This window comes from Flavobacterium collinsii (assembly GCF_902804485.1).
In the GTDB taxonomy this organism is placed as follows: domain Bacteria; phylum Bacteroidota; class Bacteroidia; order Flavobacteriales; family Flavobacteriaceae; genus Flavobacterium; species Flavobacterium collinsii.
Genome location: NZ_CADCST010000078.1, coordinates 57,672 through 115,342, shown reverse-complemented (window position 1 = coordinate 115,342; position 57,671 = coordinate 57,672). Strand labels below are relative to the sequence as shown.

The following is a 57,671-nucleotide window of genomic DNA, read 5'->3' as shown; positions in this document are numbered from 1 at the left end:
TTGTTCTGCAATAAATCATGATGGTACTTCGCCATAAACTGAATCGCATTGTCTACCGAAATTCCGAATGCAATACTAAACACTAAAATCGTCGAAGGTTTTAATGGAATTCCAAAATACCCCATCAGTCCTGAGGTGATACATAGCGGTAAGATGTTCGTAATTACCGAGGCAAAAACCATTTTAAACGATCGGAACAAGTAAAGCATTAGAGCAGCAATTACAAGTATCGCAAAAATTAAAGACTCAATTAAATTATCAACCAGGTAAGAAGTTCCTTTTTGAAACACCAGTGCTTTTCCGGTTATGGTAACTTCATAACGGTCTTTCGGGAAAATTTCATCAATTTTGCTGTGAAGTTTTTTCTCCACTTTTGCCATTTCATCCGTACCAATATCTTTCATGAAAGTCGTAATTCGGGCATATTGTCCGGTCGAATCTACATAGGCTTTCATCAGGTTTTCTTTGCTGTTTTTGGTTGCATTTTTAGCATACGACAAAATAAAAGTCTGTTCCTGCGAAGTCGGCAATTGGTAATATTCAGGATTCCCGTTATAAAAAGCCTGTTTCGAATATTTAACCAGATTTACAATTGAAACCGGTTTTGCCAGTTCGGGCATTTCTATGATTGTGTTTTGTAATTCATCCATTTTACGAATGGTCGATGCTTTCATGACGCCCTTTTTCTTTTTGGTGTCAATCATGATCTCGAGAGGCATTACACCATTGAATTCTTTTTCGTAAAAGAGAATATCTTTAAAGAAAGAGGCGCTTTTTGGCATCTCACCAATCAAACTTCCCGAAACTTTCATTTGAGTAACTCCAATAACACTAAAAACTAATAGTAAACCATAAATTGTATAAATTACTTTGCGTTTGTTTTTTACCACATTTTCGACAAAATCAAGTAAGGTCGAAATGTAAGTTTTGGTTAAATGATACAAATGTTTTTCTCCTGGAACCGACATGAAACTGTACACTATCGGCACAATTAAAAGCGTTAATAAATACACAGAAATTACGTTGATCGAGGTAACTAAACCAAATTCAAAAAGCAAATCATTTCCGGTGATCATAAACGTTGCAAAACCAATTGCAGTGGTTAAATTGGTCATTAAAGTCGAAACTCCAATTTTAGAAATAATGCGCTGTAATGCTTTTGCCTGATTGTTGTGAAGCTTAATTTCCTGCTGGTATTTGTTGATCAGGAAAATACAGTTTGTAATTCCGATTACAATAATCAATGGTGGAATAATAGCGGTTAGAATCGTGATTTTATAATGAAACAATCCTAAAGTCCCAAAAGACCAGATTACCCCCACAATTAAAATACAGATTGAAATAAAGGTGGCTCGGTACGAACGGAAAAAGAAAAAGAAAATCAAAGAAACGGTCAATAATGCGGCACCAATAAAAAGTCCAATTTCGCCTTTCATATTGTCGGCATTGATCGTTCTGATGTAGGGCATTCCCGATACACGCAGATCGATTCCTGTGGTTTTCTCAAATTTATCAATTTTCGGAACCAGATTTTCCAGGATAAATGTTTTTCTTTCAGCGGTGTTTACAAGCGCTTTGTTGATGTAAATGGCCGAACGGATACTACCGCTTTCTTTGTTATAAAGCAATCCTTCATAAAAAGGTAAATTATGAAATAAATCATATTGCACCTTTTTCAAATATTCAGGATCAGTTGCTTTGCTTTGATCGATAAACGGTGCCAGAACAAATTTTTCGTTAACCGTGTCTTTTTCCAGTTTCTTCAAATCGTTTAAGGAAACCACTAAGTCTACTTCTTTCGATTTCTTAAGACCTGTCATTAACTCATTCCAGGCAGCATAATTTTTTGGCGTGAAGAATTTTTTATCCTGAAAACCAATTACAACCAGGTTTCCTTCTTCTCCAAATTTGTCCAGGAATTTTTGATAATCTTTATTGGCAATATGGTTTTTAGGAAGCAAATTTGCTTCAGTATAAGTCATAGAGAGGTTTTTCCATTGGTAACCAAGGAAAATAGTCAGGGCAGCGATCCCAACGAGTATAGAAATTCTGTTTTTAAGTATGATTCTGGCTAATTTCTCCCAAAATCCAACTTGTGTGACGTTTTTCATAAAATTTGTAAAATGGATGCAAATGTAGTGAAAAGTGCTCGGAATCATAAATATTCGGCTTGGTTTTTACGGTTTGTTAACACAATTGAAACGATGCTGTTGTTTAAAAATGTGATATTTTATAGAATTCTACGTTAGCTTTTCTCATATTTGTATCTAATTTAAAAAGAGGTAGAAAATGAATTGGATTCTATTAATAATCGCAGGACTTTTTGAAGTTGCTTTTGCCTCTTGTCTGGGCAAAGCCAAAGAAACGACAGGAATGGTTTCGACCTATTGGATGATTGGTTTCTTTGTTTGTCTTTCCATCAGTATGTTTTTGTTGTATAAGGCCACTCAGGTATTGCCGATTGGAACTGCCTATGCGGTTTGGACCGGAATTGGAGCAGTTGGGACTGTTTTGGTTGGAATATTAGTTTTTAAAGAGCCGGCAACTTTCTGGAGAATATTCTTCCTTTCGACTTTAATTGCTTCGATTATTGGATTGAAGTTCGTTTCCAGTCATTAATAATTTTTTTTTTTACATAGGGAGCTATGTATATTTAAATAAAGTGAAACGCCTTTTTATGGATACAGAATCTATGTTACTATGTGTTAAAATGAATTACGCCCAACAGCTTGCATTAGGCAGAAAATCTTTATCATCTTTGTAATCTGTGGCAAAATAATAACATGGAGATTTTATAATTCGTGTTTATTCGTGACTCGAGCGATAGCGAACAGACGGAGTAAATTAGTGGCGAAAGAAAACTTTTAAACTTTACATAAAACAATGCAGGACAATACAATCACTTTTATATTTCTGGCAATTCTCTTATTGCTCATCGCTATCATTTGTTTTTTGATGTATCAACTGCTGCAGTTCAAAAAAGCAAAAGATGATGCCGAGAAAAGTTTTTATGCACTCGAAATGAAGGTGAACGATTTGCAATTGGAAACTTTAGAGTCTAAACTGAATCCGCATTTGTTTAAAAATATTTTAAACTCGATTCAGTCACATGCTTATCAAACCTATTTTGCTTTAGATAAATTAGCGAATGTACTGGACTATATCCTTTACGAGAGTAAGAAGAAGTTTGTCACGGCAAAAGAAGAAATTGATTTTGCACTCAATTTAATCGAAATCAATAAAATCAAAATCAGTCCGCTTTTTGAATTAAAAATCAAAACCAATATCAATAAAGAAGACAAATTGTACGAGCAGCCTTTACTGGCACCGTTAATCTCGATTGATTTAATCGAAAATGCTTTTAAACATGCCGACTTACAGAGTGCCGATGCTTTTATCTCGGTTGTATTTGAGTTCAGGGACAATGCTTTTTCTATGACCGTTTCTAATAAAATATCGGATAAAAAAGTATTGAAAAAAGAACGAAGCGGTTTCGGTCACGCCACCTTAGAGCACCGCTTGCGAATTATTTACAAAAACAACTTTAAACTCGACAGGTTTGTCGAAAATGACATTTATATTGCTCATCTAAAAATAGACTTACTTGAATACAAAACTGAAATGCTTGCTGCTGGACGATGAGCTGCCGGGCTTAACGTATCTGAAAATGCTTTGCGAACAGATTCCCGAAGTAGAAATTGTAAAAACATTTAACAATCCCGAAAAACTCCTGGCCGAAATACCGAATCTCGATTTTGATTTGTTGATCTCAGATATCGAAATGCCGGGTATCGATGGTTTGCATCTGGCAGAAACCCTCGACAATAAGTTGGTTATTTTCTGCACGGCTTATAAAGAATATGCCGCTGATGCTTTTAATATTGATGCTGTAGATTATATTACAAAACCGGTAAAACTCGAACGTTTGCAAAAAGCGATCTCAAAAGCTTTTGAACGTTTCGATAAACCGGATGCCGCTAAAAAATTCATTCAGTTAAATACCGATAAAGGCAAAACATTACTTTATTTTAATCAGATTCAGTACATCAAGACGGCCATTAGTGACAGTCGGGATAAAACCGTACTGCTTGTTGACGGAAGTTTACTCAACTTAAAGAATGTGAAATTCGATACGCTTTTAAAGGAACTTCCCGAGACTGATTTTTGCCGTGTCAACAAGAAAGAAATTGTTGCAGTAAAAGCGATAAAGTTTTTTAATCATAACGAAATTGTATTGCATCATTTAGAAAAAGATGGTAAAAATAGCTCTTTGATTCTAAGCGAAACCTATCGTGCCGATTTTTTGAAAAGAGTAAAAATCTAACATTTATACCTCAGTTAGTAAACGTAAGACCGACAGTGTCAAAATCCCCTGATTATTGTAATTAAGCAGCCGATTTATCTCAGAATGCCAGTTGGTTATTGTGGAATAAAATAACTTATTACAAAGTTTTTCGGACTTGTTACATGGATTGAAAATTAGCAGTAAATTTACTTTTGCACTACAGTTGGAGTGTTGATATTTGCAGCAATAAATCAAAAAAACGAGTTATGAATAATATTAAAAACTCCTTGTTTTACGTTACTGTCATTGGAGGTTTTACGGCCCTGATATATTGGGTAATCTCAAAAGGGGCTTCACTTGAGGCTGGACGTGGAATCGTTCATAAAAAAATAGAAAGCAATCACTGGAATGATTTTCTTCACTCGATGGTTGAGAATCTTCAGCATCCTTTGGCTATTTTGTTAGCACAGATTGTGACTATTATTTTAGTAGCGCGTTTGTTTGGATGGGTTTTTAGAAAAATCGGACAGCCTTCTGTAATTGGAGAAATGATTGCCGGAATTGTTTTAGGACCTTCTTTGATCGGAATGTATTTTCCTGAATTTTCAGCAGCTTTGTTCCCAAAAGAATCTTTAGGAAACCTACAATTTTTAAGTCAGATTGGTTTGATTTTTTTCATGTTTGTGATTGGAATGGAATTGGATTTGAAAGTTTTGAAAAATAAAGCACATGATGCTGTAGTTATAAGTCACGCAAGTATTGTAATCCCTTTTGCCCTGGGTCTATCATTAGCTTATTTTATCTACCATACTTTTGCACCGGTTGGGGTTGAGTTTGCCTCTTTCGGATTGTTTATGGGAATTGCGATGAGTATTACGGCATTTCCGGTTCTTGCCCGTATTGTGCAGGAACGCGGAATGCAAAAAACAAAACTCGGAACCATAGCCATTACCTGTGCCGCCGCCGATGATATTACGGCCTGGTGTATTTTGGCTCTGGTAATTGCTATTGTAAAAGCAGGTTCGTTCACGAGTGCTTTGTATGTAATTGGTTTAGCTTTATTGTATGTAGTTATCATGCTGAAAGTAGTTCGTCCGTTCCTGAAACGTGTAGGTGATTTAAACTCAACACGTGAGAGTTTGAACAAACCGGTCGTTGCGATCTTCTTTTTGACACTTTTATTTTCTGCTTATGCCGCTGAACTTATTGGAATTCATGCTTTGTTTGGTGCTTTTCTGGCCGGAGCAATTATGCCTGAAAACAATAAATTCAGAAATATTTTTATCGAAAAAGTAGAAGACGTTGCGATTATCGTTTTACTGCCATTGTTCTTTGTATTTACCGGTTTACGTACACAAATTGGTTTATTGAACGATCCGTATTTATGGAAGGTGACTGCCGTGATTATTGGAGTAGCCGTAGCAGGGAAATTCTTTGGAAGTGCTTTTGCTGCAAAATTCGTGGGACAAAGCTGGAAAGACAGTTTGGCAATCGGAGCTTTAATGAATACCCGTGGTTTGATGGAACTGGTAGTTTTAAATATCGGTTATGATCTGGGAGTTTTATCAACAGAAATTTTTACTATGATGGTGATCATGGCTTTGGTAACCACATTCATGACTGGTCCTGCGTTGGATTTAATCGGTTTTGTTTTTAAAGACAAGATAACTGCTATCCCACAGGAAATTGGAAATAAAAGCAAATTTAAAATCCTGCTTTCTTTCGCTACTCCTGAGAAAGGAAAAAAATTACTTAAACTGGCCAATAGTTTGGTTAAAAAGCAGGCAGATAATTCTATTGTGACGGCGATGCATTTATCATTGAGTACCGAAATACATTCGTTTGACATAAAAGACCATGAACGTAAAATGCTGTTGCCGGTGATTGAAGAATCAGAACGTTTGAATCAGAATATGGTGAGTGTTTTTAAAGTGACAAATGATATCGATACTGATATTATTGATACGGCAAATCAGGGCGAATATGATTTATTGTTAGTTGGATTAGGGCAGTCTATTTTTGAAGGAACCTTGTTGGGTAAAATTCTTGGGTTTACAACCAGAATCGTAAATCCGGATCGTTTAATCGATAAGTTTACAGGTAAGGAGGGACTGTTTGAAAATTCTCCTTTTGACGAAAGGACGCGCCATATTATCGCAAAAAGTAAAATGCCAGTTGGGATTTTCATCGATAAAAAGCTGGAAGAAGTCAATCAGGTTTTTATGCCGGTTTTTAGTAAAGAAGATGCTTTTTTAATTGATTATGCCAAAAAACTAATCAACAATAACGGATCTCAGATTACCGTTCTGGATGCCAGCGGTGAAGTAAAAAATACCCGAGATATTCAGGAAACGATTCGTTCGATCGAGCAAATTGCACCCAATCACATCATGATTATGCATGACCGAACGATTAAAAAAGAATTCTTGGAGAATCAGAACTTAATGATCATTAGTTTAGACAGCTGGAAAAAATTAATAGAATCTCAAAGTACCTGGTTGAACAATACACCTTCTGTATTGATTTTGAAGCCATAAAAGGGATTAAATTACAATTTTTTAAAAATTACAATCTTTAAAATTCCAAATTCCAATTTTATAATTGGGTTTGGGATTTTTTTTTGGGTCGCGGATGAAGCGGATTCGCTTTCCGAAAACGCGGATTTGTGCGGATCTTTTGTTTCTTGTGAATATTCCTTTCGCCGAAATGAAACGATATGTCACATTGGAATTTGGAATTTAGATTTTTTGGTTTTTTGGTTTTTTTTTGGGGTCGCGGATGAGGCGGATTCGCTTTGCGAAAACGCGGATTTACACGGATTTTTTGTTTCCTGATTTGTTTTTTTGTATTTTCTCTTTCTGTTGAAACGAAACTGAGCCTCCAATTGGAATTTGGAATTTAAGAGATTGGAATTTAATATTTATAACCCCAAATCCAGCACATAAGAAATCTTAACCGCAATGTTATCCTCAAATCTCATTAGCTGGTTCGGACCATAACGATAGAAGCCACCTAAACCAATACCTTTATAAATCTTGTTGAGTTCGATTCCGGATTCAAAAAAACCTTTGTCCAGGGTTTTATAGGTTGGACCTACGTGTTGTTGTGGATTTTCCATATTTCCCCAGGCCATTCTTGTAACCAGTACTAAAGACGGACGAACTTTTTTGAGTATTCTGATTCGGTCGAAACCGTGTTTGATTTGGAAAAAGACATATTGACTGGAAAAAAATTCGTTAAAAAACATGGTTTCAAAACTGTTTCGTCCGGCAAAAGTAATACGTTGCAATAGTGTTTCCTTGTTTAAGTTGTTGGGCATTGTATTGTACAGGTGTGTAATGGGTACATCGCCCGTAGCATAACCTCCTTGAAGGAGCAAGCTCGTTTTCTGACCGTTTAAATATTTCTTTTCATATTCTGCTTTGAAATCTATTTTCCCAAAAGTAAAATCGTTCTCCATAACATTGGGTAGCGACTGCGTATATTGAAAAGTAAACCTTGGGAATTTTTTATCTGTCTCAGTTCTTCCGGTCGGGGTTTGCATAAAAGGACTAAAAGGTGCCCAAACAATCGAAACCATTGCGGTAGTCATGACATAATCCGAATATAACTTTCCATTGTAATTAAAAAGATAATCGAATTTAGGTTCTACATAGGTTCTTGAAAATTCCAGAATTGCTTCCGTTTTCGGAATGATTTTGGTCTGAATGTTAGCTTTCCAACCCACATACTTATAAAAAGTACTAATGTTGATAGGACGCGGATCGTAAATTTTAAAAACACGTTTGTCAACTGCAAAAACGGTACTCGCAATTTCCCGAACGTCATCTGTATAGTATCCGTTTACCCATGTATTGGTGTTTTTGTCCAATAAAACTCCTGTTCCCAGACTGTATTTGAATGCACCATCTTTTGTCCCGTAAGCACCATATCCTTCGATTCTGAAGTTTTTAGAGAAGTGATCGTTAGTAATACCACCAAGTCCTAATCTGAAACCTTCGTAATTGTTGTAACTGATGATTTTCTTTAAATCCAGATCGATCGGGCCAATCGGGAAATACCCGTTGATGATTTTACGTCCTAATCCTAAACGATTTTCAATTCTTTTCTTTATCGAAAGACTGTCTATTAGCTGATACGTTTTTTGGCTTTTTAGATCCAGGCTTTCTTTTCGGTATTCTTCCCAGAAAGTTTCCGGTTTCTTGTTGGCGTCGTCTTTAATTTCGATGTAAAGAGCCGGGTTTTTTATAGGTGCGGTCGTATTGTAACGAATGTCAAAATTGTTGCTCTCAGAAAGCAGATAGGTAAAGTCAGAAGCTGATTTTTTTCTGGGTTCGAAATTATCTTCAACGTCTCCGTCAAACTGAATGGTTCCTCCTAAGATCTTAATGTCATCATCGTTCTTTCCTTTTACAATTTTAAAAGTAGTATTGCTTTGGAACCATATTTTTTCGTTAGGTACATATTCAAATTCATGAATTCCGCTAATGTCCAAAACACCTTTGATACGCATTACGGCTTTGGCAACAGCGAAATTTTCCTGATCGATGTATAAAACACCCTCTAGTCCCGATGATTTCCTTCTGTGTTTGTTTTTAAAGTAAATCATATACGTTTCGCGGCCCTTTACATTCACGGTATCCAGGATCTTGTAATTGTAATTTTGAGGAGCGTTGTCTGAAATTGGATTTTCGTATTTCGTTTCAAACAGCTCGTACTTCGAATCATAAATCGAAATCGACTGTAGATTAAAAGCAATAATCTCATAAATGGGTTGTTTAAAACCGGCCATCTTGGTTCCTAGTATGGTTTCCTTCAATTTATGATTGCCAAACTGATATTGTGAAACTTTTTCGGTTTGAAATAAATGCTGCTTACTGATTATTTCTTTGAATTTGTAATCAGAAGAATCAATATTGATGCGTTTTTTGTCTAAATTTTTATAAGTAGCAGTCGAGTCGATTCTGCCGTCAATCGAGTCAGGATTGGCGGTTACAATAAGTTTATTGTAGCTCTTATATTCGAAACTGTTGAGTTTTTTTTGCGGGTTGTTTTTGTTTTTATTCGCAATTACCTTTTTAATTATCGTTAAGGCCGGATTTTCGTTTGAAATCACAACCTCTTTTAAATCGTCGGTCTTTTGAGAAAGAGAGATCGGATAAAAAGTTTTATGATCAGTAACTGCGATGATCTTTGTTTGAAAACCAATATACGAAACGATAAAATCGGTTGGCTTTAGAGGCATTTTCAGAATAAACTTTCCGTCAACATCTGTAATTGTATTGTTGTTGTCGGAAGTTGTAATTGTAGCAAAAGGAAGAGGTTTGTTATTGGAGTCCGTTACAATTCCGTTTATTTGAAATTGCGCCTGAATGGTAAGCGTGAAAAACAAAGTCAACAAACAAAATAGCTTCATAGAGAGTGTTATAGTTTCAAAAACAGACAAAGTGTAAAAATGGTATGCAAAAATAAGAATAAAAAAATCCGTTCAGTATAATTTAACTAAACGGATTTTTATTTTGTGTTGAATAGGATTACACCTTCATGATTTCGGCTTCTTTTGCTGCCAATAACTCATCGATTTTTTTGATGTAAGTATTAGTTAAATTCTGAACTTGCTCTTCGGCTGATTTGCAAATGTCTTCAGAAGTTCCCTCTTTTTCTAATTTTTTGATATCGGTATTAGCATCCTTACGTACATTACGAACACCAATTTTAGCATCTTCAGCTTCAGCTTTTGCTTGTTTGGCTAAGTCTCTACGACGCTCCTCAGTTAAAGGCGGAACGCTGATGATGATAACGTCTCCGTTATTCATTGGATTAAAACCAATGTTGGCTACCATGATCGCTTTTTCAATAACCTGTAGCATGTTTTTTTCAAAAGGCTGCAAAGTGATGGTTCTGGCATCAGGAACACTGATTTTTGATACTTGAGAAAGTGGTGTTGCAGATCCGTAATAATCTACAAAAACACTTCCCAGCATTGCCGGTGAAGCTTTTCCCGCACGAATGTTAAGAAATTCTTTCTCTAAATGTGCGATCGAACCATTCATAGATTCTTCAGTACTATCTAATATAAATTCTATTTCTTCAGTCATTTTTTTTAATTTTAGTTTTCAGTCTTAGTTTTCAGTCTCAGTCTCTATTGGTAACTGTAAACTGTAACTGATGACTTATATATTAACTACTGTTCCAACGTTTTCACCTTCACAGATTTTCAAAAGATTACCAATTTTGTTCATATCAAAAACAACGATTGGTAATTTGTTCTCCTGGCTTAAAGTAAAAGCGGTAGTATCCATTACATTTAATCCTTTTTTAAGGACATCATCAAACGAGATAAAATCAAATTTTACAGCTGATGCATTTTTTTCCGGATCAGAATCATAAACACCATCGACACGTGTTCCTTTTAAGATTACATCTGCATTGATTTCAATTCCTCTTAAAACGGCTGCTGTATCGGTTGTAAAATATGGATTTCCTGTTCCGGCACCAAAAATTACGATTCTTCCTTTTTCAAGATGGCGGTCCGCTCTTCTTTTGATATAAGGTTCTGCAATAGACTCCATTTTTAAAGCAGTCTGCAAACGCGTTTTCATTCCTTTGTCTTCAAGTGCACCTTGCAACGCCATCCCGTTAATTACGGTAGCAAGCATCCCCATGTAGTCACCTTGTACTCTATCCATACCGGCACTTGCACCTGCAACGCCTCTAAAAATATTTCCTCCGCCAATAACAATAGCAATTTCTACTCCTTTGTTGTGAATTTGCTTAATTTCTTCAGCGTATTCGGCTAATCTTTTAGGGTCAATACCATATTGTAAATCACCCATTAAGGCTTCGCCGCTAAGTTTTAGAAGAATTCTTTTATATTTCATTTCTGTGTTGCGTTAATTTGTGCAAATATAGACATATTCTGATTTTTAGAAATAATGTTTTAAAAAAAATAATAGTTCTTTTCGTTTTAAATTGAAGTAGATCTTCGGGATTTCTACGAATGTGACAAAAGTCATTTTTTAAATTTTCTTAAAAGTTGTAATTTTAGACAATTCAAAAAAACTTTAAATATGAAAAGTACTATAGCCAAAGCATTATTCAACAGTCATTCGTATGCCGAATATCGAAAAATAGTTACCGATCTGCTATTAGAAGGGAAATCAACCGGTAATGAGCAATCTGAAAGCTTAACCAATTACAGCAAGCTGAATGAAGCCAGAATGAACCGACTGGAGAAAACCATGAAAGTTTCCGATGAGGTAGCTTCCGAATTAGAAAATTTAAAACATAACTATATCTGGCTGGTGATTTCTGAAGGCTGGTGCGGTGATGCGGCACAAATACTTCCTATTATTAATAAAATGGCTTTGGCCTCTCATAAAAAGATCGACCTCCGAATTGTTTTTCGCGATGAAAATGAAGCACTAATGAATCAGTATCTCACGAACGGCGGAAGAGCAATTCCAAAAGTAATTGTGATTTGTAAAGAAACCGGAATTGCACGTGCTGACTGGGGACCAAGACCAAAAGGAGCTAGTGAATTAATGACCAACTATAAAAAAGAATTTGGTGTAATTGATGAAAAAATCAAAACTGATTTGCAATTGTGGTATTTGGCTGATAAAGGACTAAGTACTCAGAACGAGCTTATGGAAATAATGCGTTTACTCGAAATTCGGGAGTAATGAAAAGGTATGAGCCAACCGGATATGTCTATCTGGAGCATTTTTTCTCTGAAGAGGAACTTGTCGATATTGAAGAGAAACTGATTAAATTTCATGAACTTTGGTTACTTGACAATGCAGCGCATTATGAAAATGGAATTTTAAACAGTCACAGTCTTACTTCTGGAGAATATTTCAATGGAGAAGAAAAAATAGCTCTTTTTGAATTTATTTCTCAGGACAAATTTGCAGAATTGCTGAGTGAAATTTTTCCGAAGACTCCTGTCTTTTTGAACACACAACTTTTCTTTGATCCAAAAAATGCAGATCAGAAAAATTATTGGCATCGCGATATTCAATATACCGGAATGGCAACCGAAGATCAAGAGAAAGCAATTAAAACTCAGAATGTGGTGCATTTCAGGATTCCGATGAAAAGCGAACACGGGATCGAACTGATCTCAAAAACGCATAGGGAATGGGATTTGCCAAAAGAGTTTGATGTTCGGAATGCTTTGAACGGCTGTCAGCAAAGCGATGCTTTAGAACGGGGAAAAATTATAAAATTGAATCGGGGAGATCTATTGATTTTTTCTGCCAATATGATTCATCGCGGAATTTATGGAAATGATCGATTTTCTTTAGATATCATTTTCTGTGATAATATTCCCGAGATGAAAAGCTTTATAGACAGGGATAATTTGCCATCGGCGAAAATACTTGAAGGACTTAAAAATAAAGCGTTTTTTGATCTTTTGTAGATTCATGCAATTGTGGGAATAGTAAAATATGCGATTGTGGTTGTTAAGAAATAAATCGCTAAAACCCCTTATTTTTCGGGTAATCTGTTGCAAATAAGAATTTTAGTAATAAAAAATATATTAAAATATTTTGTGTGGATTTTAATTTTTGTATCTTGCGAGAGTAATCCCACTTCTATTATTCATTTTCTTATTTACTCTTTTTATTGGTGTTTATTTAATGTTTAACAATTAAAAAATACACTATCATGAAAAAGTTATTCGAAAGATTTTACGATTTTGTTTCGGGCTTGTTGTTTGGAGGGAAGAATGTATCTCATTACTAACTTCAAAAAACGAGAGCTTATGAAATAGAACTACTTTGCAAGAAGTTGGCACATTACTATGGGTATTCATGATGTAATGTGCTTTTTTTGTTTTTAACCCTATCGAATTGAGGTGTCAAATTGAGAAGTAGCAAAGAGATAAAATACATACTCTTTCTTTTTTATTATAAAGAACGATAAGGATGTCGACGAGATCCTTTTGTTGTACCTAAAAACTTTTATCATTTTAAAAATCACTTGTTGTAAAAGATCTAACATACAACCAATTATCGTTAAGATATAAAAGGTTTGAATCCCGTTGCTCTGAAAGAGCTTTGACAACAGCATGGTGCGAGCATCATGAATAATGATGATGAATGTTTAAACCCTGTATTACTTAGTGGTTTTAAAATCGATTAAAAAGGGCTTCAATCTTGTTCCGTTTTGTTTTCTGAAACTGTCTGAAATTAGAATTTGATAATGATGATCGGGTTCTAAATCAGCTTTGATAGTCCACGATTTCATATCCGAAGACCAGATTCGTTCTGTGTTTATTTTTGGAAAAAAGCTTTCGCCGAGAGGGCCAAAGTCTACGCCTGTACTGCGCCCGTTTAGTGGTTCCGAAAACGTAATGGTAATTTCGATTGGTCCTGGTTTTACCTTTTGATTGCCATTTTTAAATGCTGACAAAGAGACAACAGTTGGTCTTTGTTTTTCGTAATTCTGATGCAATTGTTTCAGGCTTTGGTTGAATAGTTTTGTACCATCTACAATGCGTGCAACCTCTTTTTCATTGTGATAATCCAGTTCAATAAGTGTTTTGATTGCCTTTGTTTTGTCTTTGGCTGAATTGTAATAACGTTCGCAAATTTCATAACCAATATAATAGCCCAAATCTCTAGCTTTTAAGCTGTTTTTGTTTTCACCCCAGATCCAATTGTAATTGTTGCTTCTAAGGTATAAGTCCGTAATAAACTGATCGATTACTTTTTGTTGATTGCTTTTTCCGAATTCAATTGCAGGAGTATTGGGCTTTTTTCCGGTTACTTTACAGGAAATAAATTCGGCCACACCTTCATACAGACACATCGAAAGTAAATTTTCTACCAGTTCTTTTTGCTGTGTATGTACGTACTCATGTGTGCAGAGTAGTGCGATGTTTTTTCTAGGATTGTATTCTTTGTAAAAAGACTGTCTCCACACGGGCAGTTCGTCAACAATAGTGGTTTCGTCTGCAAGGCTCATTTCACTCCCGATTAAAATTCGATCATCTTGAATCGTTCCATTTGTTCTGAAAGCTCCAATCGAAAAATAAAGAGTCGACGGCTTTAAATCGGGATAAGCTTGTTTTAGTTTATTGATGTCGGCATCAATTTCCGGATAAAGCTCGTTGGCGTTTAAAGTATTTGATTTTAAAGAATTCCAGAATTTGGGATACTTGTTTATCGCATTTATAAAATCTTTAGAGGTGTAATTGCGAACTTCAATTAAGCTCTTTAAGCCTGGACTGGCTTTGTCGATGTATAGTTCTTGTAAAAGTGAGTATTGTTTTACGCTGTCTTTTTCAATGGTGATTTTGCTGTAGGCATCCCAGAAATTATCAATATCGACGGAAATAATTTTTTGATTGCCGGTTTGACTATAGGAGGATATCGCAAAGACAAACAGTAAGAGCAAAAGGTGGTTTTTCATTTTTTGGGTATTTTAATCTCCGCCTAAAATACAAAAAAAATGAAAAGATACAGGTTTGCTAAATGTTTCTAAAAAAGGTTAGGCTTTATTCCGTCTGAAGGCTTTCTTCAAAAAGAGTAATGTCGATTGCGTTTTTTACGTCGTAATCACCGATTTTAGTTCGGCGTAAAACGGTTAAATGAGATCCTGAATTCATTGCTTTTCCAAAATCAAAAGCCAAAGAACGAATGTAGGTTCCTTTGCTGCAAACGACTCTAAAATCGATTTCAGGTAAAGCAATTCGGGTGATTTCGAATTCGTGAATAGTCGTTTTTCTGCTGGCAATTTCTACCGTTTCTCCGGCACGCGCATGCTCATACAAGCGAACGCCGTCTTTTTTGATGGCAGAGAAAATAGGTGGTTTCTGATCGATTTCGCCTAAAAACTGTTTTACTGTTTCGTGAATCAAAGCTTCATCAATATGAGAAGTTGGAAAAGTCTGATCGATTTCGGTTTCTAAATCATAAGATGGAGTGGTGGCTCCAATATAAAAAGTACCCGTATATTCTTTCGCCTGACCCTGCAGCTCCGAAATTCTTTTGGTAAACTTTCCGGTACAAATAAGCAATAACCCTGTTGCCAACGGATCTAAAGTTCCGGCATGGCCAATTTTGAACTTTTTAGGGAGTCCAACTTTGTTAATTAACAGGTATTTTAATTTATTGACAGCTTGAAACGAACTCCATTTTAAAGGTTTGTCAATCAATAAAACCTGTCCGTCTAAATATTCTTCAGGAGTCATTATATAATCGTAAGTGGATGAATGAAAAAGTGAATCAGCAGGAGAATAATTCCGGCGATGATTCGGTAGTAACCAAAAACTTTGAAACCGTTTTTAGTCAAAAATCCAATAAAGGATTTGATGGCAAGAAGCGCTACAATAAAAGCAACGACATTTCCAATCACTAATAGGTTAATCTGATCGTGAGACAGTTCGAATCCGGCTTTGTAATAATCGTAACATTTCTTTACCGTGGCACCCAACATTGTCGGAACGGCTAAAAAGAAAGAGAATTCCGCTGCTGTAGTGCGGGATAATTTTTGAGACATTCCACCCACAATACTGGCTCCGCTTCTTGAAACTCCCGGAATCATGGCAATACATTGGAATAAACCAATTTTAAAAGCTTGTAAATAGGTAATTTCCGAAGAACTTTCGGTAGCATTTGGATTGTTAAACCATTCGTCAACCTTTAGTAAAATTAATCCTCCTATTAAAAGAGAAATGGCAACTGTGACAGGGTTTTCTAATAAGCCATCGATAAAATCACTTAGCAATAAACCTAATACGACAGCCGGAATAAAGGCAACCAAAAGTTTAAAATAAAAGTCAAGTGTTTGAAAGAAACGTTTGAAATACAAAACAATTACAGAAAGTATTGCACCAAGCTGGATGACAATCGTAAAAAGTTTGGTGAAATCTTCGTGAGCAATTCCAAAAAAGGAAGAGGCAATAATCATGTGACCTGTTGAAGAAACGGGTAAGAACTCGGTGATTCCTTCAATAATAGCAAGAACGATAGCTTGTAATGTATTCATTTATGAGATTGTTAGAATTTTAGAATCCTTAGACTTCTTAGATTTTATAAAAGATTATCAAAATAATCTAAAGGTCTAAGAAGTCTAAGGGGGCTAAATAAAGTCTATTTAGATTTTTTGAAAATAGAGTAAATAGTAATTCCAAAGCCGATTAAAACGGTTGTTGGTGCCAGACGAATGCGTCGGAAATTGAAAACATCTTCATTAAAAACATTCGGATCATTACTTCCTCCGCCAGACATTAAGATAAAACCTAAAGCGATAACTCCAATTCCGATTAATAGAATTTTGTAGTTGATTCCGTCAAAAAGGAATTCTTGTTTTGGTGCCTGTTCTTCTTTATTGTTGTTTTTCATTTTATTTTTTTTGTGCCGCTGAGCGTAGCCAAGGCTTTTTAAAAATTTGCAATCTAAAATCTATAATCTGCGATCTAAAATTAATATAGATCGTCGGTTCTTAAATTCAGGAAACGTTGTGTTGCAAAGTGAGTACTTACCCATGTAATCAAAACTCCTAATCCGAATACGGCTACTAATACCAATCCAATTAAGGCTTTGTCTTCTATAATGCCTAAGCCCGGGAAATTGGTTTCTACATAAAGTAAAAGTCCAACTAAAGCGATAATGGCTAAACCGGCACCCAACATTCCCAGTTTTACACTGCGCATTACAAAAGGCTTACGAATAAACGATTTGGTTGCCCCAACCATTTGCATGGTTTTAATGATAAAACGATTAGAGTGAATGGATAAACGCAAGGAGCTGTTGATTAATAAAACTGCAATTACCGCAAGGAAACCGCTAATAATCAAAATCCACATACTTACTTTTTTGATGTTGTCATTTACCAGATTCACCAATTGTTTGTCGTAAACAATGTCTTCAATCATGGTATTTTGACGCAGTTTGCTTTCTATTTTAAGGATGCTGTCTCTTTCAACATAATCCGCTTTTAAGTGAATGTCATAAGAGTTCAACAATGGGTTTTCTCCCAGAAAAGTCAGGAAATCTTCTCCAATAATGTCAGTGTGTTCCTTTGCCGCTTTCTCTTTTGTTACATAAACGAATGATTTTGCAAAAGGAGCTCTTTTTAAATCGGTATTGAAAGCTTTTATCACACTATCATTGGCTTCGTTTTTAAAGAAAACCGTCATCGCGATTTTTTCTTTAAAATCATTAGCCAGTTTTCTAGAGTTGATAATGAATAATCCCAATACTCCTAAAAGGAATAAAACCAGAAATACACTTAATACAACCGAAAAATAAGAGGAAATTAACCTGCGCTTTTGAAATTTATCAAAGTTAGAACTCATAGTTTGCTTAAATTATGGGGTAAAAATAATAAAGAATTTCTTTAAATGAAGTTAATAACGTTCAAAGTTTTAACTTTCGTACAATAAATGTAAATTTGCGGACTTAATAATTCAGTACAACAAAACTTAGCAACTAGGTTACCTGGTAACTCAGCAACTCAAAGAAATGAAATACAATCCAAACGAAATCGAAACGAAATGGCAGAAGTATTGGGCAGAAAACCAAACTTTTGCGGCGAAAAACAATTCTGAAAAACCTAAACATTATGTGTTAGACATGTTTCCTTATCCTTCAGGAGCGGGATTACACGTAGGGCATCCGCTGGGTTACATAGCTTCAGATGTATATTCCCGTTTCAAAAGACATCAGGGATTCAATGTTTTGCACCCAATGGGTTATGATAGTTTTGGATTACCTGCAGAACAGTATGCGATTCAAACAGGACAGCGTCCTGAAGATACAACACGTGTTAATATTGACGGGGGAGTAGACAAAGAAGGAAAGCAAATTGCAGGATATAGAAAGCAGTTGGATAAAATTGGCTTTTCATTTGATTGGAGCCGTGAAGTGCGAACTTCAAATCCGGATTATTACAAGCATACACAATGGATTTTTATCCAGTTGTTTAATTCATGGTACAACAAGAATGCTGATAAAGCAGAAGATATAACCACTTTAATTGCTCTTTTTGAAAAAGAAGGAAATGCAACTGTAAATGCGGTTTCTGATGATAACATCGAAGCTTTTTCGGCTGAGGAATGGAAGGCTTTTTCGGCGGACAAACAAGAGAAAATTCTTTTGCAGTACAGATTGACTTATTTGGCAGAAACCGAAGTAAACTGGTGTCCTGGTTTGGGAACTGTTTTGGCCAATGACGAAATCGTAAACGGAGTATCAGAACGTGGAGGTTATCCGGTGATTCGTAAAAAAATGACTCAGTGGAGCATGCGCATTTCGGCTTATGCGGAGCGTTTGCTACAAGGTTTAAACGAGATCGACTGGAGCGAATCTATAAAAGAATCACAAAGAAACTGGATTGGAAAATCGGTAGGCGCAATGGTTACTTTTAAACTGAAAAATCACGATGAAGTAATTGACGTTTTCACAACCCGCCCTGATACCATCTTTGGAGTTACTTTTATGACTTTGGCACCTGAGCATGATTTGGTGGCTAAAATTACAAGTCTCGAGCAAAAAGAAGCGGTTGAGGCATATATTGAAAAAACAGCAAAACGTTCAGAGCGCGAGCGTATGGCCGATGTAAAAACAATATCGGGCGTATTTACCGGTGCTTATACAGAACATCCGTTTACAAAAGAACCAATTCCGGTTTGGATTGGCGATTATGTTTTGGCAGGTTACGGAACAGGTGCTGTAATGGCGGTTCCTTGCGGAGACGAAAGAGATTATGCTTTTGCAAATTTCTTTAAAGGTCAAAACGGAATGCAGGAGATCAAAAATATTTTTGCAAACGTTGATATTTCAGAAGCGGCATACGGTTCAAAAGACAATGTGGAGATCGCTAATTCTGATTTCTTAAACGGATTAAATTATAAAAAAGCCACTCAGGTCGCTATCGCCGAGTTGGAAAAAATAGGGCAAGGTGTCGGAAAAACCAATTATCGTTTGCGTGATGCAGTTTTCTCCCGTCAGCGTTATTGGGGAGAGCCTTTCCCGGTTTATTATGTAAATGGTTTGCCAAAGATGATCGAGGCGCAGCATTTGCCAATCATTTTGCCTGAGGTAGAAAAGTATTTACCAACCGAAGACGGTTTGCCTCCATTAGGAAATGCAGCGGTTTGGGCTTGGGATACAAAAAACAATAAAGTTGTTAATACTGACTTAGTAGATCATGCAATGATTTTTCCTTTAGAATTGAATACCATGCCGGGTTGGGCAGGAAGTTCATGGTACTGGATGCGTTATATGGATGCGCACAACGAAAACGAGTTTGCAGGCAAAGAAGCGCTAGCCTATTGGGAAAGTGTTGATTTGTATATTGGAGGAAGCGAACATGCCACCGGACATTTATTGTACTCCCGTTTCTGGAACAAATTCTTAAAAGACAAAGGTTTTGCTCCAACCGAAGAGCCATTCAAAAAGCTGATCAATCAGGGAATGATTTTGGGAACGACTGCCTATGTTTACAGATTGGAAGGAACGAATACTTTTGTGTCTAAAAATAAAATTGGAGATCAAAATGTACAGCCATTACGTGTAGATGTAAATTTTGTAAATTCTTCAGATGAATTAGATATCGAAAAATTCAAAGCCTGGAGAGAAGATTTTAATACTGCAGCATTTATTCTTGATGAAAACGGAAAATATATCGTTGGACGTGAAGTGGAGAAAATGTCGAAATCGTATTATAATGTAGTAACTCCGGATGATATTTGTAACGAATACGGAGCCGATACCCTGCGTCTGTACGAAATGTTTTTAGGGCCATTAGAACAAGCTAAACCTTGGAATACTGCCGGAATCTCTGGAGTTTTTGGTTTCTTGAAAAAGTTATGGAGATTGTATTTTGATGAAAACAATGGCTTAATCGTTAACAATGACGAACCAACAAAAGACAACTTAAAATCGTTGCACAAAACCATTAAAAAAGTAGCTGAAGACATCGAGAGTTTTTCTTTCAATACTTCTGTTTCTCAGTTTATGATTTGTGTAAACGAATTGTCTGCTCAAAATTGCCATTCAAGAGCCATTTTAGAACCGTTAGCCATTTTAGTTTCGCCTTATGCACCGCATATTGCTGAGGAATTATGGTTACAGTTAGGAAATACAACTTCGATTTCAGAAGTTTCTTTCCCGGTTTTTGAAGCAAAGCATCTGGTAGAAACGAGCAAAGAATACCCGGTTTCTTTCAACGGGAAAATGCGTTTCACTATCGAATTGCCTTTAGATTTAACCAAAGAGCAGATTGAAGAAATTGTCATGAAGGACGAAAGAACTTTACGTCAGTTAGATGGGAAAACACCAAATAAAGTGATTATTGTTCCTGGTAAAATTATTAACCTTGTAGGGTAATAATTTTAAGTTTCAATATTTTAAAATTCCAAATTCCAACTTTTGTTGGGGTTTGGAATTTTTTTTGCACTTATTTTTCAGCCACGAATTGCACAAATTTGCAAGTTTTTTTGCATTTAGTTTGTCATTTCGACCGAAGAGAGAAATCACACCAGTTAATCGACAAAGATTATCGACTTAGTTTGCGGAGTTTCTTGTGTGATTTCTCGTTCCTCGAAATGACAAGTTTGCGGAGTTTCTTGCGTTATTTACTTCGTCAATCGCTATCGCTCAAGTCTCCTTCGTCGAAAGGATGAAAAAGTCAAGTGTGAATGTTTTTTTTTGAAACAGCTCCAGCGGAGCAAAATATTTATAGCAAATGTAATTTTCCGGTATCAAGAAGCTCCGGCGGAGCGGAACGTAAATATTTGAGGCAGTCCCGTTTTATAGTTTTTTTGTATGGACCGGAATTGATATTGACGTGTGAGAAGATATTTTTTTTATCCAAAAACAATAATTGTTTGTGGAGTATCTGAGCCCTTGTAAATATTGGGGTTTAGGCCTATAGATAAAGGTTAAAATTTGGAATTTGTAGATTAAATTTTATTTTTTTTAAAACGATTTGTAACATTTTGAAACTTCTCGTATCCAAAAGGCGAATTTAACTAATAAACCATTTAACAACTTAAATCTATTAAAAATGAAAAAGTATATCATCTTAGTTATCGCCTTATTATTTTCAGCTGTATGTTTAAATGTATTTGCACAAACAAAAGCCTATCCGTTTGAAGTTCTTAAAACCGGAAAAGGAAAACAAGCTATCCTCTTCATTCCCGGATTTGCTTCTTCAGGAGATGTGTGGAAGGATACCAGAGTTAATTTTGAAAAAGACTTCACCTGTTATACACTTACAATGGCAGGTTTTGCCGGTGTAAAACCACAACCTAATGCCTCTTTTAAAAACTGGGAAACCGAAATTGCCAGCTTTATTAAAACAAATAAAATTGAAAAACCAATTATAATTGGTCATAGTATGGGTGGAGGATTTGCATTGGCTTTAGCAGCAGATTATCCGGAATTGGTTGGTAAAATTGTGGTAGTGGATGCGCTTCCGTGTATGGCAGCTTTGATGGATCCTGCTTTCAAAGCAAAAGAAAATAACGACTGTTCGTCAATGGTGAATCAAATGACGACAATGACAGATACTCAGTTTCAGGACATGCAGAAAAAAACAATGCCACGTCTTGTTCAGGATGCTTCAAAAATAGATATAATTGTAGACTGGAGCGTGAAATCAGACCGAAAAACATTTGCTGAAATGTATTGTGATTTTTCTAATACCGATTTGAGAGAAAAAATTTCGAATGTAAAATGTCCATCATTAATTTTACTGGAGTCATATTTTGTAAATTTAAAACCTGCTATTGAAGGGCAGTATCAGAATTTAAAGAGTGCCAATTTTCAATATGCTGCTAAAGGACTACATTTTATCATGTATGATGATACAGCATGGTATTTAAATCAGGTGAGTAATTTCGTAAAATCATAATAATGGAATTTGAAGTTATCTATAAAAAATATTGGGATAGAATTTTCAGGCTTTGCATGGGTTTTGTAAACGACTATGATATCGCACAGGATCTGGCTCAGGAGACTTTTGTTATTGTGTGGCAAAAATTGGATACTTTTAGAAGTGAGTCGGGTATTGGTACTTGGATTTTTAGGATAGCCTCTAATAACTGTTTGCGGCAAATTGAAAAAGACAAACGTTTTCTTAAATCAGATCTTCCGGTTAATTTGCAAGAAGAAAAACAACAATCGTTAGAGCCACAAATCCAGTTTTTGTACAAGTGTATTGCTGAATTACCGGAAACGGAACGTATTATTATTTCGCTCGAACTTGAAGAGGTTAAGCAGGCTGAAATTGCCAAAATCGTAGGGCTTTCAGAAGCGAATACAAGAGTGAAAATTCACAGGATAAAGGAAAAACTGACTCAAAAATTTAAAGAAAATGGACGACAATAACAATATAGACTTTAAAGGTTTATGGAAAAAACAAACCGTAAGTCAGCCCGACATGAAGGATTTGCTGCTGAGACTGAAACAATTTAAAGCTGCTGGTTTACGTCAATTGTGGATCACCAATATACTGCTCCTGGCAACCACTGCTTTTATTGTTTTTATTTGGTACTATTATCAACCGGAATTCATTTCGACCAAAATAGGAATCGTACTCGTGATTTTGGCTATGATTATGTATGTAAGTGTTTACAATAGATTGTTGGCGGGTTATAAAAATATTGATGCGACACAATCCAATCAGGACTACCTGCAGCGATTGATTTTAATTCGAAAAAAACAGCAATACCTGCAGTCTACAGTTCTGAACTTGTACTTTGTTTTGCTGGGTGTTGGAATTTGCTTGTACATGTATGAATATGCTTTGAGAATGACTTTCGTTTATGCAGGATTAACTTATGGGGTGACATTGCTTTGGATAGGAGTGAACTGGTTTTATATTCGTCCGAAACAAATTAAAAAACAACAGGAAAAAATAAACAGCCTGATCGACAAGTTTGATGAGGTTAACAAACAACTGGAGTTATAAAAAAAAGCTAGTGATGTTTATGAAAATATTACAGTAATGTCCTGACTTTAAATGTCAAAATGACATTTTTTGAATTTGGTTCAGAATTTGCGGTTTGTTTTGTAAATTTAATAATCAATCAAAAAAAAATAAAGATATGGGAAGTGGATATTTAATTCTTGCCGGAGCAATTATGTTGTTCAGCTGGTTAGTGAGTTCAAGACTCAAGAGTAAATTTGAGTTGTATTCTAAACTGCAATTGAGAAACGGAATGAGTGGTGCCGAAATCGCCGAGAAAATGCTGGCTGATAATGGTATTAGAGATGTTCGCGTCATTTCGACACCGGGTCAGTTGACCGATCATTATAATCCTGCAGATAAAACAGTCAATTTAAGTGAGGCGGTTTACAACCAGCGCAATGCCGCCGCAGCTGCAGTAGCTGCACACGAATGTGGGCACGCAGTGCAACATGCTGTGGGGTATGAGTGGCTTACGATGCGTTCTAAATTGGTGCCAATTGTTAGCGTAGCGTCCAATTATGTGCAGTGGATTTTGTTAGCCGGAATTTTGATGATCAGAACCTTTCCAGGGCTATTGCTGATTGGAATTATTATTTTTGCAGCAACCACATTGTTTACAATTATTACCTTGCCGGTAGAGTATGACGCAAGTAACAGAGCGCTAGCCTGGTTAGAAAACAAGCAGATGTTGACGCAACAGGAACAGGCTGGAGCTAAGGATGCCTTAAAATGGGCTGCCAGAACTTATGTTGTGGCTGCAATAGGATCGATTGCAACGTTGTTGTACTATATCTCAATTTATTCCGGAAGCAGAAGGAATTAATGAGATAATTTGTTAATGAGATAATTTTTAATCGAAACAAGACCCGACAGGTTTTAAAAACCTGTCGGGTCTAATTGTTTATAAGGGTAGAAGAATTATATTAAAATATTTAAACCGTAAGAAAAATTATCTCATTACCGCATTAGGATCTCTAAAGCTGAATTTGTCTGTCAATCTGCTGATCCAGCGAAATAAAGGTTTCTGTTCTTGAAACGCCTTCTATTGCCTGAATTTTAGTGTTTAAAAGCTGCATTAGGTGTTCGTTGTCGCGACAGATGATTTTGATTAATACCGACCAGTTTCCTGTGGTGTAGTGGCATTCTAAGACTTCGGGGATTTTCTTTAAATCTTTCACGGCTTCGGAGTTTCTGGAGGCTTTGTCCAGATAAACACCAACAAATGCCATGGTGTTGTATCCTAATACTTTTGGGTTGACAGTGAATTTAGAGCCTGAAATAACCCCCGACTGTTCTAATTTTTTTAAACGTTGATGAATTGCTGCTCCTGAAATGCCTATTTTATTGGCAATTTGTAAAATGGGTTTTCGGGCATCATCCATTAAGTAGCGTAGGATTTCTTTATCGATGCCGTCGATTTCAATTATAAGGGAGTTGATTTTCATTGGAGTTGTGATTTGAAACTAAACTTGGTTATTTGGTTTTAGTTGTAAATCAAATGTACTCATAATGATTTGAAAAATAAAATTCCAATTTTTGAAATTCCAATTTCCAAATGGAAGTTGAAAATGGTGTACGTTTTTCTTTGTCAAAGTTTTAAGACTTTGATAAAGATTAGGGAAGGGCTTTGTTTAAAAAGAAAAATTCCAAATTTCAACCCTAGAGTTGGAATTTGGAATTTAAATATTATTATTTCCTTAAAGGTTTATTTTCCTTTATTTGCTTCACTAATGTATTTCTCTAAAGCCATGGTCATTGAAGGCGTCTCAGGAGTTGGAGCAAGAATGTCGATTCTTAAGCCATGATCAAGCGCTTCTTTTTGAGTTGTGCTTCCAAAAACAGCAATTCTGGTATCGTTTTGTTTAAAATCAGGGAAGTTTTTAAACAATGATTTGATTCCGGTTGGGCTAAAAAAGGCCAGAACATCATAGTAAACATCTGCTAAATCAGATAGGTCACTCATGACTGTTTTGTAAAAAACAGCTTGTGCCCAGTCTACTTTTAGATTGTTTAAAGTTATAGGTGCATCAGCATTCAGTTGATCAGATGCTGGCAACAGGAATTTTTCGTCTTTATACTTTTTGATAAGAGGAGATAAATCTGCAAAATCTTTTGCTCCTACGTAAATCTTACGCTTTCTATACACAACATACTTTTGCAGGTAAAATGCAACAGCTTCAGATTGGCAGAAATATTTCAATCCTTCAGGAACTTTATAACGCATTTCATCTGCTACTCTAAAAAAATGATCTACCGCATTACGGCTCGTCAAAATGATTGCAGTATAGTGATTAAGATCGATTTTTTGTAATCGTATCTCTTTTGCATTAACCCCTTCCACATGAATAAATGGTCTGAAATCAATTTTTATTTTGTGTTTTTGTTGGAGCTCAAAGTAAGGAGAATTTTCCACTTTAGGTTCAGGCTGTGACACCAAAATTGTTTTCACTTTCATATTATAAACATTTACTAAGCCGCCTCTTTTGTAATCCAATAATACATGAAATAATAAGGGGCTATTTCAAGAGCGCAAAGATATAAAATAAAATAAAATAACTTGCTGATTATTGCATTTTGATACGTTTTTATTGAAATAAAATAGGAGTATAGGCTTATACACAGCGAAATGGCTATTATTGCTAGGGGTACAATTTGCGGAATATTGTCATAATAGAACAAAACAGCATTGATGGGAAGGATTAAAACGCCTATATAAGTTCTATAAGTGACTTTTTGTAAGTTAAAAAGGTCTGCAAATTCGTCGATATTGAATGAAGTTGCTACAATTTTCTCAATTAAAAATTTTCCCAGAATAAAATAAAGTAAAAATGTGGCAAGCTGAATGAATAAAACCCAGTCTGTTTTAGAAGCATATCCGAAAATATGCATCGTAAGCTGTATGAAAAAAGCATACGAAACAATTTGTACAAAAAATAAACCAACGGTAAAGCTGCTTCTTAAATGATTATTGTCGCGATAGATCTTGGCGTATTTGTCTGAAAAAATAAGTTTGCTGAATTCGCTAAACCTGGTTTCGTAAGCTGATTTAGTCATAGCAACAACTGCAAAGGTCAACACAAATAAAAGTGTTGCCCAGTCTTTGTTTTCCAGAATTCGGGGATGAAGTTGTTCAATCATAGCGATGCAAAATTAGTAATTTTTTGCATCAATACTTTTATTATATATTTATTATGAATCAAATGCTATAAAAAGTTTACTTTTGCGGTGAAATTACTCAGAAAAATGAATGATTGTATTGTCATAATTCCCACTTACAACGAAATCGAAAATATTGAAAGTATAGTTAGAGCTGTACTTTCGCAACATAAACCTTTTCATCTTTTAATCATTGACGATAATTCGCCTGATCATACTGCCAATAAAGTAGTTGCTTTACAGGAAGAGTTTCCGGACCGGTTGTTTTTAGAAAAAAGGGCTAAAAAGTCAGGTTTAGGAACGGCCTATGTTCATGGTTTTAAATGGGCACTAGAGCGTCAATATAACTTCATTTTTGAAATGGATGCCGACTTTTCACATAATCCAAATGATCTCGAAAAGCTGTTTGATGCCTGCCATTTTGGTGGAGCCGATTTGGCTATTGGTTCTCGTTATGTAACGGGGGTAAATGTTGTCAACTGGCCATTAAGCCGTGTTTTGATGTCGTACTTCGCTTCGGTGTACGTGAAATTTATTACCGGAATGAAAATACACGATGCAACAGCAGGTTTTGTTTGTTATAAAAGGGAAGTGTTGGAGAAAATCAATCTTAACAAAATTAAATTTGTGGGTTATGCTTTTCAGATTGAAATGAAGTACAGAACTTACTGTGCTAAATTTGAAATTAAAGAGGTTCCAATTATTTTTACAGACAGAACAAAAGGAGTTTCTAAAATGAGCAATGCCATTATTAAAGAAGCGATACTTGGGGTAATTTCACTTCGATTGAAAAAATTAGTCAATACTTTATAAAGTTATGAAAATGAATAAGATTCTAATAAAAAATGCCAGAATTGTAAACGAAGGATCTATTTTTGAAGGAGATGTTTTGATCGAAAACGACCTGATTGTTGAAGTGGCAGACAGCATCAGTCTAAAATCATCTGATTGTAAAGTAATAGATGCCGAAGGGAATTACTTAATTCCAGGGGCGATTGATGATCAGGTGCATTTTAGAGAGCCCGGGCTAACGCACAAAGGAGACATTGAATCCGAATCAAGAGCTGCAGTTGCAGGTGGAATCACTTCTTTTATCGAGCAGCCTAATACAGTTCCAAATGCTGTAACTCAGGAAATACTCGAAGACAAATATCAGGTTGCGGCAGTAAAATCATTTGCGAATTACTCTTTTATGATGGGAGCTACCAATGATAACCTCGAAGAAGTTCTAAAAACAAATCCAAAGAATGTTGCGGGAGTAAAAATTTTTCTGGGTTCTTCAACCGGAAATATGCTGGTAGATAATGAAGCTACTTTAGAAAAGATATTCTCCAGTACGCCAATGTTAATCGCAGTACATTGCGAAGACGAAACTACTATACAGAATAATTTAAAGGAGTTTAAAGAACAGTATGGTGATGATATTCCGGTTACGGCGCATCATTTAATACGCAGCGAAGAAGCGTGTTATATTTCTTCTTCAAAAGCAGTGGCACTAGCTAAGAAAACAGGAGCGCGCTTGCATATTTTTCACCTTTCGACTGCGAAAGAAATGGAATTGTTTACCAATAAAATTCCATTGGAAGATAAAAAAATTACCGCTGAAGTTTGTGTACATCATCTATGGTTTACAGATGAAGATTATAAAACCAAAGGGAATTTTATTAAATGGAATCCTGCTGTAAAAACAGCAAACGACCGAAAAGTGCTTTGGGAAGCTCTAAATGATGGTCGTATCGATGTAATTGCTACAGATCATGCGCCACATACTAAAGAAGAAAAAATGCAGCCTTATCTGAATGCACCATCCGGTGGACCGCTTGTACAGCATGCCGTTGTGGCCATGTTTGAAGCACATCATCAAGGGAAAATCAGCGTAGAGAAAATTGTAGAGAAAATGTGCCACAATCCGGCTAAAATTTTCAAAATAGAAAAAAGAGGTTTTATAAAAGAAGGTTATTATGCCGATTTAGTGATTGTAAATCCAAGTTTGCCATGGAGCGTGAAACCGGAGAATATTTTAGCTAAGTGTGGATGGTCACCTTTTGAGAATTTTACTTTTAAGTCTAGAATTACTCATACTTTTGTAAACGGTGAAATGGTTTACAATAACTTTAAAGTAAAAGATATTCGCGCAGGAAAACGTTTATTGTTTGACAGATAAAAAGCTGAGATGAAAAATTTTATAGTAATAATATTGGTGTTGTTTCTTTCTGTAAGTTGTAAAAAAGAGTTGGTCAAACAGCCTGCAAAGCTTATCGAGAAAGATAAAATGGTTGATATTATGTATGATCTCTCTCTTATTGAAGCTATGAAGTATCAGCATCCTGTTTCGGTAGATTCAGTCGAAACAAGTCCTACGGCGTTTATCCTGAAAAAGTACAAGATTGATAGTTTGCAATTTTCACAGAGTAATCGTTACTATGCGGCTGATTATGAGAATTATAAAAGCATGTTTGATGAAGTTGGAAAACGTTTGGCTGTTAATCAAAGAGCTGTAGATTCGATATTAAAAATTGAAGAGAAAAATGCAGCAAAAGCAAAGAAAACCAAACTTAAAGATACAGTAGGGAATAATCTAACAAAGGTGAAACTGGATTCTATCCGAAAAACAAAACGATTAGATCGATAGTTGTTAAAGTTTTGAAATATTTTTTATGTACTCATGTACATCCTGAAAAACCGTTCCCAGAGCGGTTTTTATTTTTTCATTAGAATACAGATTATTGGAATAGGAGGCCTTTGCAGTTGCTTTTGTAAGACGTCTTTTCTGAAAAAATAAAGTCGAAAAAATCGCATCGACGACCCAAAGGAAATTCATGAATACCGGCGTAGCATGAATGCTTGGTTTTTTTACTTTTAAAGTATCGGCAATCGTGTTTAGGATATCCTGAAAAACAATATTGTCGGCAATTAAAGTAAAGCGTTCGTTTTTAATGTCGCTTTTCATTAATTGATTAGCAATTTTTGTCACATCATTTATAGCAACAAAACCGGTACTTCCAAGAGTATAAAAAGAAAGTCCGTTGGCAACTTTGGCATAGAGTTCTGCACTTCCCTGTACGTTTGTTTTGTTCTTCGGGATTGGCCCCAGAATAACACCCGGATTTAAGATAATTACGTCTAAGCCTTCCTGTAAACCACGCCAAACTTCCATTTCGGCTCCGTATTTAGAAATTGCGTAATCACTATGAGGTTTCTCGGGGTTCCAGTCTGTTTCTTCTGTAATGTAAGTTTCATGAGCTGCTAAATCACCTAAAGCAGCAATAGAGCTTATAAAGCAGAACTTCTTTACCGCTCTGGCAATCGAAAAATTAACCATATTGGCAGTTCCTTCGATATTGATTTTTCGAAGTGCTTCTTCGTCTTTGGGGTCAAATGAGATCAGTGCGGCACAATGATATACATAATCAATGTTTATAAAGGCGATTTCTAAAGAAGGGACATCTAAAATGTCTGCTTCAACCCATTCGATTTTTTCAAACAGCTCTCCTTTTTTGTACAATTCAAAAACCGATTTGGTTTTCTCAATATTATTCAGATTTCGGTAAATAGCCCGAACATTTTCTTCATTTTCAATCAAATGAAGTAATAAATGTGCGCCAACTAAACCTGTGCCTCCTGTTACTAATACCATCTCGTAAAGATAGTATTTTGGACTAAAGATGCAAAGAGAGACAGGTTTAAAGGCGCAAGTTTTTATTCAATTTTGTTTTTTTAGAAAATAGTATACCCTAGTATAAAATCTAATGATCTGTAAGCTCCGCTATAAGAGGTAAATCCGGTAAGGATATCCTTGCGGCTATTTGCTCTAATTTCTGCAGTCACTTTGTTCTTGAAATTGTAACCAAGTCCGGTTAGAAAATTACCGCTTGTAGAGCTGTCTAAGTTGGTTGGTTTGCTTGTAAGTTTGAATTTACCACTTACATCAATGGCATAACCGGCATTAATAAATATTTTAGATTTGCTGCTTAGGAAAAAATAATGACGTACTCCAAAAGGAATCTGTATGGCTGAGTATTTAACTTCAGAGGGAAATTCGACTCTCATACCATCATTCATGTAATTTATTACTCCGGTTTCACTCTTGTTTTCGTACTGTTGATAGGTTGGGTTTATAAAAAGACTCCATTTGTTTTTGTTGAAAGGAAGAATAAGTTCGCCTTCCAATCCTATTTTAAAAGTTGCTTTCTTAGAGTAGTCTACACTATTATATCCATCCCTATTGATACCATCAATTGAAATAGAAGAAAAACCAATACCCGGAGTTATCTTTAAATGATAAATACTTTTATTTGCTGAGGTAATTGTTTTCTCGATTTCATCAGATGAGATATTATTGTATTTCAGGAAATATTTCATAAGAGCCTCTTTTTTATAAGGCAGGTTCTTAACATCATATTCAGTTGTGTTTTTGGTCTTAACATTGTTGAATAATTGTTGTCTGAAGTAATTGTTTTCAACTGTTGTCCGTGAGTTATTCAGTTCAGCAATGTATTCCTTATGTACAAGCTGTTCTGCGGATCTTTCTTTTGTTTCATAAAAGAACCTTGTAATGTCATTATTGGTATAGTAATATAAAGAAGCCTCTCCTTTAACAAGAACTTTTAAGAAAACGAGCTGCTCTTTCCAAATCGGATTTTTGTCTGTAGAAAAACTTTCCAATACATCACTTGAAAGGTCAATATTGACTTTTGCTCTTTTGTATGTCGTGTGGTTTTCAATTCCAAACTCCTGGACATTTGTAATTGTTTCGGTTTTAGTATCGGTGTCTTCGCTATTTATTTTGTACTTGAAATCTGTCGGGTTGTAGTTCCAGTCTATGTTTTTGATGAAGCATTCTGTCCGGGTTCCATTATTAGATATGAAATATCCTTTTTCAAAAGAGATCTGAGCATTAATAAAGGAGTAAGAAAGTAAGATTGCAAGAAGCAAAAGTTTTTTCATAAAGGTAATTTTTGGATGGTTATTAATTAGTTGAGGTAAAAATAAGTAAAAAGTTATTGGTTGTATGCAAAATGTGAAAAGTTGTATATGTTTTAATTGGAGTTTTTGGAAAGGCTAAAGTTTTAAGGGATGTTCTCTTTGTGCCTAAGGATTTTGATGTTGAAATTGCTTTTTACTATTGATATTGGAACTGCTTTTTGTCATTGCCATTGCCATTGATTATATTTGCACAAATTATTTAAAAAATGAAGAATCTAGTTGAAGAATTAAAGTGGCGCGGGTTATATCATGATAGCATGCCAGGAACGGAAGAACAATTGCTAAAAGAAGTAACTGCGGCTTATATTGGTTTCGATCCAACGGCAGATTCACTGCATATTGGCAGCATGGTTCAGATTATTTTATTGGTTCATTTAAAGAATTTTGGGCATCAGCCAGTTGCTCTTGTGGGTGGTGCGACCGGAATGATTGGTGATCCTTCTGGGAAATCTGACGAAAGAAATTTGCTGAACGAAGAAACTTTGGCTAAAAACGTTGCGGGAATTAAAAGTGTTCTGTCTCGTTTCTTAGATTTTAATTCAAATGAACCAAACGCCCCAATTATGGTTAATAACTATGATTGGATGAAAGAATTCTCGTTTATTGATTTTGCCCGTGAGGTTGGAAAGCGTATTACGGTAAATTATATGATGGCGAAGGATTCTGTTAAGAAAAGAATTAATGGAGAAGGTGAAGGAATGTCTTTCACGGAATTTACTTATCAATTAATTCAAGGATACGATTTTTATCATTTATATAAGAACAACAACTGTCTTTTGCAAATGGGAGGTTCTGATCAATGGGGGAATATTACCACTGGAACAGAATTAGTGCGTAGAATGGGGGGAGAGAATGCTAAAGCTTTTGCGTTAACAACACCATTAATTACAAAAGCAGACGGGTCTAAATTCGGAAAATCTGAAGGTGGAAATGTTTGGTTGGATACTGATAAAACCTCAGTGTATAAATTTTACCAGTTTTGGGTGAATTCAACTGACGTAGATGCAGAGAAATACATCAAAATCTTTACGTTTTTAGATAAAGAAACGATTGATGCTTTAATCGAAGAGCACAGAACAGCTCCGCATTTAAGAGTTTTACAAAAGAAACTGGCAGAAGAAATTACCATTTTTGTTCACTCTGAAGAAGAATTGGAAAAAGCAATTCAGGCGTCGAATATTTTGTTTGGAAATTCTACAGCCGAAGATTTGAAGAAACTGGATGAAGCTACTTTTTTGGAAGTTTTTGACGGTGTTCCTCAGGCTGAAATCGCAAAAGCTGATTTAGAAAACGGTTTGGAGATCATTACGGTTTTAAACGAGAAAACGGGTTTCTTTAAATCAAACGGAGAAGCAAGACGTGCCTTAACCGCAAATTCGATCTCGGTGAACAGAGAAAAAATAAAAGAAGATTTTGTCTTAACTGCAAATGATTTAATTAATAATCAGTTTGTGTTATTACAAAGCGGAAAGAAGAATTATTTTGTGATTAGAGTGGTTTAGATTGTTTAACTGTTTAATCGGTTTAGAGAGCGATTAAACGGTTTAACAAATCAACATCTAAAGCACCATCAGGTTACAACCACGAATATCGGAATTATCAAAACGTCCCAATACCTCGAAAGAGTTGTTGGGATATTTTTTGCCTAAATCCTGAGTGGCAATAAAGGAACACGAATTGATATTGGCCAAATCAATAACGTTGATTCCACCGGTTTTTCCGTCTTTCACGTAAGTGAGCGCATCTTCGGGATCACGAACTAAAATGTTCATCCACGACGGACATTCAAAAATACCTTCGCCCAGAGAATAAGCTTGTCCCAGAAGTTCGGTCATGCCGTATTCTGAATGAATGGCCGAAACGCCAAAACCTGCACAAAGCTGTTCGTGTAATTCTTCGCGAATCATTTCTTTACGTTTGCCTTTCATACCGCCAGTTTCCATAATAATGGTATTCTGGAGATTGAATTGGTGTTTCTCAATCAGATCCAGTAAGGCATAAGTAACCCCAATTAAGATCACATTTTGACCGGATTCGTCTAAAGTGGTAAGCTTTTTAATCAGGTCGTCGTGATTGTGCAGGTAAAACCCACTGTCAGGCTGATTGGAGAGTTTTATTAAGTCTTCGACCATATAGATTAGCGAAGATCCATCGCGTTCGAGATAGGACGGTAAAAGTGCTAAAACAACGTAATCCTCTATGTTGCCATAGAATTGTGAAAATCCGTTGCGGTAGCTTTCTTCGTAAAGGGTTACATCGGTCACAATATGTCTGCTGGTAATCATGCCGGTTGTTCCGCTGCTTGTAAAAGTTACCTGAGCAGGATTAGTATTGGAAACGACATTGTGACTCTTGAAAAACTGAATGGGTAAAAAAGGAATTTGTTCCAGTGATTTTATCTGTTGTGGATTTACTTTTAAAAAATCGCAAAAATCACGATATACAACATTATTCTCATGTTGAAAACGAAACACTTTTAGGGCTATTTTCTCAAATTGTTTCTGACTCGAAATGGTAAATATATCGTTGGCTGTGATCAAAACTTTTTTTGTGCAAAGATATTGTTTTTAGTTTTCAGTCACAGTATTCAGTCACAGTTTTCAGTTGTCATTTTAGGTTTTCGTAGAAACTGAAAACCGAGACTGTGACTGAAAACTAAAAAAGCTCTAATTTTCATTAGAGCTTTTGTGTTTTATCGGATAATGAGTTTTCGTGTTGCCGAATTATTTTCCTCACTTATTTTGATGATGTAAACGCCGGGAACGAGATCCGAAACGTTTAATTCTCGTGAACTTAAATGTGTTTGAAGTACTTTTTTACCTAAAACATCAAAGATGATGATCTCTTTTTCTAAATCATTTTTAGAGGAGATAGTTACTTTTCCACCAGTCACTGGATTAGGGTACAAGCTTAAACCCTCAATGGTTGCGGTCTGTTGAGGTTTTGGTAATTGCTTACTGTCTTGTGCTGAAACACTTACAGTAAAGAAAAAAGCCAATAAGAAAGTAATATAAAAGTAATTTTTTGCCATCGCGTTATTTTGGTTACTGTAAATATACAAAAAAAAAGTACAAAAATTACACCAAAAAAAAACATCCTAAATTTTTAGGATGTTTTTAACAATATTGTTTTTTAAACTTTTATTTAGTCAAATCAACACCATTAACTGTTGCCCAGGCACCTCCAGTTATTGAAGCTCCAGTAGCAGTATCATCTGTTACAAAATTTCCAGCAGGGAATGTAACAATACCGTCCCATGGAGCTACCACTACACCTAAGATGTTTTTAGAAGTGTTAGTAATTTTAACTTTAGTAATTTTAATTTTACCACCGTTTACTTGGTTTGTGTTTGTTGAAGCATCTTGTATTTTTACAGCTGCACCAGTGTAAACTTTACCAGCTTCAGTATAGTCACCATAACCATCGATGATAATGTTACTGAAATCACCATTTCCTTCATTTTTGAATTGGAAAGCATCTACTTGAACATCTCCAACTGCTTCAGGAGTTGTACCAGCAATTCTTCTTAGAGTGATATTTGTAACTTTAGGGAAGTAAGCGTTATTGTTTTTAGAAGATTCGATTTCAATTCCGAAATTTCCTTTTACATTTTGACGTGCATACCAATTTGAATTGGCTTGACCTTGCCATCCATCTTGCCAGTCAAAAGAATCATCTGTATTTTCGTACGAGATCGCATTTGTTAAACTTGCAGTTCCTCCGTAAAATTCGAATCCGTCATCAGCACCTTTGTAAGATACTAAGTGATCTAAAGTTGTTCCTGATCCTACAGAGTAGAAAGAGAATCCGTTTAATTCTTTAGTTCCGTCAGCTAATTTAGAACCAGCATACTCTACTCTTACATATTTTAATGAACCACCGTTATGAGCAGCATTTGTTCCTCCATATGGTAAAGCATTTCCATCTTCTGAAGTAGAAGTTTTTACACCGTTGATAGCATTGATTGGTGCGTCACCATACATGATGATACCTCCCCAAGAACCAGCTATTTTAGATTTCTCAGTAAATACAACTGGTTTATCAGCAGTACCATTGATAATTAGTTTACCACCATTTAAAACTACTAATGCATTATCTCCGGTAGTTTTATCAACTGTAATAGTTGAACCAGCTTCAAAGGTTAATGTTACACCTGAATTAACTTTTACCATACCTTTCATAGTATAGTTTCCTAAAGCATAAGTTTTATCAGCTGTAATTGGACCAGTAATTTCTCCAGTTGCTACAGGTACAGCAGTTACAGTTACAGTTTTTGTAACAGCAACAGATTGTACTGTGTAAGTAATAACTGAAGTACCAACAGAAACTCCTGTGATAACCCCAGTTGAAGCCGCAACAGTTGCAACAGCAGGTGTAGCACTTGTGTAAGTACCGCCAGTAGTTGTACTGCTAAAAGTGGTAGTCGCTCCTACAACAATACTTTCAGTTCCTGTTAAAGGAGCTACAGTAAATGGAGCCGGATCATTGTCGCTACTACATGATGAAAATAATAAGCCAATAGAAAGGGCTAAAGCGAAAAATTTAGTTTTCATAGTTGTGTTTTAATAGTTTATTTCTTTGCTGACAAAATTAGGATGAGAATACTTCATGTGTGTTAGCTAAGTATTACAATACTGTTATTATAAAATCTCTTAAATATGAATTTAATGTTAAGTTGATTTATAATGGAGTATAAAAAAAGCCCTATCGAAATAGAGCTTTGTGTTTATAAAAGTAAATAGTATTAGAATGTGTATCCAAGGCTTAAAGAAAACCCTCGGCTTTTTTTGTAACTTCTTGTTATCGGATCTCCTACAACAGGAGTTACGCTGTTATCTCCTATTTCAAATTTACGAGCAGGGTCAATTAAGTTGTCTGCTGAGAATTTTACATCAAAATGATCATTTATTTTACTGCTCCATACAAAATCTAATTGTTGTACTGGTAGTTCGTAAATATGATCTAAACCATTTGTTCCTACCGCATAGATTCTCTTTCCAAATACTGAATATACTAATGAAAGAGTATTATTCCAGTTCTTATTAATGTCAAATTGATATTTTAAATCAGAATTAATCAACCATTTTGAAGCACCTTGTAAATCTCTTGATCTATGAGTTTCTATTGATTGTGAGGTACTTCCGTCAGGATTTGTGATAAAAGGTTTTACTTCTGCTTTTGTACTCATTAATGAAGTGTTGAATCCTAGTGAGAAATCTTTAAAAGCATTAGTAAGTCTTCCTAAATCATATATGAATTCAATTTCTGCACCGTATAGAACGGCATTGTCTGAATTTAAATAGGTAATGATTGTAGAACCTGCGGCATTAGCGGTTAATGTTCTTTCAATTGGATTTTTCATTTTCTTTCCAAAAAGACCAACTGCAAACATTTCTTTTGCTGTTGGGAAAAGCTCGTATTTTAAATCAACATTGTAATTATCACTATTTACTAAATATGGGTTTCCTTTCATAGAAGTTCCATCGGCATTGATGTATTCAATTGGATAGGCCTCCATTATTACAGGTTTTGTATAAGTTACACCACCAGCTAAACGAATATTTGATTTTTCATTAATACTATATTTGGTATTTACCGAAGGTAGAAAATAAACTTTATCGTAATTTAAAGTTATGAATGGTTCGTCAAATGAACCTTGTTGTCTGTACTTAGTAGTTCTATTTGCATTTTCTACTCTTACTCCACCATTCACTTCAAGTTTTTCATTGAACTTATAAAGTAAATTTGCATACCCGGCATTGGTTCCTTCTTTTAGGATTGCTTTATAAGTCGAGTTAGAGCTTTCTCTGTAGTTAAAAGCACCTCCAGCCACGTAGCCGTTCAATTGATTGTCAATACTATTCAAAGGAGCATCAACATTTGGACCTGTAGTTGGTGAAATAAAACGGTAAGAAGATTCCATATCTGATTTATTTCCGTTATATCCAACTGTAAGTTTATGATTTTTGTCTGATCCAAACTTTAAGTTGTATTCTGCTAATCCAGAGAAGTATGAATTTCCGGTAATTTCCAGATATTGTTTGATAAAGTTATTTCCGGCAATTGAAGCTATAACTCCTTCATTTTCAGTTTTTACACCTGAGAATGCTTTTCTGTCAGGCTGGTCGTATTTTGTTTTTGCATAAGAGATACCAGCTTTTACAGTCTGACTCTTGTCTTCAGTTAATGCGTATTCTCCTAATAATTGATTATTCCAATAATTTGATTGGTCTAATTGATTCGTGCGGATAAGAGTTTTGTTTGTTCCAGTTCCAGTTTCAGCATTTGCAACACCAAATTGATCTTTGATTAAATTGTCAGTAGTTCTTATGAAAAGACTATTGTAAGCTAATTTGAATCTTTTGGCACTATAATTTAAACCTAATAAACCTGTTAAAGAAGTTTTATAATGGTTGTCTGTCGTAACAAAGTCAGTTTTGTAAGCGATTCCGGTACTTTGATAGGCAAAAGTTCTGTCTACTCCTTCTTGAATTCCATAGCTGTTTTCAGCATTTATCGAAAATATATAAGAAAAGTTTCTGTCTTTACCTAAGTCGAATTTTTCTGAATGTAAAAATCCAATACTTGTATTTAGTGGACTTCTTATAGGTGAAACATCAAAACCACTTTGAAATGAATTTAACGATTCTTGAGGAGTAAAAACATGTCCGGAAGGAGTGCCTCCTAATAATGAAGGTAGTTTTCTATTGTCTCCTGTCATTCCAAAGAAACCTTCTGCTGAGTCTGCATCTTTAGAAAGAGAGAATCTTTTAAAATTACTATTGGCAATATAACTAGTTCCGATATTAATTTTTGTAATGCTTTTTGTGTTTTTCGAAGTCTGAATATTAAATGTTCCTCCAGCGAAGTCACCATATATATTAGGGTTGAAAGTCTTGTATACTTCTATAACACCAACAATATCAGTTGAAAATAAGTCCAATGGGATAATCTTTAAAAAAGGATTGTTTGTTGGAGCGGCAAGATCATTGATTAATAAATTGTTGTATCGGTCTTCTAATCCACGAACAAATAAACCTCTTGAACCTACTTTTGTAATTCCGGTGATTTTTGTCAAACCTTCTTCGACATCACTAACACCTTTTCTTGACATTTCCTGTGCTCCAATGCTTTGTTTGATAACGACAGCGTTTTTTTGATCGAGTAATAAGGCGGTTTCTTTTTCTTTGTTTACGGCAGACGATTTTACAACAACATCTTTAAGTGTAAAACTTCCTGATGAAAGTACCTGATTTACCGTAAGAGTTTCATTTGCTTTAACAGTTACTGGCTTTTCTATAGATTCATATCCAACGAAACTAAAAATAATGATATAATTTCCCGGATTTACATTTAAGGAATATTTTCCCTCAATGTCAGTGTTCGCGCTAATGTTAGTTCCCTTTAATAAAACATTTGCGAAAGGTAAAGCTTCATTGTTGGTTTCTTTGTCGGTTAATACACCAGAAATCGTACCTTTGTTTTGTGCGATCGAAATCGTACAGATGAATAATGTGATAAATAGAAATTTTAAATTGAATTTCATTTCAGTGTTGTGTTTAATTTATTTTTGTGCAAAGAAAGAAACGCTGTGTAAAGTTCATGTTAGCCACTTGTTATGTTTTCGTGTTGCGTAGATTATCAAATTGTTACCAGATTAAATTACCGTTAACCGCAATTTTTAACGGTTGTTTTATTAGTATATTTACCATCTCAAATGAAAATCATCGAATGTATAATAAAGAAAATTTGATGTAAAAATCTCAATTTTTGCTATTTATGAAAAAAACACAAACCAAGATTTTATTAGTTGACGATGAACCAGATATCTTAGAAATCGTTGGCTATAACCTTGCTCAGGAGGGCTACCAGATTGTAACTGCTTCTAACGGAAAAGAAGCAATAGCAAAGGCTCAGAAAGAATTGCCGGACTTGATTATTATGGATGTAATGATGGCAGAAATGGACGGAATGGAAGCCTGCGAACACATTAGAAAAATTCCTGAATTAAATAATGTTATCATAACATTCCTTACGGCAAGAAGTGAGGATTATTCACAAGTTGCTGGTTTTGATGCGGGTGCAGATGATTATATCACAAAACCAATAAAACCGAAATTATTGGTCTCCAAAGTAAAGGCGCTGTTAAGAAGGTTAAAAGAACAAGAAGTTGTAAGTGACACTTTAAATGTGGGAGGAATCGAGATCAACCGCGAAGAATATAAAATCATCAAAGGAAACGTGGAGATCGCCTTACCAAGAAAAGAATTCGAATTGTTTTACTTATTGGCCTCAAAACCGGGAAAAGTTTTCAAAAGAGACGAAATTCTGGATAAAGTATGGGGGAACGAGGTTGTAGTAGGAGGTAGAACCATTGATGTTCATATTCGAAAACTTCGTGAGAAAATAGGAGAAGACCTTTTTAAAACAATAAAAGGAGTGGGTTATAAATTTGAAGTTTAGCTTTTTAAGCTGCTGAGGTTCTGAAAAGCTGCGTGGCTAAGGGTTTTAATCAGGATTTAAATTCATTCAAATTGTTTTAAAATATTCAATACATTTAAACCATATAAGAATTGAAGTTTGTGTAATCTTCATTTTCTTATATGGTTTTTGAGTTATTCCTTTTTTGCTTTTGCCCAAAAGAATAGAACTCAAAACAGAACTTAATTTTCTTAATCTCTTAATGGCTCAATAATTTCAATGAAAATTAATTTTAAAAAAACATACAAATTTGCTGTAAAGTCAGCATTATACATAAGTCTTTTTGCAACAGGATTTGTGATGATATTGATGTCCTTGTTTTATAAAAACCAGTTGAAGTATCAATTTGCATTCGGAATAATCTTTATAATATCCATTTATGCGTTTTCGTTCCTGGTCTTGCAATACCGTGTGGAGCGTTTTATTTACAGAAGAGTCAAGAAGATATACGATGAGGTTTCATTATTAGAGACAACAACATTGATCAATCAACCTATAACTACGGATATGGAAACGCTTTCACGTGAAGTGAAAAAGTTTGCTACGGATAAAAAGCTGGAAATTGAAATGCTGGAAATCAGGGAACAATACCGACGTGAGTTTCTTGGAAATGTTTCACATGAGCTGAAAACACCTTTGTTTACGGTTCAGGGATATGTTTCGACTTTGTTGGATGGCGCTATGGAAGATAAGAATATTCGAAAAAAATATTTAAAGCGCGCTGAAAAAGGCGTTGAACGATTGATTTATATCGTCGAAGATCTGGACATGATCACCAAGCTGGAATCAGGAGATCTGGATTTAATCATGAGTGATTTTGATATTGTAGAACTGATTCAGAATGTCTTCGATTTACTGGAAATGAAGGCCGACAAGAAGAAAATTAAATTGGCTTTTGAAAGTAAGAACATTAAGTCGGTAATCATTCGTGGAGATAAGGACAGAATTCAGCAAGTTCTGGAAAACCTGATCGTGAACTCTATTAAGTACGGTAAAGAGGGCGGTTTGACCGAAGTAGGAGTGGTTAATCTGACCAAGAAAAAAGTCTTAATCCGTATTAGTGATAATGGGGAAGGTGTTGAAAAACAAAATATCCCAAGACTTTTTGAGCGTTTTTACAGAGTGGATAAAAGTGGAACCCGTTCAGAAGGCGGTTCCGGATTAGGATTGGCCATCGTAAAACATATTATTGAAGCACATAAAGAGAAAGTATATGTAGAAAGTGAGTTCGGAATTGGTTCTGAATTTTCTTTTACGCTTGAAAAAGCAAACAAAACAATAAAAGCCGAAGTTAAATAATTGTAAGCTTGTTTGAGCGAGGTATCGTAAAACAGGGTGTTTTAACACTAACTCAATTTGCGTAACCATTTCGCAACAATTCCTTTTTATTATAGTAACACCTTGTTAATGATATCTTAACATAGGTGCCAGATCTTTGCATTCGAAAATTAAGGCATAAGAAAATAGAAAGAATGAAAATAAAACTAATAGCAGTTTTTTTGCTAATTACTTGTGTATCAAACGCACAGGACTTAAAGAAAGAAGATGTAAAAAAAGAAGTAGTTCGTCTTCTTGATTCAATCAACAAATCGAAGTTACCGGAGACGGAATCCGGGAATAGTGATGATGAAAAGGATAAGGATCGTTGGTACGACAAGATTTCTTTAAGAGGTTATGCACAGATACGATACAACGGTTTGTTTTCTACAAACGATAAAGTCTCCTGTGATCAGTGCGACAGATCTTGGGGGACAACTTCTACAGCCCCGGATGCAAAAGCAAACAATGGTTTATTTATCAGACGTGCACGTTTAGTGTTTTCTGGTCAGGTTCATCCAAATGTATTTTTCTATTTTCAACCTGATTTTGCGAGTTCTCCGGTTACAGGAGTTCAGAATTTTGTTCAGGTTAGGGATTTATATTTTGACCTTTCTTTTGATAAGAAGAGAGAGTACAGATTACGTGTCGGGCAGAGTAAAATACCATACGGTTTCGAAAATATGCAGTCAAGTGGACAGCGTTTAACTTTAGATCGAAACGATGCGTTGAACAGTGCAATATTAAACGAACGTGATTTAGGAATGTTCTTTTACTGGGCACCGGCTAAAATTAGAGAGCGTTTTGAAATGTTGGTAAAAGACGGTTATAAAGGATCAGGTGATTATGGTGTTTTCGCTTTTGGAGTTTACAATGGTCAAATTGCGAATAGATTAGATGGAAACAGAGATTTGAATGTGGTGGCAAGAGTAACCTACCCATTTGTGATTGGTAGTCAGATTATCGAACCCGGAATTCAGGCTTATGCCGGAAAATGGGCTTTTTCAGGTGAAATTTCATCAGGAGTTAAAGTGAACAATTCACAGCACATAAAAGATCAAAGGGTAGGAGCAACATTCGTACTATATCCAAGACCTTTTGGAATTCAGACTGAGTACAATATCGGAAAAGGACCAAGATACAATTCAGTAACTAACGCAGTCGATGAAACAGATCTGGATGGTGGTTATGTATTACTGAACTACAAATTAGATATTAAAAAACAGCATATTTATCCTTTCGCCAAATTTCAATATTACGACGGAGGGAAGAAATATGAGAAAGATGCCAGAAGTTATGTCGTTAGAGATTATGAATTTGGCATAGAATGGCAGCCTCTAAAAGCCTTTGAACTTACTGCCGAATATGTTATTGCCGATAGAACTTTCCAGGACAGTGCACTTCCAATTAACAGACAGCAAGGAAATTTATTGCGTTTGCAGGCACAGTTTAACTTCTAGATTTTATCCTCAAAAACGGTAAATAAAGAATCCCAGTCTATTGTATCGTTAAATTGAGTCAAACCTTTAAACGACTTTACTTTTGAAAGATCTTCAATGGTAAAGTCGTCTTGCATTACATAGGGTACTAAATTTTCTTTCTGAAGTTTTATCGCCAGATATTCCTGTTCGTATTGCCCTGGAGTTGGAATGAAAAAGGCTTTCTTGCCTAATTTGGCTAAATCCATAACAGTTGTATAACCCGAACGGCATAATACAAATTCACTTTCGTTAAAAGTCTGTTCCAACTGTTTTGAGTTCATGAAATTGTAATAGGTAACATTTCCGGCCTGCCATTTGTTTTGTGTCTTCTCAACGATGCCTTGTATAAACACCACTTTACCTTTATAATTGACGACTTCTTTCTGTAGTTTTTCATCCAAAAAAGTACGCTGAGGTTCAGGCCCCGACAAGATGATCATCAAATCGTACACTTTTGGAGTATCCTTTTTGCGCATTCTACTTAACGGACCAATATATTTTAAGTTTAGATCATTCGTTTTCAGATGGCCTAAATCACCGGTTAGATTAACGGAATCATTAGTATCCGGAACCCAGCATTCGGTATATTTTTTTATAATATGCTGATGGCATTTACTGGTAAACCAGGTTGTGTTCCCTGTCATTACATTCAATTGATGCGTCATAAACACAGAGGGAACTTTTTTACTAAAAACTCCCAGTCGGTTATCCGAGATAATTCCGTCTATTCCATGTTTTTTGATCCAGCTTTTTACTATTTTTTTCTCGTCAAGAATAGCCACAATCATTTTGGGCAGGTTTTTAATCAGCTTCCATTTGAAGTTTTTGGCATTCTTGGCATATTCGATATGGTAAGACGGCAATTCAAGGGTCTGAATGTATGGGAATTCCTTTCGCAGCAATGCCAGTGCAATACCGTCAGAAGCGATTATAGGAATATAATTGTTTTCTTGAAGCGCTTTTATAATAGGGATACATCTTGTAGCATGGCCCAGTCCCCAGTTTAGTGGAGCAACTAAAATTGTTTTGTTCGCAGAATAATCAATGCTCATGGTGTAACGCTTTTTAAAAACGAAGATAAAGAAATATGCTTTTTATGATATTTCACACGTATTACTAAATTATTAACTCTATAAGGCCGTTCAGCCCATATAATTCGCTGCTTAGGTTTTGGAATTAGTAGTGTTCGGAAGGAAAAGTTACTTGTATGTTAACGAATATTTGGTTTCTCAATAGACAAAAAAAAAGGAGTTACTGTAAGTAACCCCTTTCAGATATCGATAAAATGAATTTTATTCCTGAATATAGGTTTTATTACCATTTTTATTAATGTAGTATTTACCGCCTTTAGGTCCGGTATATACTTTTTTTCCATTGTATTCGCCAGTTACTTTGTCGGCTACTTTTGGAGCTTTTTCATTCGTTTCTTTAATGGTTTTGGCGGCTGTTTTTTTAGCTGCGGTGGCCTCTTTTTTAGCTGCTGTTGATGCTTCAGTCGCTTTTGCTGCTGTTTTTGTTACATCAGCTTTTGCGTTTGCTGCTTTTGTACTGGCAGCTTTGTCAGCAGTTTTTGTTGCTTTGACAGCATCACTTTTTGCTTTCGATGCTTCACTTTTTGCTTTAGTGGCCTGCTTGTCGGCCGTTTTTTTAGCAGCACTTGCAGATTCTTTTGTCGCTTTTGCTGCCGCTTTGCTGGCATCATCCGCTGCCTTTTTGGATTTTGCAGTTTCTTTTTTAGCGTCTGCTTTTGCTTTATCTGCTTCCGCTTTTTTCTTTTTAGCGGCGGCTTCCGTTTTACTTTTCGCTGCTTTTGTAATTGACTCTTGTCCATAGAAATTAGAAGACAGAAGAACTACAAAACAAAGTACTAATAATTTTTTCATAATGTTACAAGTTTAAATTTCAATTAAAATTAAACAATTTTTAAATAGGTTTTCGGTAAAGTGTTAAAAATAAGCGCGAAGCTGTATGTTTCCGGTGTGAACCACGGAGCCTGTCTCACTTTTTCGTCCCTGATAATTTAAATTCACATCTAAAAACTGTGTGATGTTTTTTTGTAAAAGAAACTTCCACACCAGATTTTGCCCTGCCTGAAGTCCTTCAAGCATTTGAAAACCGACAGATGAAAATTCATTTCCTGTGAATTTATTCTGATAAAAAGAAAATTCTCCATTAACCGTTATTTTTTTCTCTCCCGCAAACGAAAAAGAAGTCCCCAATCGATTTTGAACCAGAGTTTCAAAGTTTCCTATCTGATTTTCTTTGTTCTGAAACTCAAAAAAGAAATCCAGACTGGTGTTTTTTGAGAACAAATAACTCACTTTGGGAGCCATTTGGTAGCCCGTGATAGCATAGTTTTTTTCGACAAAATCTTCAGAAACCAGGTCGGTTTTAATCGTTTTGGTAAAGAAGTTAAACAGCCAGCTTTTTTGATACAAATGTGTGTATTGCAATTGATGTGAATTGTTTTGAACATTTTGCGATCCAATCGAAAGCAGGTTTTTGCCTTTATTGACCAAATAAGTATAGGTAACAGAATGTTTTTGTTTGCCCCGATTGTAGTACAAACTATTTCTGAAACTCGAATTAAGTCCCAGAATATTTTCTTCTGAAGAATAAAACGGATTCAATTCCAGACGTTCTCCCTGACTTTTTACTTTGCGATCCATAATGAAGGAAGTCTGATTGTAAAAGTAGGACAGGAGTTTTTTAAAACCGGTTTCGTTCTGCCATTGCAATGGATTTAGGGCCATAGATTGAGAGAATTTATTTTGATTGGTTTTGATATAAATCCGATTGGGCAGAAAGATTCTAATAAACCGCGCCTGATCGGGAAAGGCAGCAATTTCAAATTCTTCGAGTTCCTGAATTCCGTTTCCGTTGTAATCGTTCCAGGTATAAACACCCTGACCCGTCGGAACTTCAATATAGGTAAACTCCTGTTGGGCAATCGTTCCTGAACTGGTTTCATAGGTGGTTCCAATTTGCAGCAGCTGATTGAAAAAACGATCATTATATAGTATTCGGGAATTTAATGTGGGCTCATTTTTTCGGGCTGCATCAGTGAAATCTAATTTGCGATAGCTGGCATATACAGCTAGGTCTGTTTTTCTATTCTGAATTAATTTCGATTTTAAGAAATAGGTTTGAGAGTTGTTTACGTGTTGTAAAAATCCATTTTGCAAACTGTCGTTTCGGCGTTGCAGATAGCCAATTTCCACAAAAACCTTAGTACTGTCACCACGACCAATAAAGGCACCATATTCTGAGAATCTTTGGCTTAATGCCGAAAATTGATTGGTGATTTTATTTCGCTGCTGATTGTTTTCTAACTGCATACTTGCCCCAACCCAGTTTTTGCCAAAATGATACTTGGTTCTGGTTTGGTTTCGTATAAACTTTGAAGTAGAATTTGTAGCATCTGAATTCAGGAAGCTACCCTGATTTTCGATGGTCCAGTGTTGCAGCTTAAACAATGCCGTTGTGGTATGACGCGATCCGGAATAACTCTCTGAATAATCTAATTTCTCAAATTGGTAGGTAAACAAGCCAATATTGGACGTTTCCTTCTTAGTAAATAAATCAAAATTTAATCCAGTGATTAACATACTTTGGTTTCCTAAAAGAGTTTCGTTTAAGTTCCAGTCGCGATTAAACTCGATATTGTACAAACGTTCTACAGATCTAAAATCCTCCTGAACAAATTGATAGTTGGCAAAGGCATCTAATGTCCAGTCTCGAGTAAAAAGACGTTTTTTAATATTGGTTTTAATAGCGATACCGTCATTATTAGCGTCATCTATTTTTGAGAACAGGTTTTTGTCATTGTTGCTTATTGCAATTTCGAAGTCAACCAGAGTTTTTTCGTCCGGATTGTATTTTCCTAAAAAAGTAGCTACCTGTAATTTAATTGGTGCAATCAGATTCACAATCGGCTCATAATTTCCTTGTAGGACTCCATTAACAGGAGGTACATACTCGTAAATGCGCTCTACAGAATTGTTGTTCTGAATGATGTAATTACCCGTATTGTTTCCGACAAGACTAAATTTTACGTTGTATAAAACAGTGCTCACATCCTTTGAATATTCATAAATTTCGACAGAATTGACTAATTTTTTTTTATACAGTATTTTATTGTCGGCATAAGTATCTTCATATGCTGATGGTGCTTTCATTAAATTTGTATCATCTCCGGCCTGGCTCAAAACCTGAACCTGAGCTGTTGACAGGTTTTGCTGTAAAGGCTGATTTTTCATGTCATTCTCCGAATAAAGATAACCGCCAAAACTCCAGTTTTTGTTTTGATGTGTTCCGCCTGCGTAGGTCACGAGCCTGTTGTAGTTTCGCTCAGAATATTGATATTCTACATTGATTCGCATTTCGGAAGTAATCGTAAAAAGAGAGGTGAAAGTAATCTCTCCGGCATTATAATCGATCACATAATCGTTGTTTTCTCCGCGTTTCAATAAAACGCCATTTACATAAACGCGCTCTGAACCCGAAATGACAAGAACATACAATTCTCCATTTTGTCCTTTTAATTTATAAGGCCCCTGATTTCCTTCCTGACCAGTAAAAGTACTTTTGGCATATTGTCCTTTTACAAAAGCTACCGAAGCGAAAATATTGGTTTTACTTTCTTCTGTACCAAAGTTAAAGCTGGCAGAAAGTCCCTGAACTTTTTTATTGAAATTTAAAAACTGGGTTTTTCTGTTTTCTAAAAAAACATCTCCTGCCCGTATGTTCCAGTCATCCGTAAAAAGCTCCATGAATATATTGTCAAACTGATCCAGTTTTTGAGAATAACCACCATCCTGAAGCGGAATATTACTGTCTTGCAGTGAAGCCCGTAAACTGATTTTGTCTGATATTTTTCCCGTAATCTGCAAATCCAGATTGGAGTTTAAAACTGTGTTTTGGTTATTTCCAACGGTGAGTCCTCTTGTAATACTTCCCGAAGTATTTAAACCATCAAAAGGAGTTACTTTTTTTACCACAGCGTTATCAATTTTATATAACTTTTCAGAGCCAATGTCATTTGATACGACCTGATTTGATTTGTATAAGGTATATTCCCGGGTTAGAAAATCAGGATATTTTAAATAATTTACGATTAAAGTATCTGCGGTTGTCGCCAGTTTTTCATTTAGAAGTAGTGTTCCTTTTTTAAAATCAACTTTATAAAAGGAGGAATCGAGAGGTTCGTTTTTGGTATTGAAAAGCTGAAAGAATCCCGAATTGATACTTACTTCTTCAAGATGAATAGTATCGCGGCTGGCAATTATTTTTTTGGTTTTGTACGATGATATCGCTTCCTGAGCCTGAAGCCCGGAAAACCAAATAAAAAATGTTAGAACCAGTAATTTTTTTAACATAAATACTTTAACTCTCAAAAATCAAAAGTAGTATTTATAATTGGGAAATAATGCGTCTGTGATTCAGCCCCGGAGGATGTTAGTTCAATTGTAAAATTCTATTAATTTGCACAAGTTTTAATAGGCTAACCTTGATTATGAAATTAATTACACAAAGAAATTAGTGCCAATTCGTGTTACTTTTTATACTTATGTCCAGGCACTATCTTCTGCTCTTGATCTGATTGCACATCGTAATAAAAATAGAAAGCGCCAAAACAAGCGCAGTGCCCATTTTGATCATGTTCCCCGTACGCTCCGGATTGTAAAAAAAGTAGGCAAGATAAAGACAGCTTGCAATTGCAATGCTATATTTGAAGATAAAGAATTTCATGTTTTCAATGAAGGGTTAAAAAAACAGCAATTAGTTGTTTTGAGATTATGGTTTAGAATTTCCTATGAGAATTAATACGAAGGCGATTACTGCAATAGCAGCGCATATCGAATTAGGGTTTGCAAAATTTATCGTCCATCCAAGTAGTTTGATTCTTTTTGAAGGGAACAATCTTTTGTCCTGAGGGTTGTAATAGAAAATTCCCAAAATCCAATTGTTTGGATCACGGTTCCATTTGTTTTGGGTCTCTTTTGTAGGTTCAGTATTGAAATCCATTATTTTAAAAGTCTAAGTTTTTTTATCAGGTGGGGCAACTGTGATAAAATAGTCTAGGTGTTTTTTTTGCTAAAGCGATACCCTAAGGCTATAATAATGATTAAAAGGCAAAGGAATAAGACAGGACGAGTCATAGTTTTTGGTTTTAGTGTTGATCAGATGGTTATTCCGATTGTACACATAGTGTTATTTATTTGTTTTTTGGTGGGACCAATTTAGTATTTTATAAGGTTTTATATTATGTGATTTTCGGGTATTTTTAATAAGAAATTAGAGGCTATTTTTTTTGTTTTAAAAAAATGTAATTTTTGTGAGTATATATTTATAAAAGTGTCCTCTATTGTTTTGGACGGAAAACTTTGCTTAACCATGAATATTCTTGTAGGAAACAAGCTTAAAATACTTCGGAAGAATAAAAAACTGTCGCAGGAAGAAGTGGCAGATTGCCTTCATATTTCACAATCGGCTTATGCCAGGATGGAAAGCGGTGAAAGTAGTTCATGGGCTAATCATATTCTAAAAATCTGTGAGATTTTCAAAATAGCACCGGAAGAATTATTGAAAGTCGAAGATTTAAAATTGGATGTAGATCGAAAAGAAAAACTTTCCGTAGAAACCGGGGTTCAATTATCTGATAAAGTAATCAAACAATATGAAGAACGAATAAAAGAACTGAGAAAAGTAATTAAGAATCTGAAAAGGGATAAAAGACATTAAAGACATATTTTTTTTTAGCTTTGTGGGAATAAAACAAACTTAAATTATGGACACCGGTAAGGAGCTTTTATTTTTTTTCAGTGCATTAGGAGTTTTTAATGGAGTTATTTTAAGTGTGTATTTCTTCTTCTTTACCACGAAAAAGTTCCTGACCAATTATTTTTTGGGAGCATTATTATTCGCACTAAGCATCCGAATTGGAAAATCGGTGTTTGTGTATTTTCATCCCACGTTGCCAAAAATGTATTTACAAGTTGGGTTAACTGCTTGTTTCTTTATTGGTCCGTGTTTGTATTATTTCCTGAAATCAGCCGTTGCTGAAATTAATATAATGCCAAAATCCTGGAAACTCATTCTTTTGTTTTGGGCTTTGTTTATAGGTACAATCGGATTTTTATATCCTTACGAATATTATCCCGAACTGTGGAGAACGTATTTTGTAAAAGCTATTTATTTTCAATGGTTTATTTATGTTGTTGTTTCCGGATTTATGATTAAAGGTATTCTACAAAAAATCATAAGCAGGAAACACAAAGAAACTCCATCAGAAATGTGGTTTGGGACGCTTTTTCTGGGAAATTTCCTTTTGTTCTTTTTTTATTTTCTTGCCATAATGCGTGGTCCGGCTGCTACTTATATTAGTGGAGCAATTGTTTTTTCTCTTCTTTTCTATTTAATTATTTCTATCCTTTTATATCGCAAAAAAACCGATGATTTGTTTTTATTAAACGGATCAAAGAATTCCGGTAAAAAAATAAATTCGGCCGAAGCCGAAATCTTTGCACAAAAACTTGAAAGTGTAATGAATGAAAAAGTATTGTATAAAAATCCTAATCTTACATTACAGGATTTGTCTAAAGAAATAAATATATCAAGTCATCAATTATCCCAACTTTTAAATAATAATCTTGGTAAGAACTTTACCAGTTTTGTAAATGAGTTTAGAATAAAAGAAGCTTGCGAAATTATAGCTTTAAACGATAAACTTACCTTAGAATCTATTGGCTACGATGTGGGTTTTAATTCTAAATCGACGTTTTTTGCTGCCTTTAAAAAGTATACCGGAACAACCCCTTCTAATTATCAAAATCAGGCTTTACGATCTTAATAGAAAGTGTGAGTTTATAAATTTGTACTCCTGATATTTGTTTTGGTTACCTCATATTGTGATTAACAGCTGACTTTTGCTTCAAAAATAAGTCAAATTTTAATCGCCAAAATTCATGAGATTTCCAGTTACCATTTTTATTTACATGTATTGCATGATTCCTTATGCTATTACTGCAAACGCCCAATCTTCAAAATCAGTTCAGGAAAAGGTTGCAACACCTAATAATGAATTAAACGAAGTGGTTATTAAAAGACAGGCATCCTTAGTGAAATATGCAGCAAATGGAACGCTTGATGTAAACGTTGCCAACACGTTGCTTTCGACAAGTAGTTCGGTCAACGAATTATTGAGCAGGGTTCCCAATGTTATTGTTGCCGAAGGACAAATAAGTGTTCTCGGAAAAGGAGAAGCTATTATTTATCTCAACGGAATTTTGATTAATTACGAACGTTTTGCGGCAATCCCGGTTTCGCAAATTCTAAAGATCGAAGTAATCTCAAACCCAACCTCAAAATATGATGCCGAAGGAAAAGCGGTTATTAATATTATTACCAAAAAAAGTATCGAAAACGGAATATTAGGAAGCGCAAGTCAGCACTTTACCATTTCAGAATTTGCCGGAATGAGTACGAATACGCTTCTCGATTTTAATTATACAAAAGGAAAATTTTCGTTTATAACTAATTATGGATTGCAATTGGGTCGAAACAGAGAATTATTATATACCACCAGATTAAGACCAAATCCGGATGAATATATGAGATCAGAACTAACGACAGATTGGAAAAGACGCTTTAATAATTATTCTAATTACGGACTGGGATTACAGTATAATTTTTCTGAAAAAGGATATATGTCATTCGTTTATAGTGGAAATATAGGGGATTTGGGAGGAACAGTTGAAAGCAGAAATGCGATAACAAATAATGCGGATACTGCTTTTTATGCGACCGATATTGCTAAAAACGATGTCTCACTCAATCAATTCCTCAATTTAAACTATAATTTAATAACCGATGATCTCGGTTCATCAGTATTTATAGGGACACAATATTCTAATTATAACCAAACTATAAAAGATTTTATCGAAGAGAATAGTATTGTTGATGAAATTGATGGAGAGAAATATTTGAAAAATAATGTTGGTAATACCATTAATATAATTGCAGCGCAAGCAGATTATTCAAAAAAAATAAATGAAAAAACAAAGTTAGAAATTGGTGCAAAAGTGAGTTACGCGACTATAAAATCAGGTACAGATTTTTTAGTGACAGACGGAAATAGTATGGATTTTGAGTTTGATGATAAACTTTCAAGCGATTTTAGCTATACAGAAAAAATTAGTGCGGCCTATTTTAATTACGGAAGCACATTAGGAGAGAAAATCAATTTTTCGATTGGCGCAAGAACCGAAAACACAAGTTATAAGTTATATACAAATGCAAACGGAAGTAAGAGTTTTAGTAGAAACTACTTTAATTTTTTTCCGAATGTTCTCTTAAATATTGCCGTTTCAGATGATTTAAAGTTAAATGCGTCTTACGTTTCCAGAATAACAAGACCAAGATATCAGGCCTTGAATCCGTTTGTTATTTATCAGGATCCGTTTACGACCATAGAAGGAAATCCTAGTTTATTACCCGAAAAAGTTCATGCTTTTGAAATTGGTGCCCTATATAAAAAGTTTGATTTTAGAGTAGGTTATACCTATAAAATCGATCCTATTTCAGGAGCCGCTTTGCGAGGTGATAACCCAAATAGTTATATTTTGAGATCCTTAAATTTAGAAAAAGAAAATGGTTTTTTCGGTTCGCTTTCAAGGTCATTTGCAAATAAATGGTGGAACTCTACCAATACTATAAGTATTAATTATAGTAAAGCCTTTGATAATGTTTACTCGTACGTGTTAGGTGCGGTAAAACCTCAGGTCTATTTGTATTCGAACAATACGTTTACAATCCCAAATCTTTTCAAAATTCAGTTGCTTGCCTGGTATTTGGGAGATAGAAGCTACGGATTGGGCCATGATAATAATCGGTCGACAGTAACTATTGGAATTGAAAGAAACTTTTTTAAAGAGGCTCTAAAACTCAATTTTACAGCCAATGACATCTTTCATAAATTTATGGTTTCAGGAAATTACAATGTTGGACAAACCGAAATCTATTATCACAGAACCTATACAACAAATTATTTTAGGTTGATAGCAACATATAGCTTCGGAAATTCAAAGAAACAGGCATTTAAGAAAACAGAGATCGAACAAAGCGAAAATAATAGGGCAAGATAAAAGTAAAAAAGGTTTCACAGCTAAGTGAAACCTTTTAAATATGTTGAATTGATATAATTAACTTTATAAACGAGAAAGCTTAGTTGATCTCTTTGGTCACAATTTGTATCGTTTCGCGGCTTACCTGTTTTAATAAAACGGCCTTGTTTTCTTCTACTGTTTGAGCTGCCTGTTCTGTAAAATGACGAATAGTATACAAAGTTACGTTCTCACTAAAATCTACTTTGAATTTCTTCGAAAGGATTGCATTCAACTCATTGAAGTTTTCAAATTTATCTTCGACACAAACCGAAAAACTAATCGCCGAATTCTGAATCAGATTTACCTTTATTTTGAATTGGTGAAACAACGCAAAAATCTCACTGATGTTTTCTTCCATTATAAAAGAAAAATCGATAGACGATAATGAAATTAAAAGCTGATTTCTTTTTACGATAAAGCAAGGATATTGTGGTTCCAGATCAACACCTTTAGAAACACAGGTTCCTTTTAAAAGTGGATTGATAAATGATTTTACATATAATGGAATTTCCTTTTTCTGTAACGGCTGTAAAGTTTTCGGGTGAATTACAGTTGCTCCGTAAAATGCCAGTTCGATGGCCTCACGGTAGGATATCTGGTTTAATAAACTTGCATTTTCAAAATAGCGAGGGTCAGCATTCATAACCCCGGGAACGTCTTTCCAGATCGTAACACTTTCGGCATTTAAGCAGTATGCAAAAATTCCTGCGGTATAATCAGAACCTTCACGGCCCAAAGTGGTAGTAAAGTTGTTCTCATCGGCACCTAAGAATCCCTGAGTGATGTTTAAAATTTTACGAGGTACATTTTTACTGATGTTTTGTTGCGTAATTTCCCAGTCTACTTCAGCATCTCGGTAATTGGCGTTGGTTTTTATGAAATTTCGAACATCAAGCCATTGCGTCTGAATTCCCATAAAATTCATAAAGTGACTTAAGATAGTAGTCGAAATCAGTTCTCCAAAACTCACAACCTGATCGTAAACAAAATTATAGTTTGGTGATTTATTATGTGCCAGGAAATATTCTAATTCAGAAAACAGTGCTTTTACCGCAGCAAAAACAGCGTGTTCTTCGTTTTCAAATAAATCCAGTAAGATCTGATTGTGGTATTTTTTTATTTCCTGTACAGAAGAGTTCAGCTCTGATGATTTGTCAAAATAATTTTTAATGACCACTTCAAGAGCATTTGTGGTTTTTCCCATTGCCGAAACGACCAAAATGACATCTTGATAACCTACTTTTTGCAAAACGTCGTATACGTTTTTAATTCCCTCGGCATCTTTTACAGATGCTCCACCAAATTTAAATACTCTCATTTTGTTATATATGCTGTTTTTTTATAAAATTCCAATTTTTTAAGTTCCAAATTCCAATTTTCATGGAATCGTAATTATAGAGGCGCACTGCGGTGCTTTTTTTTGTTACAGATTATAAAATCTTTGTCTTCTTTAGCCACGAATTTTACAAATTTCCACTAATTAATTCGTGGCTAAAAAAATCTGTGCAAATTATTTTAATCCGTGGCTAAATACATTTTTACAATTTTTCTACAAACGAATTTATTCCCGTTTCGTCCATTTGAACAACTTGCCAGCCTTCAAGAATCTTTGCGCCCGAATTTTCATAAAATTTTACGGCAGGAGTATTCCAGTCCAGTACATTCCAGTCGATTCTGCGGACATTGTCTCTTTTTCCCTGTTTCATGATTTCTGCATAAAGTGCAGACCCCAAACCAGTTCCTCTCATCTTTTCTTTTACAATCAGATCTTCAAGATGTATTGTTTTTCCTTTCCAGGTTGAGTATCGATAATAGTACAAGGCAATTCCAACAATTTCCTTATGATGTTCGTCAGTATCAATTTCTGCGACAAACACATGAAATAAGGGCTTTTCGCCAAAACCATCACGTATTAAATCCGCTTCTGTTATGACAACAGCGTCCGGTTCTTTTTCGAATATTGCCAACTCCTGTATTAATCCCAGAACAGATTTCATGTCTTCAGGATTCCCTTTTCTAATATTCATATATTCTTATTATTAAGCATTTATTAGCTAAAAAAGCATTCTTTTATTCTGTACTTTAGGGCTTTAATTAGCAAATATACAATAGTGGCAAACTAACGAAATAATTTTTAAACCATTCTCACAAAAAAAACGATATTTGTGACTTAAAAACAAAACTACAACGATTTAGTAATGGAAGAACGCAATAAAACACTGGGAGAGTTTATTATTGAGAACCAAAAAGCATTTCAATATTCGTCGGGGGAGCTTTCCCGAATTATCAATTCTATACGTTTGGCGGCTAAGGTCGTAAACTATAAAGTAAACAAAGCTGGATTAGTGGATATTATTGGCGCTGCAGGCGAACAGAATATTCAGGGTGAAGACCAGCAAAAATTAGATGTGTATGCAAACGAAGTATTTATTCAGACGTTAATTAACCGTGAGATTGTCTGTGGTATTGCTTCAGAAGAAAACGACGATTTTATTACTGTTCAGGGGAGCGACAACAGTCATAACAATAAGTACGTGATCTTAATGGATCCGCTTGACGGATCTTCAAATATCGATGTGAATGTATCTGTGGGAACCATTTTTTCGGTTTTTAGAAGAATTACACCTATCGGAACTCCGGTTACAAGTGAGGATTTTTTACAGCCGGGAGTTAATCAGGTAGCAGCAGGATATGTAATTTACGGAACGTCGACAATGTTGGTATACACCACAGGTCATGGCGTAAACGGTTTTACATTGAACCCTGCCATTGGAACATTCTATTTGTCACATCCGAATATGAAATTTCCACAAAACGGAAATATCTATTCTGTAAATGAAGGAAATTATGTTCACTTTCCACAAGGTGTGAAAAATTACATTAAATATTGTCAGAGAGAAGAAGAGGACAGACCTTATACTTCAAGATATATTGGAAGTTTAGTTTCTGACTTTCATCGAAATATGATCAAAGGCGGAATTTATATTTATCCAACGAGTTCAAAAGCACCAAAAGGGAAGCTGCGTTTATTATACGAATGTAACCCTATGGCTTTTATTGCAGAACAAGCAGGAGGAAAAGCAACAGACGGCTTTGGAAGAATTATGGAAATACAACCAACTGAATTACATCAAAGAGTTCCGTTTTTCTGCGGAAGCTATAACATGGTAGAAAAAGCAGAAGAATTTATGGTGGAAGCGCTTTAGTTTTTAGTCACAGTTTTTAGTTGATTTTAAACCTGATAGGATTCAAAAACCTGTCAGGTTTTTCAGTTGCAGCTAACAGTTTTTAGTCGCAGTTTAAGTTAGGACTAGAAGCAGCAAACCCGACAGGTTTAGAAAAAACTGTCGGGTTTATTTTTTTATTTAGTTTTAGCTATCAGTCTAAAAACTGAAAACTGCGACTGAATACTATTTATGCATATGCTGCATTTCGTAAACAAAAGTGTCACCATCTACTTTTTTATCGACTAATGATAATGCTTTTGCAATGATATAATTTACGTTGCTTGGAGTAAAGCCTAAAGCTATACCTAATTTTCTTAACATCACTTCTTGTTGGTCTTCAAGATGGTGATCAACGTGTACCATTCTTGTTAGATCATACAAACGCTCTAAACGCTGTACGTGCAAATAAGGAGGATTGATAGGGTATTTTAATGGGTCGTTAAGAATTTCTTCGTATTCAGTTTCTGAAATTTCTAAACGTGCAGCCAATTTGTCTAAGAAACTTTTTTCTTCAGGATGCACAATTCCATCGGCTAATGCTACACGAACAATTGCTGAAAAGTGACCTTTGTTTCTTTGTTTGAATTCGCTATCAAATAAATCTGAAAATGACATAATTATGGTTTTTTTTATCCTACAAAGATAATTTTTATTTTAAATTATTAATTTTAAAGTTCTCATAAAATTTAACTTAATTTTTATGTGTTGTTTTAGTTTAAGACCGCAATGATTTTTCAAAATAAATCGTAAGTTTACAACCCCTAATCATTATAATTATAGTACCCTTATGTCAGAATTTTGGATTTATTTTCAAATAGGATTGAAGCACGTTTTAGATATTAACGCTTACGATCACGTTCTTTTTTTAATTGCATTAACAACTCCATATTTGTTTAAAGACTGGAAACGCATTTTGTTACTGGTTTCTGTTTTTACAATTGGTCATACTCTGGCTTTATTGCTTTCGGTTTACGGAATTATTGCGATAAAAGTCAATACTGTCGAATTTTTAATTCCGATAACGATTTTAATAACTGCGGTTTTTAATCTCTTTACTGCCGGAAAGAATTCTAAGAATGACGGTTTGAATTTAGTGTTTTTTGTGACCTTATTTTTTGGAATTATACACGGACTTGGATTTTCGAATTATTTCAAAACAATTTTAGGAGGTTCAGCTGGTTCAAAATTACTACCTTTAGGCGAGTTTGCTTTAGGAATTGAAGCGGCACAACTAGTTGTGGTGTTTGTAGTTTTGATACTATCTTATATTGTACAAACCGTATTTCGTTTTTCAAAACGCGATTGGGCACTTGTAATGTCGGCTTTTATTATCGGAGTGGTAGTGCCAATGATTATTGAAAGTCCTATTTGGAACAGATAAAATAAATGAAGAAAAAAAAATTAAATAAATACGACAAAGCTTATCTGAGGATTGCCAAAGAGTGGAGTTTACTGTCGTATTGTAAACGAAAGCAGGTAGGGGCTATCATCGTAAAAGACCGAATGATTATTTCGGATGGATACAATGGTACGCCATCTGGTTTTGAAAACTGCTGTGAAGACGAAGAAGGGCTAACCCGCTGGGACGTTCTTCATGCAGAAGCAAATGCAATTTTGAAAGTAGCAAGGTCAACACAAT

Annotated in this window: 49 protein-coding genes (2 of these 49 cut by a window edge); 24 read left to right on the top strand and 25 right to left on the bottom strand. The window is 35.1% G+C overall.

The features are described from left to right. Window positions 1-2,111, bottom strand: partial view of an efflux RND transporter permease subunit gene (locus FLA105534_RS10080; RefSeq protein WP_173965998.1) — the 5' portion only. It extends 256 nt beyond the left edge of the window; the window shows 2,111 of its 2,367 coding nt (coding positions 1-2,111); the start codon lies at window positions 2,109-2,111; the stop codon falls past the left edge of the window. Window positions 2,112-2,289: 178 nt separating this feature from the next. Between FLA105534_RS10080 and FLA105534_RS10075 the strand changes: the two genes are divergently transcribed. The 4 genes from FLA105534_RS10075 to FLA105534_RS10060 all read left to right on the top strand — a co-directional run bounded on the left by FLA105534_RS10075 (window position 2,290) and on the right by FLA105534_RS10060 (window position 6,822). Next, window positions 2,290-2,619: a DMT family transporter gene (locus tag FLA105534_RS10075; protein WP_173965997.1), complete on the top strand. Its 330-nt coding sequence runs from the start codon at window positions 2,290-2,292 to the stop codon at window positions 2,617-2,619. A gap of 264 nt (window positions 2,620-2,883) precedes the next feature. Beyond that, window positions 2,884-3,642 (top strand): sensor histidine kinase, encoded by a 759-nt coding sequence (locus FLA105534_RS10070; RefSeq protein ID WP_173965996.1) that lies wholly within the window; start codon window positions 2,884-2,886, stop codon window positions 3,640-3,642. Continuing rightward, window positions 3,605-4,324: a LytR/AlgR family response regulator transcription factor gene (locus tag FLA105534_RS10065; RefSeq protein ID WP_173965995.1), complete on the top strand. Its 720-nt coding sequence runs from the start codon at window positions 3,605-3,607 to the stop codon at window positions 4,322-4,324. The genes FLA105534_RS10070 and FLA105534_RS10065 overlap by 38 nt, the downstream gene beginning before the upstream one ends. A gap of 227 nt (window positions 4,325-4,551) precedes the next feature. Beyond that, on the top strand, window positions 4,552-6,822 hold the full coding sequence (locus FLA105534_RS10060; protein ID WP_173965994.1) for a cation:proton antiporter: 2,271 nt from the start codon (window positions 4,552-4,554) through the stop codon (window positions 6,820-6,822). A gap of 383 nt (window positions 6,823-7,205) precedes the next feature. Here FLA105534_RS10060 and FLA105534_RS10055 read toward each other — a convergent pair whose 3' ends face one another. The 3 genes from FLA105534_RS10055 to pyrH all read right to left on the bottom strand — a co-directional run bounded on the left by FLA105534_RS10055 (window position 7,206) and on the right by pyrH (window position 11,166). Beyond that, window positions 7,206-9,701 carry a DUF5686 family protein gene (locus FLA105534_RS10055; RefSeq protein WP_173965993.1) on the bottom strand — a complete coding sequence of 832 codons (2,496 nt, stop codon included), beginning with the start codon at window positions 9,699-9,701 and terminating at the stop codon, window positions 7,206-7,208. A gap of 118 nt (window positions 9,702-9,819) precedes the next feature. Further along, a complete protein-coding gene (gene frr, locus FLA105534_RS10050; protein WP_173965992.1) occupies window positions 9,820-10,383 on the bottom strand; it encodes a ribosome recycling factor in 564 nt (187 codons plus the stop codon). 75 nt (window positions 10,384-10,458) lie between these two features. Next, window positions 10,459-11,166, bottom strand: coding sequence for a UMP kinase (gene pyrH, locus FLA105534_RS10045; protein ID WP_173965991.1), 708 nt, complete (start codon window positions 11,164-11,166; stop codon window positions 10,459-10,461). A gap of 189 nt (window positions 11,167-11,355) precedes the next feature. On the opposite strand from pyrH, the gene FLA105534_RS10040 reads away from it, so the two are divergent. Both FLA105534_RS10040 and FLA105534_RS10035 read left to right on the top strand, forming a co-directional pair. Then, window positions 11,356-11,970 carry a thioredoxin family protein gene (locus tag FLA105534_RS10040; RefSeq protein WP_173965990.1) on the top strand — a complete coding sequence of 205 codons (615 nt, stop codon included), beginning with the start codon at window positions 11,356-11,358 and terminating at the stop codon, window positions 11,968-11,970. After that, window positions 11,970-12,710 carry a phytanoyl-CoA dioxygenase family protein gene (locus FLA105534_RS10035; protein WP_173965989.1) on the top strand — a complete coding sequence of 247 codons (741 nt, stop codon included), beginning with the start codon at window positions 11,970-11,972 and terminating at the stop codon, window positions 12,708-12,710. Before FLA105534_RS10040 ends, FLA105534_RS10035 begins: the two co-directional genes overlap by 1 nt. A 698-nt stretch (window positions 12,711-13,408) precedes the next feature. Here FLA105534_RS10035 and FLA105534_RS10030 read toward each other — a convergent pair. From FLA105534_RS10030 to FLA105534_RS10010, 5 genes are all read right to left on the bottom strand, one after another. Continuing rightward, entirely contained in the window at window positions 13,409-14,707 is a 1,299-nt protein-coding gene (locus FLA105534_RS10030; protein WP_173965988.1) for a gliding motility protein GldB-related protein, read from the bottom strand. A gap of 85 nt (window positions 14,708-14,792) precedes the next feature. Then, window positions 14,793-15,488, bottom strand: a complete 696-nt coding sequence (gene truB / locus FLA105534_RS10025) for a tRNA pseudouridine(55) synthase TruB (protein ID WP_173965987.1) — start codon at window positions 15,486-15,488, stop codon at window positions 14,793-14,795. Next, a complete protein-coding gene (locus FLA105534_RS10020; RefSeq protein ID WP_173965986.1) occupies window positions 15,488-16,285 on the bottom strand; it encodes an undecaprenyl-diphosphate phosphatase in 798 nt (265 codons plus the stop codon). The genes truB and FLA105534_RS10020 overlap by 1 nt, the downstream gene beginning before the upstream one ends. Window positions 16,286-16,389: 104 nt before the next feature. Further along, window positions 16,390-16,641 (bottom strand): DUF3098 domain-containing protein, encoded by a 252-nt coding sequence (locus FLA105534_RS10015; RefSeq protein WP_173965985.1) that lies wholly within the window; start codon window positions 16,639-16,641, stop codon window positions 16,390-16,392. An 80-nt stretch (window positions 16,642-16,721) separates the two neighbouring features. Then, window positions 16,722-17,597, bottom strand: coding sequence for a cell division protein FtsX (locus FLA105534_RS10010; RefSeq protein ID WP_173965984.1), 876 nt, complete (start codon window positions 17,595-17,597; stop codon window positions 16,722-16,724). A 166-nt stretch (window positions 17,598-17,763) separates the two neighbouring features. On the opposite strand from FLA105534_RS10010, the gene leuS reads away from it, so the two are divergent. The 5 genes from leuS (at window position 17,764) to FLA105534_RS09985 (ending at window position 24,041) form a co-directional block, all read left to right on the top strand. After that, window positions 17,764-20,631: a leucine--tRNA ligase gene (gene leuS, locus FLA105534_RS10005; RefSeq protein ID WP_173965983.1), complete on the top strand. Its 2,868-nt coding sequence runs from the start codon at window positions 17,764-17,766 to the stop codon at window positions 20,629-20,631. Window positions 20,632-21,310: 679 nt separating this feature from the next. Then, a complete protein-coding gene (locus FLA105534_RS10000) occupies window positions 21,311-22,159 on the top strand; it encodes an alpha/beta fold hydrolase (RefSeq protein WP_173965982.1) in 849 nt (282 codons plus the stop codon). A 2-nt stretch (window positions 22,160-22,161) separates the two neighbouring features. Continuing rightward, window positions 22,162-22,635: an RNA polymerase sigma factor gene (locus tag FLA105534_RS09995; RefSeq protein WP_173965981.1), complete on the top strand. Its 474-nt coding sequence runs from the start codon at window positions 22,162-22,164 to the stop codon at window positions 22,633-22,635. Then, the gene (locus FLA105534_RS09990) at window positions 22,622-23,218 is read left to right on the top strand and encodes a hypothetical protein (protein ID WP_173965980.1); all 597 of its coding nucleotides are present in this window, start codon (window positions 22,622-22,624) and stop codon (window positions 23,216-23,218) included. The genes FLA105534_RS09995 and FLA105534_RS09990 overlap by 14 nt, the downstream gene beginning before the upstream one ends. 136 nt (window positions 23,219-23,354) lie before the next feature. After that, window positions 23,355-24,041 (top strand): zinc metallopeptidase, encoded by a 687-nt coding sequence (locus FLA105534_RS09985; protein WP_173965979.1) that lies wholly within the window; start codon window positions 23,355-23,357, stop codon window positions 24,039-24,041. A gap of 151 nt (window positions 24,042-24,192) precedes the next feature. Here FLA105534_RS09985 and FLA105534_RS09980 read toward each other — a convergent pair whose 3' ends face one another. From FLA105534_RS09980 to FLA105534_RS09970, 3 genes are all read right to left on the bottom strand, one after another. Beyond that, a complete protein-coding gene (locus tag FLA105534_RS09980) occupies window positions 24,193-24,663 on the bottom strand; it encodes an Lrp/AsnC family transcriptional regulator (protein WP_017496220.1) in 471 nt (156 codons plus the stop codon). 260 nt (window positions 24,664-24,923) lie between these two features. After that, window positions 24,924-25,673, bottom strand: coding sequence for a uroporphyrinogen-III synthase (locus FLA105534_RS09975; RefSeq protein ID WP_173965978.1), 750 nt, complete (start codon window positions 25,671-25,673; stop codon window positions 24,924-24,926). 14 nt (window positions 25,674-25,687) lie between these two features. Continuing rightward, on the bottom strand, window positions 25,688-26,356 hold the full coding sequence (locus FLA105534_RS09970) for a DUF4271 domain-containing protein (RefSeq protein ID WP_173965977.1): 669 nt from the start codon (window positions 26,354-26,356) through the stop codon (window positions 25,688-25,690). Window positions 26,357-26,461: 105 nt separating this feature from the next. On the opposite strand from FLA105534_RS09970, the gene FLA105534_RS09965 reads away from it, so the two are divergent. The 3 genes from FLA105534_RS09965 to FLA105534_RS09955 are packed head-to-tail and all read left to right on the top strand — an operon-like array spanning window position 26,462 to window position 29,006. Next, complete coding sequence (locus tag FLA105534_RS09965) at window positions 26,462-27,187, top strand: polyprenol monophosphomannose synthase (RefSeq protein WP_173965976.1); 726 nt, start codon at window positions 26,462-26,464, stop codon at window positions 27,185-27,187. A gap of 10 nt (window positions 27,188-27,197) precedes the next feature. Next, window positions 27,198-28,538: a dihydroorotase gene (locus FLA105534_RS09960; protein WP_173965975.1), complete on the top strand. Its 1,341-nt coding sequence runs from the start codon at window positions 27,198-27,200 to the stop codon at window positions 28,536-28,538. A gap of 9 nt (window positions 28,539-28,547) precedes the next feature. After that, the gene (locus FLA105534_RS09955) at window positions 28,548-29,006 is read left to right on the top strand and encodes a DUF4296 domain-containing protein (protein ID WP_173965974.1); all 459 of its coding nucleotides are present in this window, start codon (window positions 28,548-28,550) and stop codon (window positions 29,004-29,006) included. A gap of 3 nt (window positions 29,007-29,009) precedes the next feature. Here the strand turns inward: FLA105534_RS09955 and FLA105534_RS09950 are convergent, their stop codons facing one another. Next, entirely contained in the window at window positions 29,010-30,011 is a 1,002-nt protein-coding gene (locus FLA105534_RS09950; RefSeq protein ID WP_173965973.1) for an NAD-dependent epimerase/dehydratase family protein, read from the bottom strand. A gap of 80 nt (window positions 30,012-30,091) precedes the next feature. Beyond that, the gene (locus FLA105534_RS09945) at window positions 30,092-31,321 is read right to left on the bottom strand and encodes a porin family protein (RefSeq protein WP_173965972.1); all 1,230 of its coding nucleotides are present in this window, start codon (window positions 31,319-31,321) and stop codon (window positions 30,092-30,094) included. A gap of 245 nt (window positions 31,322-31,566) precedes the next feature. On the opposite strand from FLA105534_RS09945, the gene tyrS reads away from it, so the two are divergent. Continuing rightward, window positions 31,567-32,862, top strand: a complete 1,296-nt coding sequence (gene tyrS / locus FLA105534_RS09940; RefSeq protein WP_173965971.1) for a tyrosine--tRNA ligase — start codon at window positions 31,567-31,569, stop codon at window positions 32,860-32,862. A 57-nt stretch (window positions 32,863-32,919) separates the two neighbouring features. On the opposite strand, the gene FLA105534_RS09935 is transcribed toward tyrS, so the two are convergent. From FLA105534_RS09935 to FLA105534_RS09920, 4 genes are all read right to left on the bottom strand, one after another. Then, on the bottom strand, window positions 32,920-33,900 hold the full coding sequence (locus tag FLA105534_RS09935; protein ID WP_173965970.1) for a LuxE/PaaK family acyltransferase: 981 nt from the start codon (window positions 33,898-33,900) through the stop codon (window positions 32,920-32,922). A gap of 152 nt (window positions 33,901-34,052) precedes the next feature. Then, on the bottom strand, window positions 34,053-34,391 hold the full coding sequence (locus FLA105534_RS09930; RefSeq protein ID WP_173965969.1) for a T9SS type A sorting domain-containing protein: 339 nt from the start codon (window positions 34,389-34,391) through the stop codon (window positions 34,053-34,055). A 109-nt stretch (window positions 34,392-34,500) separates the two neighbouring features. Then, window positions 34,501-35,913 carry a YdgA family protein gene (locus FLA105534_RS09925; RefSeq protein WP_173965968.1) on the bottom strand — a complete coding sequence of 471 codons (1,413 nt, stop codon included), beginning with the start codon at window positions 35,911-35,913 and terminating at the stop codon, window positions 34,501-34,503. 191 nt (window positions 35,914-36,104) lie between these two features. Next, window positions 36,105-38,906, bottom strand: a complete 2,802-nt coding sequence (locus tag FLA105534_RS09920) for a TonB-dependent receptor (RefSeq protein ID WP_173965967.1) — start codon at window positions 38,904-38,906, stop codon at window positions 36,105-36,107. 233 nt (window positions 38,907-39,139) lie between these two features. On the opposite strand from FLA105534_RS09920, the gene FLA105534_RS09915 reads away from it, so the two are divergent. From FLA105534_RS09915 to FLA105534_RS09905, 3 genes are all read left to right on the top strand, one after another. Further along, window positions 39,140-39,823, top strand: coding sequence for a response regulator transcription factor (locus tag FLA105534_RS09915; protein WP_041518469.1), 684 nt, complete (start codon window positions 39,140-39,142; stop codon window positions 39,821-39,823). Window positions 39,824-40,060: 237 nt separating this feature from the next. Further along, the gene (locus FLA105534_RS09910; protein ID WP_173965966.1) at window positions 40,061-41,140 is read left to right on the top strand and encodes a sensor histidine kinase; all 1,080 of its coding nucleotides are present in this window, start codon (window positions 40,061-40,063) and stop codon (window positions 41,138-41,140) included. 173 nt (window positions 41,141-41,313) lie between these two features. Beyond that, window positions 41,314-42,618 carry a porin gene (locus tag FLA105534_RS09905; protein WP_173965965.1) on the top strand — a complete coding sequence of 435 codons (1,305 nt, stop codon included), beginning with the start codon at window positions 41,314-41,316 and terminating at the stop codon, window positions 42,616-42,618. On the opposite strand, the gene FLA105534_RS09900 is transcribed toward FLA105534_RS09905, so the two are convergent. The 4 genes from FLA105534_RS09900 to FLA105534_RS09885 form a co-directional block, all read right to left on the bottom strand. After that, complete coding sequence (locus FLA105534_RS09900) at window positions 42,615-43,691, bottom strand: glycosyltransferase (RefSeq protein WP_173965964.1); 1,077 nt, start codon at window positions 43,689-43,691, stop codon at window positions 42,615-42,617. The two genes, FLA105534_RS09905 and FLA105534_RS09900, sit on opposite strands and share 4 nt — an antisense overlap. 240 nt (window positions 43,692-43,931) lie before the next feature. After that, entirely contained in the window at window positions 43,932-44,522 is a 591-nt protein-coding gene (locus FLA105534_RS09895) for a hypothetical protein (protein ID WP_173965963.1), read from the bottom strand. 63 nt (window positions 44,523-44,585) lie between these two features. Continuing rightward, window positions 44,586-48,017, bottom strand: coding sequence for a hypothetical protein (locus tag FLA105534_RS09890; protein ID WP_173965962.1), 3,432 nt, complete (start codon window positions 48,015-48,017; stop codon window positions 44,586-44,588). A gap of 418 nt (window positions 48,018-48,435) precedes the next feature. Next, window positions 48,436-48,666, bottom strand: coding sequence for a DUF5808 domain-containing protein (locus FLA105534_RS09885; protein ID WP_173965961.1), 231 nt, complete (start codon window positions 48,664-48,666; stop codon window positions 48,436-48,438). Between the two features lie 369 nt (window positions 48,667-49,035). Between FLA105534_RS09885 and FLA105534_RS09880 the strand changes: the two genes are divergently transcribed. From FLA105534_RS09880 to FLA105534_RS09870, 3 genes are all read left to right on the top strand, one after another. Then, the gene (locus FLA105534_RS09880) at window positions 49,036-49,383 is read left to right on the top strand and encodes a helix-turn-helix transcriptional regulator (RefSeq protein ID WP_173965960.1); all 348 of its coding nucleotides are present in this window, start codon (window positions 49,036-49,038) and stop codon (window positions 49,381-49,383) included. Window positions 49,384-49,429: 46 nt separating this feature from the next. Continuing rightward, entirely contained in the window at window positions 49,430-50,491 is a 1,062-nt protein-coding gene (locus FLA105534_RS09875; RefSeq protein ID WP_173965959.1) for a helix-turn-helix domain-containing protein, read from the top strand. A 115-nt stretch (window positions 50,492-50,606) separates the two neighbouring features. Beyond that, on the top strand, window positions 50,607-52,784 hold the full coding sequence (locus FLA105534_RS09870) for a TonB-dependent receptor domain-containing protein (RefSeq protein ID WP_173965958.1): 2,178 nt from the start codon (window positions 50,607-50,609) through the stop codon (window positions 52,782-52,784). 79 nt (window positions 52,785-52,863) lie between these two features. On the opposite strand, the gene FLA105534_RS09865 is transcribed toward FLA105534_RS09870, so the two are convergent. Continuing rightward, window positions 52,864-54,123, bottom strand: coding sequence for an aspartate kinase (locus FLA105534_RS09865; RefSeq protein ID WP_173965957.1), 1,260 nt, complete (start codon window positions 54,121-54,123; stop codon window positions 52,864-52,866). A gap of 220 nt (window positions 54,124-54,343) precedes the next feature. After that, complete coding sequence (locus FLA105534_RS09860) at window positions 54,344-54,832, bottom strand: GNAT family N-acetyltransferase (protein ID WP_173965956.1); 489 nt, start codon at window positions 54,830-54,832, stop codon at window positions 54,344-54,346. 171 nt (window positions 54,833-55,003) lie between these two features. On the opposite strand from FLA105534_RS09860, the gene fbp reads away from it, so the two are divergent. Next, window positions 55,004-56,011 carry a class 1 fructose-bisphosphatase gene (gene fbp, locus FLA105534_RS09855; RefSeq protein WP_173965955.1) on the top strand — a complete coding sequence of 336 codons (1,008 nt, stop codon included), beginning with the start codon at window positions 55,004-55,006 and terminating at the stop codon, window positions 56,009-56,011. Window positions 56,012-56,215: 204 nt separating this feature from the next. Here fbp and FLA105534_RS09850 read toward each other — a convergent pair whose 3' ends face one another. Further along, on the bottom strand, window positions 56,216-56,647 hold the full coding sequence (locus FLA105534_RS09850; protein WP_173965954.1) for a tellurite resistance TerB family protein: 432 nt from the start codon (window positions 56,645-56,647) through the stop codon (window positions 56,216-56,218). Window positions 56,648-56,819: 172 nt separating this feature from the next. On the opposite strand from FLA105534_RS09850, the gene FLA105534_RS09845 reads away from it, so the two are divergent. Both FLA105534_RS09845 and FLA105534_RS09840 read left to right on the top strand, forming a co-directional pair. Further along, a complete protein-coding gene (locus FLA105534_RS09845) occupies window positions 56,820-57,413 on the top strand; it encodes a HupE/UreJ family protein (RefSeq protein WP_173965953.1) in 594 nt (197 codons plus the stop codon). A gap of 5 nt (window positions 57,414-57,418) precedes the next feature. After that, window positions 57,419-57,671 carry the 5' portion of a deoxycytidylate deaminase gene (locus FLA105534_RS09840; RefSeq protein WP_017496187.1) on the top strand. Its footprint extends 179 nt past the window's final position, so 253 of the gene's 432 nt are visible here — the first part of the coding sequence; it begins with the start codon at window positions 57,419-57,421; its stop codon lies beyond the right edge, outside the window.

What these genes read in the sequence shown, in the direction of transcription:
- FLA105534_RS10075 (WP_173965997.1), top strand. Translation starts at nt 2,290, where the DNA reads ATGAATTGGATTCTATTAATAATCGCAGGACTTTTTGAAGTTGCTTTT.
- FLA105534_RS10070 (WP_173965996.1), top strand. Translation starts at nt 2,884, where the DNA reads ATGCAGGACAATACAATCACTTTTATATTTCTGGCAATTCTCTTATTG.
- FLA105534_RS10060 (WP_173965994.1), top strand. Translation starts at nt 4,552, where the DNA reads ATGAATAATATTAAAAACTCCTTGTTTTACGTTACTGTCATTGGAGGT.
- FLA105534_RS10055 (WP_173965993.1), bottom strand. Translation starts at nt 9,701, where the DNA reads ATGAAGCTATTTTGTTTGTTGACTTTGTTTTTCACGCTTACCATTCAG.
- frr (WP_173965992.1), bottom strand. Translation starts at nt 10,383, where the DNA reads ATGACTGAAGAAATAGAATTTATATTAGATAGTACTGAAGAATCTATG.
- pyrH (WP_173965991.1), bottom strand. Translation starts at nt 11,166, where the DNA reads ATGAAATATAAAAGAATTCTTCTAAAACTTAGCGGCGAAGCCTTAATG.
- FLA105534_RS10040 (WP_173965990.1), top strand. Translation starts at nt 11,356, where the DNA reads ATGAAAAGTACTATAGCCAAAGCATTATTCAACAGTCATTCGTATGCC.
- FLA105534_RS10035 (WP_173965989.1), top strand. Translation starts at nt 11,970, where the DNA reads ATGAAAAGGTATGAGCCAACCGGATATGTCTATCTGGAGCATTTTTTC.
- FLA105534_RS10030 (WP_173965988.1), bottom strand. Translation starts at nt 14,707, where the DNA reads ATGAAAAACCACCTTTTGCTCTTACTGTTTGTCTTTGCGATATCCTCC.
- truB (WP_173965987.1), bottom strand. Translation starts at nt 15,488, where the DNA reads ATGACTCCTGAAGAATATTTAGACGGACAGGTTTTATTGATTGACAAA.
- FLA105534_RS10020 (WP_173965986.1), bottom strand. Translation starts at nt 16,285, where the DNA reads ATGAATACATTACAAGCTATCGTTCTTGCTATTATTGAAGGAATCACC.
- FLA105534_RS10015 (WP_173965985.1), bottom strand. Translation starts at nt 16,641, where the DNA reads ATGAAAAACAACAATAAAGAAGAACAGGCACCAAAACAAGAATTCCTT.
- FLA105534_RS10010 (WP_173965984.1), bottom strand. Translation starts at nt 17,597, where the DNA reads ATGAGTTCTAACTTTGATAAATTTCAAAAGCGCAGGTTAATTTCCTCT.
- leuS (WP_173965983.1), top strand. Translation starts at nt 17,764, where the DNA reads ATGAAATACAATCCAAACGAAATCGAAACGAAATGGCAGAAGTATTGG.
- FLA105534_RS10000 (WP_173965982.1), top strand. Translation starts at nt 21,311, where the DNA reads ATGAAAAAGTATATCATCTTAGTTATCGCCTTATTATTTTCAGCTGTA.
- FLA105534_RS09995 (WP_173965981.1), top strand. Translation starts at nt 22,162, where the DNA reads ATGGAATTTGAAGTTATCTATAAAAAATATTGGGATAGAATTTTCAGG.
- FLA105534_RS09990 (WP_173965980.1), top strand. Translation starts at nt 22,622, where the DNA reads ATGGACGACAATAACAATATAGACTTTAAAGGTTTATGGAAAAAACAA.
- FLA105534_RS09985 (WP_173965979.1), top strand. Translation starts at nt 23,355, where the DNA reads ATGGGAAGTGGATATTTAATTCTTGCCGGAGCAATTATGTTGTTCAGC.
- FLA105534_RS09980 (WP_017496220.1), bottom strand. Translation starts at nt 24,663, where the DNA reads ATGAAAATCAACTCCCTTATAATTGAAATCGACGGCATCGATAAAGAA.
- FLA105534_RS09975 (WP_173965978.1), bottom strand. Translation starts at nt 25,673, where the DNA reads ATGAAAGTGAAAACAATTTTGGTGTCACAGCCTGAACCTAAAGTGGAA.
- FLA105534_RS09970 (WP_173965977.1), bottom strand. Translation starts at nt 26,356, where the DNA reads ATGATTGAACAACTTCATCCCCGAATTCTGGAAAACAAAGACTGGGCA.
- FLA105534_RS09965 (WP_173965976.1), top strand. Translation starts at nt 26,462, where the DNA reads ATGAATGATTGTATTGTCATAATTCCCACTTACAACGAAATCGAAAAT.
- FLA105534_RS09960 (WP_173965975.1), top strand. Translation starts at nt 27,198, where the DNA reads ATGAATAAGATTCTAATAAAAAATGCCAGAATTGTAAACGAAGGATCT.
- FLA105534_RS09955 (WP_173965974.1), top strand. Translation starts at nt 28,548, where the DNA reads ATGAAAAATTTTATAGTAATAATATTGGTGTTGTTTCTTTCTGTAAGT.
- FLA105534_RS09950 (WP_173965973.1), bottom strand. Translation starts at nt 30,011, where the DNA reads ATGGTATTAGTAACAGGAGGCACAGGTTTAGTTGGCGCACATTTATTA.
- FLA105534_RS09945 (WP_173965972.1), bottom strand. Translation starts at nt 31,321, where the DNA reads ATGAAAAAACTTTTGCTTCTTGCAATCTTACTTTCTTACTCCTTTATT.
- tyrS (WP_173965971.1), top strand. Translation starts at nt 31,567, where the DNA reads ATGAAGAATCTAGTTGAAGAATTAAAGTGGCGCGGGTTATATCATGAT.
- FLA105534_RS09930 (WP_173965969.1), bottom strand. Translation starts at nt 34,391, where the DNA reads ATGGCAAAAAATTACTTTTATATTACTTTCTTATTGGCTTTTTTCTTT.
- FLA105534_RS09925 (WP_173965968.1), bottom strand. Translation starts at nt 35,913, where the DNA reads ATGAAAACTAAATTTTTCGCTTTAGCCCTTTCTATTGGCTTATTATTT.
- FLA105534_RS09920 (WP_173965967.1), bottom strand. Translation starts at nt 38,906, where the DNA reads ATGAAATTCAATTTAAAATTTCTATTTATCACATTATTCATCTGTACG.
- FLA105534_RS09915 (WP_041518469.1), top strand. Translation starts at nt 39,140, where the DNA reads ATGAAAAAAACACAAACCAAGATTTTATTAGTTGACGATGAACCAGAT.
- FLA105534_RS09910 (WP_173965966.1), top strand. Translation starts at nt 40,061, where the DNA reads ATGAAAATTAATTTTAAAAAAACATACAAATTTGCTGTAAAGTCAGCA.
- FLA105534_RS09905 (WP_173965965.1), top strand. Translation starts at nt 41,314, where the DNA reads ATGAAAATAAAACTAATAGCAGTTTTTTTGCTAATTACTTGTGTATCA.
- FLA105534_RS09900 (WP_173965964.1), bottom strand. Translation starts at nt 43,691, where the DNA reads ATGAGCATTGATTATTCTGCGAACAAAACAATTTTAGTTGCTCCACTA.
- FLA105534_RS09895 (WP_173965963.1), bottom strand. Translation starts at nt 44,522, where the DNA reads ATGAAAAAATTATTAGTACTTTGTTTTGTAGTTCTTCTGTCTTCTAAT.
- FLA105534_RS09890 (WP_173965962.1), bottom strand. Translation starts at nt 48,017, where the DNA reads ATGTTAAAAAAATTACTGGTTCTAACATTTTTTATTTGGTTTTCCGGG.
- FLA105534_RS09885 (WP_173965961.1), bottom strand. Translation starts at nt 48,666, where the DNA reads ATGGATTTCAATACTGAACCTACAAAAGAGACCCAAAACAAATGGAAC.
- FLA105534_RS09880 (WP_173965960.1), top strand. Translation starts at nt 49,036, where the DNA reads ATGAATATTCTTGTAGGAAACAAGCTTAAAATACTTCGGAAGAATAAA.
- FLA105534_RS09875 (WP_173965959.1), top strand. Translation starts at nt 49,430, where the DNA reads ATGGACACCGGTAAGGAGCTTTTATTTTTTTTCAGTGCATTAGGAGTT.
- FLA105534_RS09870 (WP_173965958.1), top strand. Translation starts at nt 50,607, where the DNA reads ATGAGATTTCCAGTTACCATTTTTATTTACATGTATTGCATGATTCCT.
- FLA105534_RS09865 (WP_173965957.1), bottom strand. Translation starts at nt 54,123, where the DNA reads ATGAGAGTATTTAAATTTGGTGGAGCATCTGTAAAAGATGCCGAGGGA.
- FLA105534_RS09860 (WP_173965956.1), bottom strand. Translation starts at nt 54,832, where the DNA reads ATGAATATTAGAAAAGGGAATCCTGAAGACATGAAATCTGTTCTGGGA.
- fbp (WP_173965955.1), top strand. Translation starts at nt 55,004, where the DNA reads ATGGAAGAACGCAATAAAACACTGGGAGAGTTTATTATTGAGAACCAA.
- FLA105534_RS09850 (WP_173965954.1), bottom strand. Translation starts at nt 56,647, where the DNA reads ATGTCATTTTCAGATTTATTTGATAGCGAATTCAAACAAAGAAACAAA.
- FLA105534_RS09845 (WP_173965953.1), top strand. Translation starts at nt 56,820, where the DNA reads ATGTCAGAATTTTGGATTTATTTTCAAATAGGATTGAAGCACGTTTTA.